At 70.6% G+C, this 47,497-nt stretch carries 31 protein-coding genes; 14 read left to right on the forward strand and 17 right to left on the reverse strand.

Annotation, left to right across the window (positions count from 1 at the left end; all coding sequences use genetic code 11):
* Positions 1-12: 12 nt before the first annotated feature.
* A complete protein-coding gene (locus HV824_RS16385; protein WP_176408973.1) occupies positions 13-492 on the forward strand; it encodes an NUDIX hydrolase in 480 nt (159 codons plus the stop codon).
* A gap of 15 nt (positions 493-507) precedes the next feature.
* Here HV824_RS16385 and rpoZ read toward each other — a convergent pair whose 3' ends face one another.
* From rpoZ to HV824_RS16430, 9 genes are all read right to left on the reverse strand, one after another.
* Entirely contained in the window at positions 508-744 is a 237-nt protein-coding gene (gene rpoZ / locus HV824_RS16390) for a DNA-directed RNA polymerase subunit omega (RefSeq protein ID WP_163780601.1), read from the reverse strand.
* A 116-nt stretch (positions 745-860) separates the two neighbouring features.
* The gene (locus tag HV824_RS16395; protein WP_368670871.1) at positions 861-1,211 is read right to left on the reverse strand and encodes a DoxX family protein; all 351 of its coding nucleotides are present in this window, start codon (positions 1,209-1,211) and stop codon (positions 861-863) included.
* 5 nt (positions 1,212-1,216) lie between these two features.
* Positions 1,217-2,854 carry a phosphoglucomutase (alpha-D-glucose-1,6-bisphosphate-dependent) gene (gene pgm, locus HV824_RS16400; RefSeq protein ID WP_176423695.1) on the reverse strand — a complete coding sequence of 546 codons (1,638 nt, stop codon included), beginning with the start codon at positions 2,852-2,854 and terminating at the stop codon, positions 1,217-1,219.
* Positions 2,855-2,959: 105 nt separating this feature from the next.
* Entirely contained in the window at positions 2,960-4,249 is a 1,290-nt protein-coding gene (locus HV824_RS16405) for an AmpG family muropeptide MFS transporter (RefSeq protein WP_176423696.1), read from the reverse strand.
* A 73-nt stretch (positions 4,250-4,322) separates the two neighbouring features.
* Positions 4,323-5,282, reverse strand: coding sequence for a hypothetical protein (locus HV824_RS16410; RefSeq protein WP_255208089.1), 960 nt, complete (start codon positions 5,280-5,282; stop codon positions 4,323-4,325).
* 11 nt (positions 5,283-5,293) lie between these two features.
* Entirely contained in the window at positions 5,294-6,889 is a 1,596-nt protein-coding gene (locus HV824_RS16415; RefSeq protein WP_176423697.1) for a caspase family protein, read from the reverse strand.
* Positions 6,886-7,665 carry a zf-HC2 domain-containing protein gene (locus HV824_RS16420; RefSeq protein ID WP_176423698.1) on the reverse strand — a complete coding sequence of 260 codons (780 nt, stop codon included), beginning with the start codon at positions 7,663-7,665 and terminating at the stop codon, positions 6,886-6,888. The genes HV824_RS16415 and HV824_RS16420 overlap by 4 nt, the downstream gene beginning before the upstream one ends.
* On the reverse strand, positions 7,662-8,204 hold the full coding sequence (locus HV824_RS16425) for a sigma-70 family RNA polymerase sigma factor (protein WP_176416485.1): 543 nt from the start codon (positions 8,202-8,204) through the stop codon (positions 7,662-7,664). The genes HV824_RS16420 and HV824_RS16425 overlap by 4 nt, the downstream gene beginning before the upstream one ends.
* A 22-nt stretch (positions 8,205-8,226) precedes the next feature.
* Positions 8,227-9,207 (reverse strand): hypothetical protein, encoded by a 981-nt coding sequence (locus HV824_RS16430; RefSeq protein ID WP_176423699.1) that lies wholly within the window; start codon positions 9,205-9,207, stop codon positions 8,227-8,229.
* A gap of 240 nt (positions 9,208-9,447) precedes the next feature.
* Between HV824_RS16430 and HV824_RS16435 the strand changes: the two genes are divergently transcribed.
* Together HV824_RS16435 and HV824_RS16440 are read left to right on the forward strand one after the other, a co-directional pair.
* Positions 9,448-10,272, forward strand: coding sequence for a nucleotidyltransferase (locus HV824_RS16435; RefSeq protein ID WP_176423707.1), 825 nt, complete (start codon positions 9,448-9,450; stop codon positions 10,270-10,272).
* A complete protein-coding gene (locus tag HV824_RS16440) occupies positions 10,256-10,960 on the forward strand; it encodes a metallophosphoesterase (protein ID WP_163780618.1) in 705 nt (234 codons plus the stop codon). The genes HV824_RS16435 and HV824_RS16440 overlap by 17 nt, the downstream gene beginning before the upstream one ends.
* 52 nt (positions 10,961-11,012) lie before the next feature.
* Here the strand turns inward: HV824_RS16440 and HV824_RS16445 are convergent, their stop codons facing one another.
* The 4 genes from HV824_RS16445 to HV824_RS16460 are packed head-to-tail and all read right to left on the reverse strand — an operon-like array spanning position 11,013 to position 15,677.
* On the reverse strand, positions 11,013-12,551 hold the full coding sequence (locus HV824_RS16445; RefSeq protein WP_176423700.1) for a DUF4340 domain-containing protein: 1,539 nt from the start codon (positions 12,549-12,551) through the stop codon (positions 11,013-11,015).
* A complete protein-coding gene (locus HV824_RS16450) occupies positions 12,548-14,119 on the reverse strand; it encodes a GldG family protein (protein ID WP_176423701.1) in 1,572 nt (523 codons plus the stop codon). The genes HV824_RS16445 and HV824_RS16450 overlap by 4 nt, the downstream gene beginning before the upstream one ends.
* A 1-nt stretch (position 14,120) precedes the next feature.
* Positions 14,121-14,924, reverse strand: coding sequence for an ABC transporter permease (locus HV824_RS16455; RefSeq protein ID WP_176416489.1), 804 nt, complete (start codon positions 14,922-14,924; stop codon positions 14,121-14,123).
* A 30-nt stretch (positions 14,925-14,954) separates the two neighbouring features.
* Positions 14,955-15,677, reverse strand: coding sequence for an ABC transporter ATP-binding protein (locus HV824_RS16460; RefSeq protein ID WP_176416567.1), 723 nt, complete (start codon positions 15,675-15,677; stop codon positions 14,955-14,957).
* A 150-nt stretch (positions 15,678-15,827) separates the two neighbouring features.
* Between HV824_RS16460 and HV824_RS16465 the strand changes: the two genes are divergently transcribed.
* Both HV824_RS16465 and HV824_RS16470 read left to right on the forward strand, forming a co-directional pair.
* Positions 15,828-17,021 (forward strand): aspartate kinase, encoded by a 1,194-nt coding sequence (locus HV824_RS16465; protein ID WP_176416490.1) that lies wholly within the window; start codon positions 15,828-15,830, stop codon positions 17,019-17,021.
* A gap of 129 nt (positions 17,022-17,150) precedes the next feature.
* Positions 17,151-19,718, forward strand: a complete 2,568-nt coding sequence (locus HV824_RS16470) for a N,N-dimethylformamidase beta subunit family domain-containing protein (RefSeq protein ID WP_176416491.1) — start codon at positions 17,151-17,153, stop codon at positions 19,716-19,718.
* Here the strand turns inward: HV824_RS16470 and HV824_RS16475 are convergent.
* The 4 genes from HV824_RS16475 to HV824_RS16490 form a co-directional block, all read right to left on the reverse strand.
* The gene (locus tag HV824_RS16475) at positions 19,708-21,015 is read right to left on the reverse strand and encodes a nitrous oxide reductase family maturation protein NosD (protein ID WP_306465605.1); all 1,308 of its coding nucleotides are present in this window, start codon (positions 21,013-21,015) and stop codon (positions 19,708-19,710) included. The genes HV824_RS16470 and HV824_RS16475 overlap by 11 nt on opposite strands.
* Positions 21,016-21,479: 464 nt before the next feature.
* A complete protein-coding gene (cutA, locus tag HV824_RS16480) occupies positions 21,480-21,806 on the reverse strand; it encodes a divalent-cation tolerance protein CutA (RefSeq protein WP_176423702.1) in 327 nt (108 codons plus the stop codon).
* A gap of 72 nt (positions 21,807-21,878) precedes the next feature.
* Positions 21,879-22,841: an ATP-binding protein gene (locus HV824_RS16485; RefSeq protein ID WP_176416494.1), complete on the reverse strand. Its 963-nt coding sequence runs from the start codon at positions 22,839-22,841 to the stop codon at positions 21,879-21,881.
* Between the two features lie 58 nt (positions 22,842-22,899).
* On the reverse strand, positions 22,900-23,559 hold the full coding sequence (locus HV824_RS16490) for a hypothetical protein (RefSeq protein WP_176408960.1): 660 nt from the start codon (positions 23,557-23,559) through the stop codon (positions 22,900-22,902).
* Between the two features lie 283 nt (positions 23,560-23,842).
* On the opposite strand from HV824_RS16490, the gene HV824_RS16495 reads away from it, so the two are divergent.
* From HV824_RS16495 to gltJ, 9 genes are all read left to right on the forward strand, one after another.
* Complete coding sequence (locus HV824_RS16495; protein WP_176423703.1) at positions 23,843-27,409, forward strand: tetratricopeptide repeat protein; 3,567 nt, start codon at positions 23,843-23,845, stop codon at positions 27,407-27,409.
* A complete protein-coding gene (gene gltE / locus HV824_RS16500) occupies positions 27,409-28,848 on the forward strand; it encodes an adventurous gliding motility TPR repeat lipoprotein GltE (protein ID WP_176423704.1) in 1,440 nt (479 codons plus the stop codon). Before HV824_RS16495 ends, gltE begins: the two co-directional genes overlap by 1 nt.
* A 127-nt stretch (positions 28,849-28,975) precedes the next feature.
* Positions 28,976-29,245 carry an adventurous gliding motility protein CglF gene (gene cglF / locus HV824_RS16505; protein ID WP_176416497.1) on the forward strand — a complete coding sequence of 90 codons (270 nt, stop codon included), beginning with the start codon at positions 28,976-28,978 and terminating at the stop codon, positions 29,243-29,245.
* Positions 29,246-29,321: 76 nt separating this feature from the next.
* Positions 29,322-31,244: an adventurous gliding motility protein GltG gene (gene gltG / locus HV824_RS16510; RefSeq protein ID WP_176416498.1), complete on the forward strand. Its 1,923-nt coding sequence runs from the start codon at positions 29,322-29,324 to the stop codon at positions 31,242-31,244.
* 106 nt (positions 31,245-31,350) lie between these two features.
* A complete protein-coding gene (gene cglE / locus HV824_RS16515; RefSeq protein ID WP_176416499.1) occupies positions 31,351-31,980 on the forward strand; it encodes an adventurous gliding motility protein CglE in 630 nt (209 codons plus the stop codon).
* A gap of 25 nt (positions 31,981-32,005) precedes the next feature.
* Positions 32,006-32,209, forward strand: coding sequence for a hypothetical protein (locus HV824_RS16520; RefSeq protein ID WP_176416500.1), 204 nt, complete (start codon positions 32,006-32,008; stop codon positions 32,207-32,209).
* Positions 32,176-33,861: a DEAD/DEAH box helicase gene (locus HV824_RS16525; RefSeq protein WP_176416501.1), complete on the forward strand. Its 1,686-nt coding sequence runs from the start codon at positions 32,176-32,178 to the stop codon at positions 33,859-33,861. The genes HV824_RS16520 and HV824_RS16525 overlap by 34 nt, the downstream gene beginning before the upstream one ends.
* 128 nt (positions 33,862-33,989) lie before the next feature.
* Positions 33,990-46,286 (forward strand): tetratricopeptide repeat protein, encoded by a 12,297-nt coding sequence (locus tag HV824_RS16530; protein WP_176423705.1) that lies wholly within the window; start codon positions 33,990-33,992, stop codon positions 46,284-46,286.
* Between the two features lie 121 nt (positions 46,287-46,407).
* Positions 46,408-47,497: adventurous gliding motility protein GltJ (gene gltJ, locus HV824_RS16535; protein WP_176423706.1), on the forward strand; the 1,090-nt coding region annotated here is incomplete at its 3' end.

Genomic DNA, 47,497 nt, shown 5'->3' on the forward strand with positions numbered 1-47,497 from the left:
GGGTGGGCGGGTATGCCACGCGAGGCGTCCGCAGGCGGTGTCGTCATCCGGGAGAGTGCCGGCCACTGGGAGGTGGCCGTCATCCGTCCCCATGGCCGCACCTTGTGGGCGCTCCCCAAAGGGCACGTGGACCCAGGTGAGTCGCCGGAGCAGACGGCGAGCCGCGAGGTGCGTGAGGAGACGGGGCTGTCCGTGTCGCTCATGGCCCCGCTGGGCGAGATTCGCTACGTGTACCAGTTCCGCGGACAGCGCATCTTCAAGCGCGTCCACTTCTTCCTGTTCCGCTATCAGGAGGGAGAGCTGGGGCCGCTGCCGGGGCCGCGCATCGAAGTGGACGAGGTGCGCTGGGTGCCGGTCGTTCAACTGGTGCCGCTGCTGGGCTACAAAGGAGAGAAGGCCGTTGCCTCGCGGGCGGTGCGCTGGTTGCGCTCCCAGGGCCTGCTCCCCGAAGCCCCCTCCCCGGCGAGCGTTGCCGGGAAGGAAGGGGGCTGAAGCGCACCGCGGGGACTACTTGGGCTCGTCGCCCTGGTACTTGCCGGACAGCGCCTCGCGCACGTCACGGTCGAACTTCACGCGGCCGGTGGCCACCTCGCGCAGGGACAGCACGGGGGGCTTGTTCTTGGACTGATCAAGGATGGGGCGGGCACCCGCCATCAGCTGCCGCGCGCGCTTGGCGCCGAGCAGCACCAGCGCGAACCGGTTGTCGACGAGGGGGAGGCAGTCTTCGACGGTAACGCGAGCCATGGAACGTCCTTCGGATTTCGGTGGGGCTACTGGAAGCCTCTGAACCTAAAGAGCACCCCCCGGCGAGTCAAGGAAGGACGCACCGGAGGGCGGCCGGGCGGACAGGCGCTTTCAGCTCAGGTGTACCACCAGGCCCAGAGGATGAGGACCGCCTGCAGGGGCAGCCGCAGCCAGAGCAGGGCCGGGGGGATTTTCCGGAACCGCTCCGGGTGCCGCACCATGTGGAGGTTGGCCGGGAAGACAACGATGAACAGGGCGATGAGGCCCCAGGCGGCCAGCCGGCTCGTCTGGGGGATGACCAGGCCCACGCCCAGCAGCACCTCCGCCACGCCGCTCCAGAACACCAGCGGCCCGTGAAACGGCAGGTACGGGGGCATGATGCGCTGGTACATGCGCGGGTTGCGGAAGTGGTTCAGCCCCGCGCCCACCATCAGCAGGGCGAGCACGTACTGAAGCACGAGCTTCACGCCGCTCAAGTGGACGCGAACGCCTCGCCGACGATGGCGCGCGCCTCTTGGAGGATGGCTTGGAGGTGGGCTTCGTCTCGGAAGCTCTCCGCGTAGATTTTGTAGACGTCCTCGGTGCCGGAGGGCCGCGCGGCGAACCAGCCGTTCTCCGCCACCACCTTGAGCCCGCCGATGTCCGCGTTGTTGCCGGGCGCGCGCGTGAGGCGCTGGAGGATGGGCTCACCGGCCAGCGTGGTGGCCTTCACCGCCTCCGGGGACAGCTTCTTCAGCGCGGCCTTCTGCGCGGCGGTGGCCGGCTGGTCGATGCGCGTGTAGTGCGGCGCGCCGAACTTCGCCGCCAGGGCCTGGTAGTGCTCGCCGGGGTCCTTCCCGGTGCGCGCGAGCAGTTCCACCGCCAGCAGGTCCAGGATGATGCCGTCCTTGTCCGTGGTCCACACCGTGCCGTCCTTGCGGAGGAAGGACGCGCCGGCGCTCTCCTCGCCGCCGAAGCCGAGCGAGCCGTCCAGCAGCCCGTCCACGAACCACTTGAAGCCCACCGGCACCTCGACGACGCGGCGGCCCAAATCCGTCGCCACGCGGTCGATGAGGCTGCTGCTCACCAGCGTCTTGCCCACCGCGGTGCCGGGCTTCCAGCCGGGCCGGTTGCGATAGAGGTAGTCGATGGCGACCGCCAGGTAGTGGTTCGGGTTCATCAGCCCCAGGCTGCGGGTGACGATGCCGTGCCGGTCCGAGTCCGCGTCGTTGCCAAACGCGATGTCATACGCGTCCTTGAGCCGCACCAGGTTCGCCATGGCATACGGGGACGAGCAGTCCATGCGAATCTTCCCGTCGTGGTCCAGCGGCATGAACCGGAACGTCGGGTCCACCGTGGGGTTCACCACGTGCAGGTTCAGCCCATAGCGCGCGGCGATGGGCTCCCAGTACGCGACGTTGGAGCCGCCGAGCGGGTCCGCGCCGATGCGCAGCTTCGCGCCGCGCAGGGCCTCCATGTCGATGACGCTGCCCAGGTCCTCCACGTACGGGGTGATGAAGTCATACGGCTTCACCGTGGGCGCGGTGCGCGCGCGCTCGAAAGGGATGCGCTGCACGCCCGCGTTGCCCGCGCCCAGCAGCGCGTTGGCGCGCTTCTCGATGACGGAGGTGACGTTCGTGTCCGCGGGGCCGCCGTTGGGCGGGTTGTACTTGATGCCACCGTCTTCCGGCGGGTTGTGGGACGGGGTGATGACGATGCCGTCCGCGAGCCCCGCGGTGCGGCCGCGGTTGTACGTGAGGATGGCGTGGGAGATGACGGGCGTGGGCGTGGCGCCGTCCGTGAAGCGCACCTGCACGCCGTTCGCCGCCAGCACCTCCAGCGCCGTCTGCTGCGCGGGGGTGGAGAGGGCATGGGTGTCCATGCCCAGGAAGAGCGGGCCGTTGATGCCCTGCTGCTGGCGGTACTCGCAGATGGCCTGCGTCACCGCGACGATGTGGCCTTCGTTGAAGCTGTTTCGCGCGGAGGAGCCACGGTGCCCGGAGGTGCCGAAGGCGACGCGCTGCTCCGCCACGCCCACGTCGGGCCGGCCGGAGAAGTACGCGGCGCGCAGCTTCTCGGGGTCGATGAGGAGGTCTTCCGGTGGGGGCTTGCCAGCGAGCGGGTGTGCCATGGCCGCGGAACATAGCCATGCCGCGCGGAGGAAGGCGCGACGATTCTGGCGAGCGTGCACCGCGTTACACCCGGGCCGTGCCGGCCCCGGGATTCCGGCGGTGATTCAGCGGGCCGCGGCCACCACGCTGGATGAGGACCCTCCCTGGGGCTCGGGCTCCGGGGCCTCGTCGGCCGGAGCGGCCGCGTCCTCCGGGAGGAACGCGAGCAGCACCAGCGCGGGCACGGCGAGCAGCACGGTGCCGGCGAAGAAGGTGGGCCAGCCGAGCCATTCGGCCAGGTAGCCGGAGGAGGCGGAGATGAGGCGGTTGGCCACCGTGCCCAGCGCGGACAGGAGCGCGTACTGCGTGGCGCTGAAGCTCTTGTGGCACAGCGACATCAGGTAGGCGGCGAAGGCCGTCACGGCCAGGCCGCCGCAGAGGTTGTCCACGGTGATGGTGGCCGCCAGCATCAGGTCGTTCTTCCCCACCAGCGCCAGCCCCATGAACATCAGGTTGGTGAGGGCCTGCGCCGCGCCGAAGATGAAGAGGCTGCGTCGCGTGCCCAGCTTCACCATCACCACGCCGGCCAGCAGTCCACCCGCGATGGTGGACACCATGCCCAGGCCCTTGCTGAGCGCGCCAATCTCCGTGTTGGAGAAGCCCAGCTCCTTGTAGAAGGGCGTCACCATGCCGGCGGCGATGGCGTCTCCCAGCTTGTAGAGCACCAGGAAGAGGATGACGGCGACGGCGCCCTTGCGCGTGAAGTACTCCACGAAGGGCTTCACCACCGCGTCCGTCAAGTTGCGCGGCGGCTTCGAGCCCTGGGGCTCCGGGGCCAGGAGCGTGGCCACCACGCCCACGGCCATCAGCAGGCCCATGATGAAGTACGTCTGGGACCAGCCGGTGAGGTCCGACAGCGTCAGGGCCAGGGCGCCCGCGGTGAGCATGCCCAGGCGGTAGCCGGTGATGTACGTGGAGTTGCCGAGCCCGCGCTCCTCCACGGGGAGGATGTCCGTGCGCCACGCGTCCGCGACGATGTCCTGGCTGGCGGAAAGGAACGTCACCAGCACCGCCAGGGCGGCCATGCTCACCGGCGCGTCCTTGGGATTCACCAGGCCCATGGCGGCAATGGCCCCCATGAGCAGCACCTGCGTCACCAGCATCCACCCGCGCCGCCGGCCCAGGAAGGGCAGGGTGTAGCGGTCCATCAACGGCGCCCAGAGCACCTTGAAGGTGTACGGCATGCTCACGAGGCTGAAGACGCCAATCGTCTTCAAGTTGACGCCTTCGTCCTTCATCCACGCCGACAGCGTGACGCCTGTCAGCCACAGGGGCAGGCCGGAGGCGAAACCAACGGCGACGAGCAGCCAGATGCGCCGGCTCTTGAGCACTTCGAGGATGGAGGGCTTGGACATGGAGGACTGCGGCCAGCATAGAGAATCCACCCCGCGCGTCACCATCCATGCGCGGGAATGTCCGCTCGGCTGCCTAGCCGTCCAGCGCGGAGAAGTCCGGGCAGGTGGCGCGCTCGCCCTCGGTGGGATTGAAGAAGTCCCAGCTGCGCGCCGTGAAGGTGACGCGGCCCTGGCCGTCCCAGCACTCGGTGTACTTCGCGCCCCGGATGTCGCCGCTCAGCACGTCCAGCACCGCCATGCCCCGGCCGTCCGGGGCCCAGCGCGTCGTCAGGCTCAGGTCCTCCAGCAGCCCGCCCGGCACCAGGTCCTGCCCGGGCATCAGGAACTGCATCTCCCCCAGGCTGTCCTGGGCCTCGCGGTACGTGTACCGCGCCACGGGGAAGGCGCCGTCCCTGGGCGTGAAGGCCAGCTCCACCCGGGTGGGCAGCGCCTTCGTCTGGTAGTGGATGTCCAGCCGCCGGAGCGCCGCCACGTCGTTGGTGGGCAGGCCCTCCTGCCGCGCCCGCTCCACGTCCAGGTGGAGGTTGCCCACGCCCTTGCGGATGCCGGCGTCCGCTTCGAAGGTGCCGCCCAGGAAGGCCCACCACCCGGCCTCGCCCGCGCCCGTCTTCCGGTACTCGAGCCGGTAGTCGAAGCTCAGCGCCGCGCGCGTCATCACGAAGCGGACGTCATGGCCCGCGTGGCGCGGGTCCCGGTAGGGCCCCCACACCCGACGGTCCGGCTCGCGCGTCGTCGGGGGCTGGCTCCGGATGTCCTCCAACAGGGAGAGGAGGGCGTCCACGCTCGCGTTGAAGGCGCGCCCTGTCTCCTCCGTGTCGCCCATCAGCTTGGAGGGCTCGCCCAGGCGCACCACCAGCGCGGAGGGCCGTGTCGCCAGCCCACCGCCCGAGCGCCCCGCGCTCTTCGCGGGCAGCTTCGCGGCCAGGTCCTCGCGCAGCGGCAGCGCGTTGAGGAACTCCAGGTCGTCGTTGGAGAAGTCGCCGCCGCACGCGGCCAGCGCCAGGCACAGACAGGCCACCATGACGTTTCGCATCGCGTGCTCCTTCATGGCTGGTACGTCACCAGCGCGCCCAGCTCCCAGAAACCCAATGAGCGTTGCGCATCGACGTTGTAGAGCAGGTAGTGGGTCCGGGCTCGCGCCGTGAGGTGCAGCCGGGACAGGGGACTCCAGCGGATGCCCGCCACCAGTCCGGGCGAGAACATGGCGAACTGCTGGTCTGGGAGGGCTTCGTCCTCGAAGTCGCGGCGCATGATGAGCCACGCCATCCGCGCGCCCAGGAAGGGCGCCACGCGGCCCATGGGCCACTCGGACGTCAGGGACGTGCCCACGCTCGTCATCGAGTAGCGGTACCCCGGGCCCGTCAGCGTCGGGAGCATCAGCACCGCCCGCCGGCTGCCCATGGCCACGTCCAACCCCCAGACCCAGTCTCGGCGGAAGTAGTCGTGGAGTTGGGCCTCCGCGCCCACCATCCCCACCGACAGGAACAGCGAGTCGCGCGTGGGCGCGTCGAAGTAGGACTGCACGCCGCCCGCCAGCCCCAGCGTCCACCACGCGCCATCCGCGCGCGGGCCGCCCTTCACCGGGTCGTCGGAGAAGGGCGCGTCCTGGAGCCGCGCCTCGTGCAGCACCGCCTGATGGCCCCTTCGCACCTCCACCTCGCCGATGCGCAGCCGGTCCGGGAGCCGGCGCTTCACGCGGTAGGTGCCCGGCGCCAGCGCCACGCGCCGCTCCACGTCCGCCGCCTTGTCCAGCTCCGCCACGACGAGGCCACCCGGGTCCACGAAGTAGTAGGTGCCCACCGGCGCCGCGCCCGGGACGATGAGCCCTCCGCCGCTGGCGCGCAGGTCCGTGAGGACCAGGTCTCCGTTGCCCGCCAGGTCGTAGCTGAACGTCGGATGCTGCGGCCCCGCGCTGCTGGCCGCCGTGTCCGCCACCGTGCGGGCATAGGCGTGGGAGTACGCCTCGAAGAGCGTCACCCGGCCGTCGCCGCTGCGGTCCGCGTCCCCCAGCAGCCCGCTGGCCAGGTGGTGTGAGAAGTAGCTGCCCGCCAGCGCGTCCGACTCCTGCGAGTCCTCGTCCGCCGCGCTGGACGTGAGGATGACCAGCCCGCGCGCGTCGCGGCTCGCCCCCGACTCGATGTCGAACGCCGGGGCCCGCCGCGCGCCCTTGGTGCGCGTCATCGCGCCGGAGCGGCATGAATCCAGGACGGCGATGCGGATGTCCGAGGAGGCCTCCGCGAGCCGGCGCTTGAGGTCGTCGAACCCCAGCCGCGTGTCCCCCAGCCGCAGCGCGCCGTCCTTGGCGTGGCCGGAGTAGTAGACGAACAGCGCGGTGCGCTCGCCTCTTGCCCGGGCCGCGCGGGCGCGCTGCTCCAGCTCCGCCAGGGCCGCCAGGAAGTCCCGCGCGTCTTCGTTCAGCAGCAGCTTCGCGTCCACGGGCGCCACGCCGCCCAGGCGGAGCAGGAGCGCGTGCATCTTCCGGGCGTCGTCCCGGGCGAAGCGAAGCGGACGCGTGTCGGCGCCGCCCTGGTCATTGCCGGCCACCAGCGCGAAGCGGCGCAGCGTGTCCGCGTCCGCGGCGGAGGCCGCCAGGGCGAGCACCAGCGCCAGGGCGCGCGTGAGGCAGGACGAGCGGCTCATGGCTTCTGCAGCACCCAGTGTGTCTGCGCTCCAGGGACTTCCAGCTCGGCCATCCGCCCGACGTCGCCATCCGCCTGGGCAAAGGCGCGCCGGGCGGCTTCCACCAGCGTCTCCTGGGGCAGGGGCTCGTCGCTGAGCACCACGATGACGCGCTCCGCTCCGGAGCCGGTGAACTCCCAACCTCCGGGCAGCCAGTGCAGCCGGCTGCCGGGGGCCACGGGCGCGCTGGCCCCGTCCTCCGGATGCAGCGGCGTCACCTCGCCAATGGCGTCCACCGACAGCGCGGCCACGTAGCGGTGCGCTCCCGCCTTGTAGCCCAGCATCACCCGCTCACCCGGGTCTATCGCTTCGGGCCTGCCCGGAATGGCCTCCCGCTGCGGGCCCAGCCCCCCGCCGATGCGCAGCTCCGCCGTCGCGCCGCCCTTGAGGCGGTTGAGCCCCACGGTGTTTCTGGACTCGGCGCTGGAGCCCAGGAGCGGGCGCACCAGCACCACGACCAGCAGGGACGCGGCAATGGCCACCGTCGTCGCCACCCAGCGGCGCGGCGGCGGCCGGGCGGCGTCCTGCCGCCGTCGCAGGGCCTGCTCCACGCCGGCCTCGAAGCGCTCGAAGGGGACGTCCGCCTCGAACCGCGCCTGGGCTTCGTGGATGCCGCGCAGGGCCTGGGCGCAGGCCTCGCACGAGGCCGCATGGGCCTGGACGCGGGCGGCCTCGGTGGCGGTCAGCTCTCCGGCGCTCAGCCGGCGCAGCGTCCATTCCGATTCGTGCGCGCTCATGGGACCTTCAGCTCCTCTCCGCCCAGCGCCGCGAAGTGCTCCAGCCGCTTGCGGATGGTGGGCACCGAGCGGCCCAGCAGCGTGGCCACTTCTTCCAGCGTCATTCCATCGACGTGGTAGTGGATGGCGGCCGCCTGCGTCTCCACGTCCACGCGCGCCAGCAGCCGGCGCACCAGGTCCCGCGTCTCCATGGCCTCCTGTCCGCCATGGCCTTCGGGACGGGCGGCGGCGTCCCGTTCGAACCACTGCCGCCAGCCGGCGCGCTCACCGCGGAGCTGGTTGAGGCAGTGGTGGGTGGCAATCTTCATCAGCCACGTCAGCGGCGAGGACTCCGCGCGGAAGTCCTCGCCGTGCGTGAGGGCGCGGGCGAACACGTCGTGCATCGCATCCTCCGCCTTCGCCGCGTCCTTCAACAGGTAGCGGCAGCGCCCCAGCACGCTGCCGCCATGTTTCATATACAACTCCCGCAGGAAGGCCCGCCGGTCCTGTTTCGGACCGCCTGGAATCACCTGGAGGAGTGGCCGGCTCGTTCCCGTCACACGGCGCAGACTACCGCGTGCGTCACAGCGTGGAGTAGACGGCGGCGCTGAAGTTTCCGCAGGCGCTCAGCTCGCCATAACCCAGGACCGGATTGACGCTGATGGCGAAGTAGGCGCTCAGGAAGTTGCTGTCCCAGCATTCACTCAGCGTGGCCTCACCGAACAGGTCCCCGCCTGACAGCTTGATGTCCGCGCGACCCGAGCCCGTCGCCTCCCAGCGGCTCTTGATGGCCAGGTTCTCCAGCGCCGCGCGGCGCGGGTCCGTGTCGATGTCCTTGCGGATGACGAAGTCCAGCTCGCCGCCCGCGCCGTCGCCCTGCTTGAAGCGGTAGACGGCGTCCACGCGGGTGTCCGGGCGCTCCTCGTCGCGAATCTGGTGGAGGTCCGCCGCCACGGAGGACTCCGCCGCTCCGGCGACGCGCGCGTAGCGAATCTCCGCGGTGCCCACGTCGTCGCCCGTGGCGCCGGGCAGCGTGCTCGCCCGGTCCCAGTCGATGAGGAACTCACCGGAGCCGTGGCCCGCGACGCGCTCACCGTCAGCGTTCACCGAGGCGGTGTGCGCGCCGGAGAGGAAGGCCACGAAGGCGCTGTCCGCCTCGTTCTTGTCCTGGCCCTCCAGGACCCAGGTGTAGCTGTGGTCGCCCGTGCGGGTGACGGTCAGCCGCCACGCCACCGCGTCGAGCGGGCCGGCATGGGGGCCCCACACGGCCACGTCTCCATTGATGGAGGTGGGGACGTGCTGGACGATGTCCTCGATGAGGTTGAGCACGCCCACCGTGCCGAGGTTGAAGGTGGCCGCCGCCGCCACCGTCGCCCGGTAGTACTCCGCCTGTTCGCCTTCACCGTAGAAGGCCGTCAGCCCCTGCCCGTTGTTCCGGGAGGGCGAGCGCATCTCCACCATCTCCTTGGAGGGCAGCCCGTCCCGGAAGGCGTCTTCGTCGCTCGTCGCGTTGTCACAACCCGTCATCAGCAGGGCGGCACACAGCAGGCTCTTGCGCAGCATGGTTCACGTTCCCTTCAAACGGCCCCCGGCGGGCCGTGCAGCAGCGTGTCTGCCTTCATGGACACAGCTCGGCCGGAAAACGGAAAAGGCGCCCGCTCGGTGCGCGAAACGTCCGGAATCACGATGTTTGTAGGTTGGCTGCCCGCTCCCCAGGCATCTATTCCGCGCCGGCGGACGTCCGAATTTCTCCGTCCCTACCTTTCGGCCATGGAAAAGAGACACCCCAACCATCCCGGCGAGATGGGTACGGACGCGCAGCTGGCCGAGCATGAGCGGGCCCCGGACGAAATCAACGCCCGGGCCCGGGCCGTCGGGCTGCTCAAAGACGCAGGGGTGCCCTTCGTCGTGGGGGGGGCCTACGCCTATGCGACGTACACCGGCATCTACCGCGACACGAAGGACTTGGACCTCTTCCCCCGGAAGGCGGACGCGCTCCGGGCGCTGCAGGTCCTGGAGAAGGACGGCTGGCGCACCGAGCGCGCGGACGAGGTCTGGCTCTACAAGGCCTTCAAGGGCGACTACTTCGTCGACTTCATCTTCTCCTCCGGCAACGGCGTGGCGGTGGTGGACGACGCGTGGTTCGAACACGCCCCGCGCGCCACCATCTTCGGGCACGAGTGTCTGGTGGCCCCCGCGGAGGAGATGATCTGGTCCAAGGCCTTCGTCAACGAGCGCGAGCGGTATGATGGCGCGGACGTGAACCACCTGCTGCTGAAGGCGGGCCGGAACATGGACTGGGAGCGGATGTTGCGCCGCTTCGACCGGTACTGGGAGGTCCTGCTCAGCCACCTCATGATGTTCCGCTTCGCCTATCCGTCCGAGCGGGACGCCATCCCCGAATGGGTGATGGCGGAGCTGATGAGTCGCACGCTGCACACCCTGCGCGAGGGGCGCTGGGAAGAGAAGCTGTGCCGCGGCAACCTGATTTCCCGCGTGAACTATCACGTGGACATCCACCACTGGGGCTTCGGTGACGGGAGGTCCTGGGACGAAATCGAACGACAGCGGGAGGACGAGAGTGGCGCGCGATCCGGGCTCGAAAATTCGGTTGGCGGCGGTCGGTGACCTGCACTGCCGGGAGGACCACCACGGCCGCTTCCGGCACCTGGTCAAGCAGGTGAACGCCACGGCGGACCTGCTCGTGTTGTGCGGCGACCTCACGGACCGCGGGATGATTGAAGAGGGCAAGGTGCTGGCGGAGGAGCTGTCCGCGCTCCGCGTCCCCTGCGCGGCGGTGCTGGGCAACCACGACTACGAGCACAACCAGGTGAAGGAGATCTGCGGCGAGCTGGCCAAGGTCGGCGTCCACATCTTGGATGGAGACCACTTCATCTTCGAGAAGGTGCTGGGCGTGGCGGGCGTGAAGGGGTTTGGCGGCGGCTTCGGCAACGCGACGCTCCAGGCCTTCGGCGAGGGCCAGACGAAGGGCTTCGTGCAGGAGGCCGTCACGGAGTCGCTCAAGCTGGAGGCCGCGCTGAGCCACCTCGACATGGAGAAGAAGGTGGTCATCATGCACTACGCCCCGGTGCCGGAGACCCTGGAGGGGGAGAACATCGAGATTCGCCCCTTCCTGGGCACCAGCCGCCTGTCCATGCCCATTGACCACTATGGCGCGGAGGCGGTGTTCCACGGCCACGCGCACCACGGCGCCCGCAGCGGGAAGACGAAGAGCGGCATCCCCGTCTACAACGTGGCCATGCCCCTGCTGGCGAAGCACACTCCGGACCAGCGGTATGTGTTGCTGGAGGTGTAGGCCCCCCGCGGCGCGGCGCGGGGGCGTCACTCAGTCTCTCAATGGAGGGCGCTCAGGGCGCCTGCTCCGTCTTCGCGGGCGGCTTCGGCGCGTCGGGGGCCGGCGCTGCTTCCAACAAGTCCTCGGGCCGGGTGGGCAACGTCAGGCGTGACTCGGGCACCTTGAGGACGTCGGGGCCAGCGCCGCGGGCGTAGAGCGTGCCGGGCTCGTCGGGCACTTCAGTGCCCAGCCAGAGCCGCGCCAGCTCACGTCCATCCGAGTCCAACAGCACGGCGCCGGGCGAGTCCGCCGTCACGCCATACCGAGCCCAATTCTTGGGGTTCGTCTCGCTAGAGCCCGTCGCCTTCAGCCCTTCCAGCGCGCGCAGCAGCGAGGCGAGCTTGAAGTGCTGTGCCTTGCCCCGCCGCGGGGACTCCATGTCCCAGTGTCCGGCGCCTTCGGTGGCTTCCGACGTGTTCACCACGGTGATGGCGGGCGCGCCACCGCCCGGGTGGAACACGATGCGGCGGACGTCCTGGCGCCGGAACTCCAGCACGCGCCGGTCCTTCAGCTCCCGGGCGCTCACGTCCAGCACGCCGAGGGCGTCCTCGGGCACCTCGCCCAGCACGGCTTGCGTCCCCTGTTCGCGCAACGCATAGGCGCGCGCGGCGCCGTCGTCCGTCACGCGGGACATCCGCACCCGCACCGGCTCGCCCGGGCCGCCGGTGAAGCGGGCGTCCACCACCGGCGTCTCCAGCCCCAACCGCTTCCGTGTCTCTGGTGTGTCTTCGGGGAAGGAGAGTGCCCGCTGCTCCACCAAGGCCTTCACCAGGTCCGCGACACGCGTCGCGTTCGCGTTGGCGGCCAGCGGGGAGACCAGCCGCCAGCCCGTGCCGTCCGCGTCCCGCGTCAGTTGATACGCACCCTGCGGCGCCTTCACGTCGATGCGCTTCAGCGCACGCGCGTCCAGGGGCGCCAGGAGGTCCTTGGCGCGCAGGGCGAAGGTGTCCCGGTCCAGGGCCCAGCGCACCGTGCCCGCGGCGGAGTGGACCGCCGGCTCCGCGTCACGGCGCACGTAGACGGAGCCGTCGTAGGTGTTCTCCTTGCCACCGTGCAGCGTCACCGTGCGCTGGCGGGCGGGGTCCTTCGCCCCTTGGCCCTGCGCGTCTGGCACATAGGCCCGGGCCGTGACGGTGAAGAGGGGCGGCTTCAGGCCATACGCGTCCAGGTCGGCGTCGGTGGGCGCCTCCTTCACGGTGGCGCTGAAGCTCGAAGACGCCAGCGTGCCGAGGATGGACTCCACCACGGCCGCCTCCGCGCGCGCGGCCACGGGCGCCGTCACCTTCCACGTGCCGTCCTGCTCGCGAACCAGCTCCGTGGTGGCGCCCCGAGCCCTCACCGTCAGGTGGGTGAAGACGGGCTTCGCGGGCGCTCCTTCGTCCTGACCGCGCGTCTCCTCCGTCCCCGTGACGAAGAGGCGCTGCTGGGCGTCGGCGCTCCGCCGGGCCTCGCTCGCGTCGGACGCCTTCTCCCCGGGACAGGCCGCGAGCCCCAGGCCCGCCGTGACGACGGTGAGGGTGCTCCACCGCCACCTTCCTCCACGCGGCGTCACTTGTTGCGCCTCGACAGCCAGATGGCCAGGCCCACGCCCAGCAGCGTCAATGGCATGAGGTCGGTGGCGAAGAAGCGGATGCGGCTGAGCGCCGCCGCGTCCAGCTCCAGCGTGGAGACCTCGCGGTCCGGCGGGCGGATGGTGACCTTCGTGAGCTGGTTGGACGCCCAGCCCAGCGCGTTCATCACCAGGTTGCGGTTGGGCTCATGGCCCCAATTCGGGTCCAGGAGCAGCTCCGAGTCCCCCATCACCACCAGGCGCGCTTCATCAAAGCGCTTGCCCGGCGAGGCCTGGGTATCACGCGTCACGGCGGCCACCAGCACCAACTGGCCCGTCTTCTCGCCATCCGAAGGCACCGCGTTCTCCTCCGGCGTGCTCTCCACCCAGCCATGCTGCGACGTGAGGACCACCGGCTGCACCTGGACGCCCGGCGCCATCCCCATGCGCAGCAGGCTCAGGCTGCGCGGGGTGGGGAACTCCACGTTGAGTCCCCGCTGGTGCAGCGGCTTGCCAATCTCGTGGTCGCTGTAGAAGAGCGACAGCACCACGAAGGGGTTGCCGCTGTTGTACTGCGCGTCCGCGACGATGCCCTCGTCCACCTGCACGCCGTGCTCGGCCAGCAGTCCGTCCAGGCCGTCACGCAGGCCGGCGTCAGCGAAGTAGAGCATGCGTCCACCAGAGGCGAGGTAGCGCTGGAGCACCTCCTTCTCCGGCGCGGTGTAGGGCGCCCGGGCCCCCGCGATGATGACCAGCGCGGCGTCCCGTGGCACGGCTTGGACACCCGCGAGGTTCAGCGGTTCCGCGGTGTAGCCCTCCTGGAGCAGCTGCCGCCGGAGCTCGGACAGGCTGGCGCCCGGGTCATTGGGCGGCGCCTGCTCCTTGTCCAGTGGCCACTCCCCGTGGCCGGTGACGAAATACACCTTTTGGGTGCCCACCGCGTTCAGCTTGAGGACCGCGTGCGTCAGCTCCTGCTCGGACACGGTGGCGAGCAGCGTGTGCGTGGCGTGCTCGCCCTCGCCGCGTACCAGCACCACCGCCGTCTGGCCCTCACGCACCTGGTACTTCGCGGCCAGGTCCGGGCCGCGGCGCGGGTCCTTGAAGGTGTACTCGAACTTCCCCGGCGCTTCGGCGTGGTAGAGCGCGAAGAGCGCTTCCAGCTGGGCGTACTGGGCATGTGCCGGGGTGATGAACGCGATGGCGCGCACCGGGTCCGAAATCGCGGCCAGCGTGGACACCGTCTGCGGCGCCAGCGTGTGGATGCGCGCCTGCGTCAAATCCCAGCGCCGGTTCTGCTTGAAGGCCAGGTAGTTCACCGCCACCAGCCCGGCGAACACGCCCAGCGTGGTGAGCACCGTGGTGGCGAAGAAGCTGCTGGCGCGGCGGGTGGCGAACTGGCCGAACTGCCGGTAGTTCGTCGCGCCGTAGATGCCCACCAGCACCAGGCCCGCGCCGGCCTTCACGGCGGCGGTGACGGCGCTGTCTGAGGTGACCAGCAGGGTGAACGGACTCGACAGGAGCAGCAGCAGTCCGAACGCGCCCAGGACCTTGCCGGCGTTGGCGGCCTTCATGTCAGGCCCACCGCTGCGCACCCACCGCGCGGTGGGTGAGGAAGAGCGAGAAGCCGATGACGGAGGCGAAGAACACCAGCGACTGTGCGTCCAGCACGCCCTTGAGCATCCCCTGCAACTGGAGGTCACAGGCGACGTAGGACAGCGCGGAGCGCAGCGGCTCCTCCGCGCGCCGGGCCACCTGGCCCAGCAGCATCCACGCCAGCAGGACACAGAAGGTGAGGAAGGCCGCCAGCATCTGGCTCTCCGTCAGCGCGGAGATGAACAGGCCCACGGCCATGCAGGTGGCGCCCCACAGCAGCAGCGCGCCGTAGCCCAGCAGGACGGTGGACCACTCCAGCGCCGGCCCGGACTCGCTGTGGCCCAGCGCGGACAGCAGCAGCGGGAAGACGAGCGTGAGCGCCAGCGTGGCCCAGATGACGCCCAGGCCGCCCAGGTACTTGCCCAGCACGATTTCAATGGGCCGCACCGGAGCCGTCATCAGCAGCTCGAAGGTGCGGTTGCGCTTCTCCTCCGCGAACAGCCGCATGGACAGGAACGGCGCGACGACCAGGGTGATGACCAGGACGCTGCCCCACAGCTCCACCACCACCCCGTCCGTGAGGTTGCGGTACATGTTGAAGTCCGGGGACATCTGCGCCCAGCCCACCCGGCGCGCCACGCCCTGGACGTCGTTGAACGCCTGCAGCAGGTCCGTGAAGTAGAAGGCCGTCAGCGCCGCCATCGCCGTGAAGACGGCGTAGGCCCACGGCGTGGTGAAGGAGATGGACAGTTCCTTGCGGGCAATCGCCAGGGCGGTGCGCATGGAGGCAGGGTCCTTGAAAGGGGGCCGCGCTCAGGCGGCGGTCAGCTTGATGAAGACTTCTTCCAGCGACGCGCTCTCCGCCTGCCCGTGGATGCGGGCCAGCTGGGAGATGTCGTCGTACGCGGCCATCTTTCCCTGGTGGATGATGAGCACCTTCTGGCACGTCATCGTGACCTCCGGGAGGATGTGCGTGGAGAGGATGACGGTGTGCTTGCCGGCCAGGCCCTTGATGAGGGCGCGAAGCTCGGCGCGCTGCGCGGGGTCCAGGCCCTCGGTGGGCTCGTCCAGGATGAGCACCGGCGGTGAGCCGAGCAGCGCCTGGGCGATTCCCACGCGCTGCTTGTAGCCCTTGGACAGGTTTTGGATGACGCGGTCCATGACGTGCGTCACCCCCATGAGGGTGGCCACCCGCTCCAGCTCGGCCTTGAGGGCGCTCCCCGACAGCCCCTTCAGCGAGGCCACGAAGCGCAGGTAGCCGCGCACCGTCATCTCCACGTAGAGCGGCGGCTGCTCCGGCAGGTAGCCGATGCGGCGCTTCACCTCCAGCGGCTGCGCTTCGACGTCATGGCCCCCGACGCGGACCACCCCCTCCGACGGCGGGAGGAAGCCGGTGAGGATTTTCATGGTGGTGGACTTGCCCGCCCCGTTGGGGCCGAGGAACCCGAGAATCTCACCCGCCTCGACCTGGAAGGTGAGGTCGTCCACGGCCACCCGCTCTCGGTATCGCTTGGTGAGGTGCTGGACCTCGATCATCGGCATGGGCGCGGTATTAAACCCGACATTGGCGTGTCAAGGCGACACCGACTGCGTGTGTGGGCGTCGTCCAGCGGCTGGCCGGACTTCTGCAGGAGGCCCACGCGTGTGGTTTTCCGGACACACCGAACAGGGGTAGTGAGTCGAATCATGCCAATCGTGGTCCAGAAGTACGGCGGCTCGTCGGTCGCCGGCGTGGAGAAGCTCCGCAAGGTCGCCCAGCGGGTGAAGGACAAGCGCGAGGCGGGCTATCAGGTGGTGGTGGTGGTGAGCGCCATGGGCGACACCACGGACGAGTTGCTGGCGCTGGCCAAGGGCGTCTCGGCGGACCCGCCGCGCCGCGAGCTGGACATGCTGCTCACCTGTGGCGAGCGCATCTCCATGGCGCTGCTCTCCATGGCGCTCCAGGAGCTGGACGTGCCGGCCATCAGCTTCACCGGCAGCCAGAGCGGCATCATCACCACGGACGCGCACGCGCAGGCCCGCATCGTGGAGGTGCGTCCGTACCGCATCCACGACGAACTGGCACGGGGCAAGGTCGTCATCGTCGCGGGCTACCAGGGCGTCTCCTTCAAGAAGGAAGTGACGACGCTGGGGCGCGGCGGCTCGGACACGACGGCGGTGGCGCTGGCGGCGGCGCTGGACGCGGAGGCGTGTGAAATCTACTCGGACGTGGACGGCGTGTTCAGCGCGGACCCCCGCGTGGTGCCGGACGCGCGCAAGCTGGAGTCGCTGAGCTACGACGAGATGCAGGAGCTGGCGAGCGCGGGCGCCAAGGTGCTCAACGCGCAGGCGGTGGAGTGGGCCAAGGCCCGGGGCATCACCATCCTCGCGCGCACCGCGCACGGCCAGGGAACGGGCACGGCGGTCCAGGAGCTGGCTGTCCCCACAGACAGCCGGCTCAAGGGCGTCACCGCCGACGCGGAGATGGCCGTGCTGTCCGCCGCGGAGCCCATCCGCCTGCCCGAGCTGCTGGAGTTCCTGGACGCGCGCGCCGTCCGCGGGCGGACGCTGGACTTCGAGGGCCCGGCGGGCGGGCCGCGCCGGACGGTCATCACCGTGCCCCTGGCGGACATCCATGGTTCGGATGCGCTGCGCCGGGAGCTGGCCACGCGCTTCGGTGACGGGGTGTCCTGGCGCGAGGACCTGGGCACCGTCACCTGCGTGGGCGTGGGGTTGAACGCGGACTGGGCGCCGCTGCGCCGCGCGCTGGCCGCCGCCGAGGAGCTGGGGGCGCACGTCCACGCGGCCCATACGTCGCCTTTGCAACTGACGCTGCTGGTGGACAAAGCCCACCTGAAGGCGCTCACGGCCCGGCTGCACCGGGAGCTCCTGGGAGGGTAGGCCGTTTCCCGCCCTGGGCTTTTGTCCGGGTGATCCATCCCAATTCATTGCTCCCAGGAGGGCACCCGCTTCCCTCCAGAGTGTTCGTGCCTACCCTCCGGTCCATTAGCCGTGGCGTGGAGGAACGGGATGGCTCAGGCAGGCCGTTGGGCGGGCTGGGTGTGCGGGCTTGCGCTCGTGTTCGGTGGCAGTGGCTGTGAGGAGGCGGCCGTGCGCCCGGTGATACCGGGTGACAAACACGACACGCCTCCGCTGAACGACGGCTATGACGGCGGCGACGGTGCGCCGCATCCGGGCCTCATCGACGCGGGGGGGCCGGACGCCGGCTCCGAAGAGCCCGAGCCTCCCGACGCGGGCCCGGTGCAGCCGCCGCCGCGAGACGCGGACGCCGTGCGCGAGGAGAACCGCCGCCCGGGGACCACGGCGTGGCGCATCACCCGCAACGCCCACAGCCGGGAAATCGAAGGCTACGCGCTGAAGGCCACGCTGACGCAGGGTGAGACGCTGCGCGTCGCGGTGTCGGTGTCCGAGGCCCGGAGCTTCCGCTGGTACGTGTACCGGATGGGGCACTACGGCGGTGCGGGCGCGCGCGAGCTGGCGCGCGGTGGCCCGGTGCCCGGCGTGCGCCAGGGCGACTGTCCCGCGGACCGCGCCACGGGCGTGGTCGCCTGTCGCTGGGCGCCCACGCTGGAGCTTCCCGTCGGTGAAGACTGGGTGCGCGGCGTGTACGTGGTGAAGCTGGTGCGCGAGGACAACCACCAGCGCTACGTGCCCTTCTTCGTGCGGGACGCGAACCCGCGCGCCGAGGTGGCCGTCCTCATCCCCACCGCCACCTGGGCCGCCTACAACACCTGGGGCGGCACCAGCCTCTATGACGACCGCGACCGGGTGATGCGCGAGCACGGCGTCAGCCGCGCCTTCCGGGTGTCCTATGACCGGCCCAACTACCGCGGCCATGGCAGCGGCCACCTGCTGACGGACGACCTGAGCCTGGTTCAGTGGTTGGAGTCGCAGGACCTGGACGTGGGCTACTTCACCGACGAGGACCTGGACGCCAGCTACGACTTCCTGGCCGGCGCCAAGGCCTTCTTCATGTCGGGCCACGACGAGTACTGGAGCCCGCGCATCCGCGCGCACGCGGACCGGGCGGTGGCGGAGGGCCGGTCGCTGCTCAACCTGGGCGCGAACAACGCGTACTGGCAGGTGCAGATGGAGCCGTCCCAGGACGGCCGGCCGCGGCGCATCATCGCCTGCTACAAGGGCCACGCGAACGACCCGTACACGGGCGCGCAGCGCACGGTGAAGTTCCGCGAGCGCGTCGTGGGCCGTCCGGAGAACGCGCTCCTGGGCGTGCAGTTCTCCGCCCGCTGGCACCAGTTCGGCTTCCCCGCCGTCATCACCCACCCGGGGCACTGGGCGCTGGCGGGCTCGGGGCTGAAGGCCGGTGACACGCTGTGGATGGCCAACGGCTACGAAGTGGACCAGCTGGTGGGCAACGGGAGCTCGCCGGAGGGCCTGGAGGTGCTGGCCGAGTCCCCGCTGTTGTCGCTCCAGGGCGCCTTCGGCTTCGGCCACATGGTGCTGCGCAAGCAGGGCGACGCCTACATCTTCTCCTCCGGAGGCATCGACTTCGTGCGCACGCTGGCCTCCGAGGACATGGCGGACCCGCGCGCGGCCCGCATCGTCGCGAACGTGCTCTACAAGGCGCTGGGCCGGCCGGTGCCCGACACACTGGTGCGCTTCGAGCGGCAGAACGTGTCGGGCCCCCAGGGGCCCTCCGCGGCCGAGGTCCGCACGGTGGCGGGCATTCCCGGGCAGCGTGTCCGCGCCGGTGTCCCCGTGGCGGGCAACTCGCTGGGGGCGCCCACCGCGGTGGCCCTGCTGCCGGATGGGAGCCTGGTGGTGGCGGACGGCCTGGGCAACGCGGTGAAGCGCGTGACGCCGGAGGGCGAGGTGAAGACGGTGGCCTCTGGCCTCAATGGACCCATGGGCATCGCCGCGGACGCCGCGGGCAACGTGTACGTGGCCGATACCGACCACTACGTCATCCGCCGCATCGACCCGGAAGGGACGGTGGAGGTGTTCGCGGGCGGGACGCCGGGGCTGATGGACGGCCCCGCGAAGCAGGCGGCCTTCAACCAGCCCACGGGCCTGGCGGTGACGCCGGATGGCACCGCGCTGCTGGTGGCGGACATGAACAACGGCGTGATTCGCCGCATCGACCTGGTGGAGGAGGGCCACCCGGTGACGACGCTGCAGGGTGACTGGCTCTACCGGCCCTCGGGCGTGGCGGTGAGCGCGGATGGGAGCACGCTGTTCGTCGTCGAGTCCGGCATGTCCCGCGTGGTGCGCATCCGCGACGGGCTCACGTCGGTGGTGGCGGGAACGACGCCGGGCTTCCGTGACGGCGCGCCGGAGTCGTCCCAGTTCCTGCCGTACCTGGGCATCGCGGTGCTGAAGGATGGCTCGCTCGCGGTGGCGGACCCGGGCAACTACCGCGTGCGCCGCGTCGTCCTGAACGCGGACGGCAGCGCGCGCAAGGTGACGACGCTTGCCGGCAGCGGGCGCTACGGCCACGCGGACGGGCCGGGGGACAAGGCGGAGCTCGTCCTCCCGGCCGGCCTGACGGTGGGGCCGGACGGCCGCCTCTACGTGGCGGACGCCGGCAATTCGCTGGTGCGCGCGATTACTCCATGAGCGCGGCGGTGGCGGCCTCGGGGCAGTCCGACTCCACCGCGCCGATGTCCGGCGCGGCGCCGCAGTAGGGCAGCCCCAGGTCCATGCCCCGGTCCACCGCGCGCTCGCCGGGCATCAGCAGGTCCAGGTCCACCAGCGGCTCGCCGCTCTCATCCGAGTCCAGCTCCACGCCGTTCGACAGCCAGTGGGCCAGCGTGCTGCCCTCCCAGTCGCTCTGCGGGGCGATGAAGATGCCCGTGTTGAACGCGGCGCCGGCCAGGTAGAGGTTGGACGTCATGCTGAGGCCGGGGGCGGACAGGCCCATGCTGACGGCGTTGCGCGTGGCGAACACGTTGTTGCGCACCGCGATGTTGGTGGACGGCCCCCCGGTGCCGTGGCCCACCACGAAGGCGAAGCCGTCCGTCCCCACCACCGTGTTGTGCAGCACGCGCACGTCGCTGCCGTTCTCGATGCGGATGCCGGAGCCCTCGGGCGCCTTCAAGTCGTGGATGCGGTTGCGGCGGATGGAGACGTTGGTGGGCGGCGCGCCCACGCGGTTGCCACCCACGGCGATGCCCAGCGACGCGTCCGAGATGTCGTTGTCCTCGATGACGACGTTGCGCGCGGAGTAGTGCACCACCACGGCCTCGCCACGGGACGAAGAGGACTTCTCGAAGCCGTACATGCGGTTGCCGCGCACGACGACGTCGTGGCACGTCTTGAGGTCCACCGCGTTCTCCCGGTTGTCGTACATGTCGTTGTCCTCGATGAGGACGCCGCGCGCCGGGGTGTTGTTGCTGAAGCCCTCGGGGCCCAGGCACTGCACCGAGTCACCCGAGTTGTCGTGGATGTCGTTGCCCCGCACGGTGATGTCCACCGACGTGGGCGCGATGACGACGCCGTGCGAGTCGTCGTCGCCCCGCGCGAAGTGGTGGATGTGGTTGTTCTCGATGGTGATGCCGTTGGCGCCCGCGTCGGTGCTGATACCGCTGCCGAACGCGCCGTGGTGCAGCTCGTTGTCCGCGAGCACGGTGCCGGTGGTGTTTCCGGAGAACGTCACGGCGACCTGGCGCTGACCTCGGACGTCGAACTCGAAGCCCTCGATGCGCCAGTGGGGCCGCTGTACGTGGGCCATGAACCAGCCGCTGCCGGTGGGAACGACCTTGGGCGAATCCTCGCCGCGCAGGGTGATGGGGGCCTCGGCGGTGCCGGCCTTGGCGCTGGCGTTGATGACGAGCTTCTCTTCGTAGGTGCCCTTCTGGACGCGGATGATTTCCCCCGGGCCCACCAGCGTCAGGGCCTTGGAGATGGTGCGCAGCGGCTCTTCACGCGAGCCCTTCGCCGAGTCATCCCCGGACGGGCTGACGTACCACTGCTTCGCGTAGGCGGGCGGCTCCGGGGCCTGCGGCCCGGGGCGGGAGGCGGCTGCTCCGCGACGGGCGGGTCGTCATCGTCATCGCCGTCGTGGCCGGAGGCGTCGTCGTTGTCGTTCTGCGGCGTGGGCGTCGGCAGGTTGGGGGCCGAGGGCTGCCGCGAGCCCGGATAGCTGGGCAGGCGGCTCGAATCGGACGCCGGAGCGGGCGCCTGCGCGCCGTTGGAGCAGGCGACGCCACCCACGGACACGAGTCCGAGGAGGCACAAGCTGCGCAGTCGGGACATGGGGGTCGGCTCCTGGGGGAAGAGGGCGAGCCCACAACGCTCCTTTCGCCGCGCCGTATTTCACTGCGCCAGCCGCAGGCGGGGCGCTGGCTGTGCCCGTCAGTAGAGCAGGGGAGCGGGAGCTCAGTCCGAGGCGCGGGTGCTACCCAGAATCCAGGACAGGTACGGCGCGTGCCCCTCCGCGATGTCCACGCGCAGCACCTCCGGGACGTCGTAGGGATGCAGCTCGACGATGCGCGCGCGCAGCGGCTCGAAGAGGGCCGCGCGCGTCTTGAGGATGAGCAGGACCTCGGGCTCGTCCTGGACCTTCCCCTCCCAACGGTAGATGGAGCGCAGGCCGGGGACGATGTTGCCGCACGCGGCGAGCTGCGCTTCCACCAGCGCGCGAGCCAGCTCGGCGGCCTTGTCCGAGGTGGGGGCGGTGACGAGGACGAGGATGGCGTCAGTCATGGACACAGGATGCGTGAAGCCTCCGCCGGTCGTCGAGCGGGACGGCGGAGGCGGACGCCCGGCGCGGCGTGACTACCGTCCTGGTGTGCGCCCGCCGCCCAGCGAATGGTGCATGGGCGCGTCCATCTCCTGCCGGGTGCGGCGCCGGTCCGGCGTGTCCTTCGGCAGCTCCACGAAGGTGCACAGCTCGCACAGCCGGCTGTAGATGCGCTCGCCCACGCGCTCGCGCAGCAGCTCCGCGTCGCGCGCCGCGCCGCGCGCGTCCTCTGTGGTGCGGTAGCCCGACGGCGCCGCGCTGCGCGTGGCGCGCTTCTCCGGCTCCAGGGAGTAGTTCGTCGCGAAGAGCGTGGTGCGGCCCGCGTTGTAGCGGCGGGCAATCAGCTCATCGAGCGTCTCCATCTCGAAGGGGCTTCCGCGGCCCTTTCCCAGCTCGTCGATGGCCAGCACCTCCACCTCCGACAGGGGCCCGATGATTTCTCCGCCGCTCTTTCCCTCCTGGAAGCCGCGCCGGATGGTGGCGTAGAGCAGGGAGATTTCGACGTAGCGCCCGCGCACGCCCAACTCCAGCACCAGGTGCGCCAGGGTGGCCGCCATCAGGTGCGTCTTCCCCGTGCCCACCGGCCCGCTGAGGATGAAGCCCTTGGACGGGCCGCCCTTCACGTACTGATGGGCGAAGTGCAGCGCCACGCCGCGGCCCCGGTCCTGCGCCTCGTTGAAGGCCCGGTAGTTGTCGAAGCTCGCGTGAGACACGACGGCGGGCAGGCCCACCTCGTTGAAGCGCGCCACCCGCTTCCGCCGCTGCGTGCATACGCACGTCTCCATCACCTCGTAGCGGCGGGGGCCCATCTTCTGGCTGAACTCACCCTCCCGCTCGACCAGCACGTGGCCGCGCCCGCCGCACACCGAGCAGTGCTCGGAGCACGCGCAGATGCGCGCGTGGGCCTGCTCCCCACGGCGCTCGATGACATAGGTCCGCCCGCCGCACACACCACACGCCTCGCCATTCGCCTTTGGAGCCATCTCACGCTCCGCCATACCAGAGCCTCCCCTCGGCCGTCAGTTCACTGAACGGGCGGACAGGCGTTTCGTCCGCCTACAGCTCCTTCACGCCCAGCCGCCGCCGCACCGTCGCCAGCACCCGGAAGCGCCGGGACACCTTGCGGGCGCGCGGGGACATCACCTGTTGCTCCGCGGACGCCGCCAGGGCCTCACGCCACAGGGCGCACCTGTCCAGGAAGGGCAGGGCGCGCAGCACCAGCAGGAACGCCAGCACTTCCTGGGCGTCCATGGCCGCCGGCTCTTCCGGGACATGCGCCAGGACGGTGATGCGCAGGTTTCGCACACGGTGCGACAGTGCTTCGTTCCGCCCCGCCAGGTCCTCGAGCGCCGCGCACAGCCGCGCGTGCCGCGTCTCCTCCCAGGAGCGGGCCCGCTTGCGCCTGGGGGCGGAGGAGGAGGGTTCCTCACCCGCGCCCGCCGCCAGCTCCCGGTACTTCTTGATCTCCGACTCCACCTGCCGCCGGCACGCGCGCAGCGAGCGCAGCACCGGCTCTCCGGGCCGCGCGTCCCAGAGGGCCTTCTCCGCCGAGCGGGAGATTCCGCGCGCCACCACCTCGAAGGGAACGCCTTCCCGGGCCCAGGTCGTCAAAAGCTCGGTGTCCAGGGCGGAGAGCATCAGCCCCGCGCCACGCACCGCGAGGAAGTAGTCCTGCACCAGCTCTTCGAAGCTGGCGCTTTCGGGGAGGAGACTCATGATCCGACGCGTACTCCAGTGCGGGGAGGCCGGGCAACCGACCGTCCGTTCCCCCATACCTGGCAGGTCCGACACGGCAACTCCAGGGCGCCGATTCTCACAGCGGATCTGGAAGATTTTGAACCGACGCTCCCCGAGGAAAGCAGGCGGCCAGTCAGTGTTGACCCGCCGCGCGGAAACCGCGCATAGTGAGGGTCCCCGAATGGAAATTCCCGAAGATTCCCGGACACTTGCCTACCAGGCAGGCAACCGGGGACGCCGGTGCCCCTCTCCTAGGAAGACCATGCGCCGTTCGCTTCTCGTCTGCCTCGTCCTCCTGGCCACGGCCTCCGCCGCCCAGGAGAAGAAAGCCCCGCGCGATGCCGATCTCGGCCGGAAGTCCGCCACCGCGGTGGACAAGTCCCTGGCTGGCGACATCACCCGTGAAAAGAAGAAGGAAGAGGTCGCTCCCGCGCTCCAGTACGACCAGTTCCGGCTGGGCGTCGAGTTGCAGGTGGCCTCCAAGCGGCGCGAGCAGATCCAGTCGCTGAAGAAGATCATCTCCCTGTCGCCGGATCCGAAGGAGGCCCCCAGCCTCCTGTTCCGCCTGGGCGAGTTCTACTGGGAGGAGTCCAAGTTCTTCTTCTTCGAGGCCAACCGGAAGGATGACGACCTCATCCAGGCCATGAACCGCAACGACGCCGCGGGCCAGAAGCGGGCCAAGGCGGAGAAGGCGGAGTTCATCGCGAAGCAGAAGGAGTACGGCAAGCTCGCGGTGGAGCAGTACACGAAGATCGTCCAGGAGTACCCGGCCTTCGAGCGCACCGACGAGGTGCTCTTCTTCCTGGGCCAGTACCTCATGGAGGACGGCCAGGATCGCAAGGCGCTGGTGGCCTTCAAGCGCCTGGTGGAGAAGCACCCGAAGTCCAAGTTCATCCCGGACGCCTACTTCGCCTTCGGCGAGTACTACTTCAACAACTCCAAGGGGAAGCGCCCGGAGCTGGAGAAGGCGCTGGCGGCGTACAAGAAGGCCTCCGAGTTCCCCGAGAACCAAGTGTACGCCTTCGCCCTCTACAAGCAGGGCTGGTGCCACTACAACATGGGCGACTTCGAGTCGGCCAAGGACAAGTTCAAGACGGTGGTGCTCTACGGCGAGCTGGCCGGGGCCAACGCCGTGGAGAAGGACGGCGGCAAGAGCGGCCGCGGCTCGCTGCTGCGCGAGGCGCGCACCGACTACGTGCGGGCGTTCGCGCACGAGGGGGACGTGGGGCAGGCCCGGGCGGAGTTCGGCAAGGTGGCCACCAACCCGGAAGACCGCTTCACGATGCTGAAGCAGCTGGCCAACCTGTACTACGGCGATGGCAAGGACCGCGAGGCGGCCATCACCTATAACGGCCTCATCAAGGAGAAGCCGCTGTCCCCCGAGGCGCCTGGCTTCCAGGGCCGCATCGTCGACTGCATCCTCCGCATGGGCAACAAGGAGCGCACCGTGGTCCAGGTGCGCCGGCTCGTGAAGATCATGAAGGAGGTCGAGGGCTCCGGCGTCATCAAGGAGGACAAGGACAAGAAGCTGCTGGCGGAGGCGAAGGAGCTGTCCGAGCGCACGCTGTCCAACCTCGCCGTCACCTGGCACAACGAGGGCAAGAAGACGCGCAACGAGGAGACGTTCCGCTACGCGGACGCGGTGTACAGCGACTACCTCACGCTCTTCCCGGAGAACCCCAAGGCGTATGACCTGCGCTTCTTCTGGGCCGAGCTGCTCAACGACAACCTGCAGAAGTTCGACAAGGCCGCCGCCAACTACACGCTCGTCGTGCTCCAGGACGCCAAGGTGCTGGAGGCCAAGGACGACAAGGGCAAGCCGAAGCCGGGCAAGCCGGGCAAGTGGCTGCAGAACGCCGCCTACAACGCGGTGCTGGCCTACGACGAGGTCGTCAAGGCGGGCGAGGCGCGGGGCGAGGGCAAGGGCGAGGCGGTGGGCTCGGACATCACCAAGAAGGCCGCCATCCCCACGCTGAAGAAGGCGCTGCTCGACGCGTGCGAGCGCTACCTCAAGTACGTGCCCAAGGGTGAGAAGCGGGTGGAGATCGCCTTCAAGGCGGCCAACATCTACTACCGCCACAACCACTTCGACGAGGCGGTGCTGCGCTTCAGCGAGATCGCGCTCGGCTACCCCGAGTACAAGTTCGAGAACGGCGAGCGCGCCGCGGAGATCTCCGCCAACCTCATCCTCGACTCGTACCACCTGCTCCAGGACTACGCGAAGGTGAACGAGTGGGCGCGGCGCTTCTACGCCAACGACAAGCTGGCGGTGGGCAAGTTCCGCGACGACCTGGCGAAGCTCATCGAGCAGTCGTCCTTCAAGCTCGTCAGCCAGTTGGAGGAGAAGAAGGAGTTCGAGAAGGCCGCCGAGGCGTACCTCGCCTTCGTGAAGGACTTCCCGCAGACGGAGATCGCCGACCTGGCGCTCTACAACGCGTCCGTCGACTACTACAAGGCGAAGCGCCTGGACAAGGCCATCGAGGTGCGCAAGCGCCTGTTCGCCGAGTACCCGCGCTCCAAGCACGTGCCGGACTCCATCTACGCGAACGCGGAGGCGCTGGAGGCCATTGGCGACTTCGAGGACGCGGCGACGACATACGAGGCCTACGTGCGCGGCTACGAGCGCAGCCTGGGGGAGAAGGGCAACGCCCGGGCGCGCCGCGGCAAGAAGCGCAGGGGCGCGGCGGACGACAAGCCCGCGGTGGTGCAGAAGTGGGACGAGTCCAAGGCGCAGGTGGCGCTCTTCAACGCCGCCACCTACCGCGAGGGCCTGGGCCAGATGAAGGCCGCGCTGCGCAACCGCGAGCACTACCTGACGCTGTGGCCGCGCGCCAAGGACGCGGACGAAATCCGCCTGTCCATCATCGACCTGACGGGCAAGAGCGGCGCGGCGTTCAAGGCCATCAAGATGCTGGAGCAGTACGAGCGCGACAACATGCGCTCCCCCAGCCGGTATCTGGCCGCCGAGGGCCGCATCGTCGCCCTGTACAAGAAGATGGGCAGGTCGCGGGACGTGTCCCGCATGTACAAGCGCATCTACGAGCACTTCGACCAGCTGCCCCGCCGCGTGCAGGGTTCGCTGGAGAAGCCGGCGCTCGCCACGGCCGCGCAGGCGCAGTTCCTGTCGGTGGACCTGGACTGGAACGAGTACCGGCGCCTGAAGCTGTACTGGGGCGTGCCGCCGTCACCGAACCGCTTCAAGGCGAGCATCCAGGACAAGAGCCGCGCGCTCCAGGTGGTGGAGAAGAAGTACGTGCAGACGGTGACGCTGGGCGCGCCCGAGCCCGCCATCTGCGCGCTGCACCGCATTGGCCTGGCGTATGACCACTTCGCCGACCGCCTCACCAACGCGCCCATGCCGCGCGGCCTGGACGAGGAGTCGGAGCAGGCGCTGCGCGACGAGTTCGCCAACCAGGCGCAGCCGCTCAAGGACAAGGCGACCGAGGCGTTCTCCGCCACGGTGGCCAAGAGCCGCGAGCTGGACGTCTACAACGACTGCGCCGCGGAGAGCCTGAAGCTGCTGCGCACCACGTACCAGCCGGACCGCTACCCCGACATGCCCGAGGAGAAGGTGGCGCTGAAGGGCCGCGTGCAGCTCATTGGCGGCGACCTGCTGGCCAACATCCAGGACGTGCCGCCGCCGGCGCCCAAGGCCGCGGACGCGCAGCAGGCCCGGGCGGAGACGCTGCAGGAGGACCTGACGGACCTCACCGCGCAGCTGCGCTCGCAGACAGAGACTCAGGTGGACGCCCGCCCGGCGGACACCACCAACGGCGCCAATCCCGCGAAGCAGGGCGGGAATGACGAGGAGCCGGAGGATTTCCTCTAATGAACCGGACGATCCGCACCATGCGCCTGTTCCCCTTGTTGGCGGCTGTCTCGCTGGCCGCCGCCGGTTGTACCTCCTCCAAGGCCACCGGCTCCGCCACGGCCAAGACGGGGGATCCGAACGCCGGCAAGTCCGACGCCCCGCCGCCCATCTCCAACACGGCCAAGGCCCGCTTCGAGGACGCGCTGAAGGCGTTCGACACGCAGAAGAAGGCCAACGCCATCGACTATCCGTCGCTGGAGCGGAAGTTCCAGTCCGCGCTGGAGGCGGACGGGAACCTCGCCGAGGCCGACTACAACCTGGGGGTGCTCGCCGAGCGTCAGGGCAAGCTCACCGAGGCGCGCAACCACTACAAGACGGCGCTCACGAAGAAGCCCTCGCTGCGGCAGGCGTCGGAGAACCTGGCCGTGATGGAGCAGAACGCGGGCAACGTCGCCGGCGCGGTGGCGCTGTACCAGGAGGTGCTCCAGCGCTACCCGGATGACGCGCAGTCCCGCGCGCGGCTGGCGGAGATCTACCGGCAGCAGGGGGACCACACCAAGGCCATGGACCTGACGCGCGCCGCGCTGATGCGCGACCCGCAGTCCACCACCGCGCTGAAGGTGATGATCCGCAGCTACCTGGACCGCAAGCAGCTCGCCATGGCGAAGCTGGTGGCCCTGCGCGGCGTGAAGCTGGACGCGGCGGATCCGGAGCTCCACCATTCGGTCGGCCTCATCCTCCTGCAGGAGGGAGATGTGGACGAGGCGCGCCTGTCCTTCAAGAAGGCTCTGGAGGTGCGCGAGGACTACGTGCCGGCGCACGTGGAGCTGGCGCAGCTGGCCCTGTCCGCGGAGAACTTCCCGGCGGCCGAGCAGCACCTGCGCCGCATCCTCCAGGCGGACGGGAAGAACGCCGCCGCGCACCTGGACCTGGGCGTCGCGTACAAGGGCATGGGCCAGTTCGACAAGGCCATGCAGGAGTACGACGAGGCGGAGAAGCTCGACCCCGAGCTGGCGGCGGTGAACCTCAACCGCGCCATCATCCTCCACAAGGTGAAGGACGCGCCCGAGCGCGCCTCGGAGCTGTACCGCAAGTACATCGCCATGGCTGGCGGCGAGGTGGCGCTGCCCGCCGAGGCCCCCGTGTTCGCCCTGCTGCGCGAGGTGGAGGTCATCGTCAACGCCAAGCGCGAGGCCCAGTTCGCCGAGGAGCAGGCGAAGCAGATGGAGGAGCTGCAGAAGCAGCAGCAGGCCCAGATGCAGGCCGCGGAGAAGGCGGCCGGGACGGCGAACCCGCCCGCCACCGCCGCGACGCCGGCCTCCGGCACGGGCGCCGAGCCCCAGGTCACCCCCGCCAGCGGCAGCACGCCGCCGGCGCCCGCCCCCACGAACGGGAACTCCGGCCAGAAGAATTCAGGCTCGGCGGAACCCGGGGAGCCGGAAGACGACCTGCTGTGAAAGTTGGGACGCCCCCGAGTGCCTTCGCTGTGGCGGGGGCGCGGGGGATGATGCGAACCTTGTGTTTCCCCCTCATCCGGGGATTCGGTGTGCGAAGGGGCCTTCGGGTCCCTTCCGGGAGGCAGTGATGCGGAAGGCGTTGATGCTGTGTGCGGTGCTCGCGGTGACGCCCGCCCTGGCTCAGGACGAGGGCTCCAACCCGGGTGGTCCAGGGGAGGGCAATGTGCGCTACTCCAAGACGACCAACATCGACTTCGAGGACGACACCATCGAAGGCGACCTCACGAAGCCGGATGGCGAGTACATCGAAGCGCGTGACCGGGTGCAGCACTCGAACCTCATCCGCATCCGCGAGGACTTCGAGGACAAGGTGATGCAGTCCGTGGGCGAGCTGTAGCCAGCGCCACACCGCGGCGGGAACCCACCGCCGCGCGCGTTGTCTGACGCCGTACCCACTTTACGTTGGAGCCCCCATGGCCGTTCCTCTGACACTCAAGGTCTTCAAGGGCGACTCGCTGGTCGCCTCCAAGGACTACGAGCGCGACATCATCAAGATTGGCCGTCTCTCCTCGGCGCACCTGTGCCTGGAGGACGAGAAGGTCAGCCGCATCCACTCCGTCATCGAGGTCGCCGGCGACGGCGCCATGTCCATCATCGACATGGGCAGCGTCGAGGGTACGTACGTCAACGGCAAGCGCGTCACCAAGGGGCTGCTGTCCTTCGGTGATGAAATCCGGGTGGGTGGCACCACCATCCGCCTGGAGAACCCGGCCGCGGTGGCCGCGGTGAACCTGGCGGCCGCGGCGGCCAGCACGGAGGTGGTGACGGAGAAGAACCCCGTCATCGCCGCGCCGGCGCCGGCCGAGGGCCTTGCTCAGGCCGCGGTGGCCGCTCCAGTCGCGGGTGCCATCGACCCGTCCTTCGCCGCCACCCAGCAGAACGCGGTGGCAGCCCCCGCCGAGCCCGCGCCGGCCCCAGTCGTGGCCGCGCCAGAGGACGCCGCGCCGCGCGTGCGGAAGGTGCGCCGCACGAAGTCCAGCGGTCCACTGGGCGTGAGCCTGCGCTTCGCCTGGGGTGACCAGCGCGTGGGCGAGTTCTTCATGGCCCCGGGCGTGAAGCGGGCCTTCGTCGTCGGCAGCGCCGCCGGCGTGAACTTCGTCATGGGCGACTCCCGCCTGGGCGGCCCGAAGTTCGAGGCGGTGCGCTCGGACGGCCAGTCCTTCACCGTGCGCTTCACCGCGAAGATGAAGGGTGAGCTCACCCGCAAGGGGGAGACGCTGGACCTGAAGGCGGTCATCGAGTCCGGCAAGGCCTCGCATGAGGGTGACGCGTACACGCTCACGCTGGACGCGGATGACTTCCTCTGGGTGGACCTGGGCGGCGTGACGCTCGAGGTGGCCTTCCAGGCCGTGCCCAAGCGCGTCGTGGTGCCGCTGGGCGAGTCCATGGACTACACCGCGCTCAACATCTTCCTGGTGCTGTTCTTCATCGCGACGGCGTTCGTCATCTCCGCGATGAACCGCACGGGCGAAGGGGACGAGTACGCGGACGAGCTGTCGGCCGACAACGCCCGCATCGCGAAGCTCATCATCAAGCCGCCGGAGACGCAGAAGAACAAGTTCCTCGAGCGCCTCAACCAGCAGAAGGAGAAGAAGAAGAGCGGGGAGATGGCGGCGAAGAACCGCGGCGACGAAGGCCAGATGGGCAAGAAGGACGCGCCCAAGACCAACAGCCGCACCGCCCCCAAGGGCGACCCGAGCAAGAAGGACGAGGCGCGCGCGCTGACCGCGAAAATCTTCGGCGGCGGCAAGGGCGGAATCTCCACGGTCTTCGGCAAGAGCGGCCTGGGGGGGGACTTGAAGAGCGCCATGGGCAACATGTTCGGCGCCAAGGCGGGCAACTCGGGCGGCTTCGGCGGTATGGGGCTGCGCGGCTCGGGCGGCGGCGGCGGCGGCACGGGTGACACCATCGGCATTGGCGGCATCGGCACCAAGGGCCGTGGCGGCGGCACCGGCACCTACGGCAGCGGCGTGGGCGTGCTGGGCGGCAAGCAGAGCGTTGACGTGGGCATCACCTCGTCCGACCCGGAGGTCATGGGCTCGCTGGACAAGGAGCTCATCCGCCAGGTCATCCACAGAAACCGCGGGCAGATCCGCTACTGCTTCGAAAGCCTCCTCAACCGCTTCCCGAAGCTGGGCGGCAAGGTGGCGGTGAAGTTCGTCATCGCGGGCAATGGCACGGTCGCCTCGTCGTCGGTGGCGCAGTCCACGGCGGGCAACGCGGCGCTGGAGACGTGCGTGGCCGGCCGCGTTCGCACCTGGAAGTTCCCCGAGCCGAAGGGCGGCGGCGTGGTGGTCGTCACGTATCCGTTCATCTTCAAGCAGTCCGGCGAATAGCGCCGGGTGGCCTTTCTCCGGGTGGGCAGGCCTGAAGAGGGGCTGCCCACCGCGCCTTTCCCCGGCTCCCTCTCCCCCGCGGGGGCCGGGCCAACGTCAGGACCGCATGAAAGCCCTCGCCTCACTTGCCCTGTGCGCCTCGTTCGTCCTCCCCACGTTCGCGAGCGCCCAGCAGCCCACCACTGCCCAGGGCGACCGCCCGGCTGTCACGTTCGATGAAATCGAGCGGGGCATCTACTTCGCGGTGCTCGGTGGGCCCCTGTTCATCACCAACCCGCCGGCGGCCGAAGGCACGCCGCGTCCGTTCTCCTCCGGGCCCATGGCGCAGGTGGAGGTGGGCGTGGACCTGGGCGAGCGCGTGTCCGTGGGCCTGTTCCTCATGGGCTCGAGCGTGCGCACGAGCGCCCAGTATGTGGGCAACTCCGGCGGCGCGGTGTCAGGTGACTTCTCCTCCCTGATCCCCGGCGCGGTGCTGCGAGCCCGCCTGGTGGGGTTCGCTGACAGTCAGGAAGTGAAGCGCACCTGGTTCTATGTCCGCGCGGGTGCTGGCTACGCGATGTTTTCGCCGGAGCGGCTTCTCCCCGATTCCGACATTCTTGTGTTTGCCGGGCCCGGAGTGGAGTACTACACACGGCTGCGCCACTTTTCCGTAGGGCTCGAGGTGACGGGGCAGTACCTCGTCTCCGGGGGCTCGTTCGGGTTCGCGGTGGCGCCGAACATTCGCTACGCGTTCTAGCGGGAGAAAGACGTGCCTCAGGAGAATGGAAGCGGTGGGCCGCGCCCGGGTGGGCGTGGTCGTGACGGGGGTGCACCGGGCCAGGGTCCTCGCCGTGACGGACCGGGTGGTGGTTTTGGCGGTCGTGGTGGCCCAGGACGTGGCGACGGCCGTGGGCGTGGAGACGGCCGTGGACGCGGGCGCGATGAGGGCCCCGTGGGCCCCGGTCAGCGCGTCATCTCCGAGCTGAGCATCCTGGAGAAGGCGCTCTCAAAGACGGATTTCGGTGCGGAGAAGGCGCCACTGCAGGCCATTGTCCGCTCGCTGCGGCCCATGCGGCTGAAGTCGCTGGATGACCTGGACCTGAACACGCGTGGCCGGCTCATCACCACGCTGCTGCGCGTGCAGCGCCAGCCGAAGCCGGCCGCCCCCGAGGCGCCCGCCGCCGCGGAGGCTGCTGCTCCCGCCGAGGCCCCGGCCCCGGTGGAGGCCGCCGTGCCCGCCGAGGGTGAGGCGCCCGCCGAGGCACCTGCCCCCGCCGAGGGTGAGGCCACGGAGGCGGCTGCTCCCGCGGAGGCTGGTGCTCCCGCGGAGGCGGCTGCTCCCGCCGTGGACCCGGCGCGCGAGAAGTTCGAGGCGTGGACGGAAGTCATCTTCCTGGTCGGTCAGGCCTGGCGTGCCGCGGGTGATGCCGAGCGCGCGGAGGCGGCCTTCGCGACCAGCGGCCGTCAGCCCGGCCCCGAGGTCGAGGAGCCCGTCGCGGCGCCTCGCTCCGAGGAGCGCCGTGAGCGTGGCGACCGTCCCGAGCGCCGTGAGCGTGGCGCTCGTCCCGAGCGCGGTGAGCGTGCTGCTTCGGGTGAGCGTCCGGAGCGCCGCGAGCGGCCCGCCCGGGGTGAGCGTCCGGAGCGCGGCGAGCGCCCGGAGCGTGGCGAGCGTCCGCTCCCGGAGCTGACGGGCACCTGGGACGAGCAGGCGAAGCAGCTGGAGACCATGGGCCGCACCCGCGACGCGGGCCGGTTGCATGAGCGCAACAACTCCTTCGCGGAGGCGGCTCGCCTCTTCGAGACGGGTGGCGACCTCAAGAGCGCCCTGCGCAACGCCCTGGCCGGGAGCGACAACGACACGGCCCGCCGTCTGGTGGGCACGCTGCCGCCGGATCAGCTCGCGCCCACGCTGGAGAAGGCCGGTGCCTACGAGCTCCTCATGGAGCACTTCGTCGGCAAGGGTGATTTCGAGAACGTGGCCCGCCTCTACGAGCGCGCCCGCCAGTTCGACCAGGCGGCGCTCGCCTACGAGCGCTCCGGGAAGCTCACCCTGGCGCGCAAGTCGTACGAGCGCGCGCGGGACGTCGCCAGCGCCAACCGCATCCGTGGGCTCGAGGTGAAGAGCCTGGTGGAGCGGGGTGATCGGCTGGGTGCCGCCACCCTGCTGGCGGCCGTGGGCCAGCGCCGCGAGGCGGTGGAGGTCCTCAACCCGCTGCCTCCGCCCAAGGCCTTCCACTTCATGCAGCGGCTGAAGCTGGACGACGAGGCGAAGGAGCTGGCGCAGAAGGAGCTGGCCCGGGCCGAGCAGGAGCAGAAGCCGGCCGGCCGCGCCCGGTGGCTGGAGCTGCTGGGTGACCTCGCCGCCGCCGCCGAGGCGTGGGAGGGCGCTGGCCGCAAGGACAAGGCGCTCCCGCTGCACGAGAAGCTTGGCAACCTGCCTCGCGCCGCTCAGCTCGCGGAGGAGCTGCAGCAGCGTGACAAGGCCGTAGCCCTCTACACCCAGCTCAACGACAGCGCGGGTGTGGAGCGCGCGAAGGCGCTCCCGGAGACGGCCGCACCTGCCGTGGCCCCCGCGGCGGATGCGGCGGACGAAAGCGAGGGTGGCGAGACGCCGCCGGACGCTCCCTCGGCCGGGTAGCGAGAAGGCCAATGATTCCCGCCGTTTGGCGGGTTTTACACGATTGCTCGGGGGCGCTGGCGACCGGTAGAGTTCCGGTCACTGGCGCCCTCGCTGCTTTTTCTTTCCATTCCAAGGCCCGCCCCTCCATGCAACAGCCCACGCCCTCGTCGCGTCCCACGCTGCGCGTGTCCGATGACCGCACCTTCGTCGAAACCGAAGCGGCCCTCGACAAGGCCGGCCGTGTCGAGGAGTTGATTCGCCTCTACGAGGGGCGCTCGCGCGATGTCGTCTCCGACGAAGCGGTGCGCCTGCTGTGCCGCGCCGCGGAGCTCGCGCATGATCGGCAGCGCAACACGCAGCGCGCGGAGGAGTTGCTCAAGCGCGCGTTGCTGGTGGCGAAGGATCCGCTCCCCGCGCTGCGAGGTCTCAAGCGACTGCACGAGTCGCGGCAGGACGGCGCCGCGCTGGCGGACGTCCTGGAGCGTCTGGGCGCCGCCACTCAGGGCGAGGAGTGCGCGGGCCACTATCTGAAGGCCGCGGACGTCTACGAGCAGAAGCTGTTCCGGCGCGACCGCGCGGTGCTGTGCCTGCAGCGTGCGGCGCGCGCGAAGCCGGACCGTGCCACCTTCCGGCGCGTGCGTCAGGTGCTGTTGTCGGAGGAGCGCTTCCAGCCGGCCTTCGAGGCCTTGGAGCGCGAGCGCGCGGCGCTGGGTGACGCGGGAATGGCGGAGGAGTACGCCGCGCTCGCCGAGCGGCTGGTGGACGACCCCACCGAGCATGAACTGGCGCAGCGGGTGGTGGACGTTGCCCGTGCGTTGGAGCCGCAGAACGCGCGGCTGGAGAAGACCGCGCGCTCGTTGCAGCGCTTCGAGCAGACGTGGCGTGACCGCGTGCGGATGCTGCGCAGCATGTCGCTGGAAGAGCGCGACCGGAAGAGCGCGGCGCGCCTGTCGCTGCTCGTGGCGAAGCTCTTCGCCTGGTACGACCCGGGCGCGGCGGCGAAGGTGAAGGAGGCGCTGGACCGCTGCTTCCTGCTGTGGCCGGGAATGCCCGAAGGCCTGTCGCTCATCGAGAAGCTGACGCTGCGCTCGGGCGGCGATTTCGCTCCGGCGATCGCGCAGATTGAAGCGATGGCGGGCGAGGTGAAGGACCGCAGCGCGCAGGTGGACCTGTGGCTGCGCGTGGGCACGCTGCGCCTCGGCCGGATGAACGACGCGGACGGCGCGCTGGCGGCCTTCGAGAAGGCCGTGGCGGCGGACGCGTCCCGCGCGGACGCGGCCAGCCTGACGGCCGAGCAGCTCCTGGAGAAGGGCCGGGCTCCGGAAGCCGTCGCGGTGCTGGAGCGCTACCTGGGCACGGTGAAGGACCGCTCCACCCAGGCGGGCATGCGGCTGCGGTTGGCGGACCTGTTCCTGACGCAGCTCAAGGACGCGGACGCCGCGCGCGAGCACCTGGAAGCGGCGCTGAAGCTGGACCCCACGCAGGCGTTGGCGGCGTTCCAGTTGGCGCGGCTGTTGGCCGAGGACGACGAGCTGGAAGCCGTGGTGCCGCTGCTGGACCTGGCGCTGCTGGCGCCGCGTCCGCGCCCGGAGCGGGTGGCCTTCTGCGAAGCGCTCGCGCTGATGTTCGAGGAGAAGGACGACGCGCGCGGGGCCTTCGAGGTGCTGTCGCGCGCCCTGGAGCTGGAGCCGGGCCGTCCGCTGCTGCTGGGCACGGTGGTGGAGCACGCGGAGAAGGCCCAGGCGCAGCCCGCGCTGGCGCTGGCGCTGCAACGCGCGGCGGAGGCGGCGCCGGTGGCGGAGGTCGCGGCGACCATCTGGCGGCAGCTGGCCCAGCTGCTCCAGGGCCCCCTGGCGGACCCGTCGCGCGCGGAGGCCGCCTGGCGAGAGGTGCTGTCGCGTATCCCGGGTGACGCGGCCGCGGCGGAGGCGGTGAAGTCGCTGCAGGCGGCCGCGGCGCGCGCGGACGACCCGAAGGCACGGCTGGAGGCGGACGTGGCCCGGCGCGAGGCGGCCGGCGCGGCGCCCGAGGAGCTGGAGCCGTTGGCTCGCCAGTGGGTGCAGCTCGCGCCGGAGGATGCGGCGGGCGTGCAGCGGCTGCAGGCGCTGTGCGTGGCCCTGTCGAAGTTCGACGAGGCGGCGGCGCTCGCGGGGCGGCTGGCGGGCCTGGCGGAGACGCAGCTGGAGCGCAACGAGTGGACGGCGCGTCAGGCGAAGCTGTACGCGGAGCGGTTGGGGCGTCAGGAGGATGCGACGGACCTGTTCCTCGGGCTGCTCGCCGAGAACGTCTCCACCGGCGTGGTGGTGGGGGGCCTGGAGCGGCTGGCGGCGGCGGGCGTCCGCACGGCGGAGGTGACGGAGGCGCTGGCGGCGCACTACGGCCGCAGCGGCGACCACCAGCGGCAGGTGGCGGCGCTCCAGCAGCAGCTGGAGGTGACGACGGAGCCCGTGGCCCGCAAGCGCCTCTTCTCGTTGCTGGCCAGCATTCATGAGAAGCAGCTCGCGGACAGCCGCGCGGCCTTCGACGTCCAGGTGCGCGCGCTGCGCGAGGACGCGAAGGACGAGGGGGCTCGCGCGGAGGCGCTGCGACTGGCCAGGGATTTGTCCGCGCACGCGGAGCTGGGGCGGGTGCTGCGCACGCAGGCCTCCGAGTCCGAGGACCCCTCGGTGGCAGTGCCGCTGCTGCTCGAGGCCGCGAGCCTGGCGGAAGAGGGCGCGCTCGCCGCGGAGGCCATCGCGGCGCTGGAAGCGGCGGTGGGCCGCGCGCCCGAGTCGAACGCGGTGCTGCAGCGGCTGGTTCGGCTGTACGGGCGCGCGGGCCGTTCCGCGGACGCGGAAGGACTGCTGCGCAAGCGCATCCAGGGCGCGCGTGGGCAGGAGCGGCTGGAGCTGCTGCTTCAGTTGGTGGATCTCAACACGGAGCTGGGCCGTGATGCCCAGGCGGCCGAGGCGCTGCAGTCCGCGCTCTCGCACGGCGCCGAGGAAGGCCGGCATCTGCCGCGCCTGGCGGAGTTGTACGAGAAGGCCGGCCGTACGCGCGAGCTGGGAGACACGCTGGCGCGGATGATTGCGCTGGCCGAGTCCGCGGGTGACGCGGACAAGGTGGCGCGGCTGAAGCTGCGTCGCGCGCATTTGCTGCAGGAGTCGCAGGACGGCAGCGCGGAGGCGGTGCAGAGCTACGCGGACATCCTGCTCCAGCGTCCCACGGACCCGGATGCGCTGGCGGCGCTGGAGGCCATGCTCGCCTCGGGCCCGTCGCGCGAGGCGGCGGCGCGTGTGCTGGTGCCCGCCTTCGAGCGCAGCAAGGAACACCGCAAGCTGGTGGCCACGCTGGACGTGTTGGCGGAAGTGGCGAAGGACGACACCGCGCGGGTGCAGTCGCTGCGGCAGGCGGCGCAGGTGCACCTGACGCATTTGCGACAGCCGGAGCTGGCCTTCGCGGCGCTGGCGCGCGCGTTGCGCCTGGCGCCCGGTGACGCGGGGCTGCGCTCATCGGCGCGGCAGGCGGCGGAGGACGCGGACTCGCTGGACAGCTACGCGGAGATCATCGCGGAGCTTGCGGAGGAGGGGAACGTCGGCTCCGCGCGGCTGGCGCTGCTGCGCGAGCTGGCCGAGGTGCAGGAGAAGAAGCTGGACGACAAGGCCGGCGCGGTGAAGGCGCTGCGCGACCTGCTGGCCATCGAGCCGGGCAGCCTGGACTGCCTGCGCGCCCTTCAGCGACTGCACCGGGCGGGAGAGGAGTGGGCGGCGCTCGCCGAGGTGCTGGAGAAGCTGGCCGCGGCATCGCCGGAGCCCGCCGAGCAGCTGGCCTTCCTGCGCGAGGCGGCGCTGCTGCACGAGACGAAGTTGATGGACAAGGAGAGCGCCGCGGACGCCTGGCGCGTCATCGCGGAGCGCGACCCGGCGAGCCGTGAAGCCGCGGCGACCCTGGACCGGCTCTACACCGAGAGTGGCCGTCACTCCGACCTGGCCTGGGCGCTGGCGCTGCGCCGCAACCAGGAAGGGCAGAGCCCGCAGGGGCGTGAAGTCTCCTTCCGGCTGGCGGAGCTCCAGCGCACGGTCCTGGACGACCCGAACGCGGCGCTGGGCCTCTATCGAAAGATACTCGCCGAAGACTCGGGACATCCCGGTGCGCGCGCGGCGCTCGAGGCCTGGGTGATGGCGGCGGTGCCCGCGAGCGGCGCGGCGCTGGAGGTGCTGGACCCGGTGCTGGTGCAGGTGGGCGACCACGCCCGCAGGGTGGCCCTGCGTGAAGCGCGGATGACTTCCGCGCTCACCGTGGAGAAGATTCTCCTCTCGGGAGAGATTCGCCGCATCTACGAGCGCGACATGCTCCAGCCCTCGTTGGCGTTCATGTCCGCGGTGAAGTCCTTCGCGCAGGGGCTGGACCGGGAAGGCGTGCAGCCGGACCTGGAGCGGCTGGCGCGCGAGACGGGCTCGCACGAGGTGCTGGCTGAAATCTACGAGACGGCGGCGACGGAGCTGAACGCGGGAGACCCCGCGGCGCTGGATTTGCTGCGGCGCTCGGCGGAGGTGCGCGAGTCGCTGGACCAGCCGGAAGAGGCCGCGCGGCTGTGGAAGAGCCTGCTGGCGGATGCGCCCCAGGACCGGCAGGCGCTGGAGGCCCTCTCGCGCCTGTACGAGAAGGGACAGAACGCCAAGAGCCTGTCCGAGGTCTACACGCGTCAGGCGCAGCTCGCCACCGACCCGGAAGAGCGCGTGGGGCTGCTCCTCAAGGCGGGCGAGGCTCACGCGAACGCGGGGGAAGACGCGAAGGGCATCGAGACGTATCGCTCCGCGCTGGCGCTCCGGAAGGTGCCAGAGGGATTGCTCGCGCTGGAGAAGCTCTACGCGAAGTCGCGGCGTTTCGTGGAGCAGGCGGATGTGCTGGACCAGCTTGCGGAGGGCTCCTCGGATGAAGGCGCACGGCGCAACTGGCTGCTGAAGCGCGCCCAGCTCCTGGAGAAGGAAGTGGGGCCGGTGGAGTCGCTGCCGGTGTACCGGCGCCTGCTGGAGCTGGCGCCCGGGGACGGCCAGGTGGTGGCGGGCCTGGAGCGGCTGATGGCGCACGATGCGCCTCGCGCCGAAGCGGCGCGCCTGCTGGAGCCCGTCTACCGTGGCGTCAACGACACCCGGAAGCTGGTGGACGTGCTCGAGGTGCTGCTGCCGGGCGTGGCGCCCGAGCGGCGGTTGGAGCACCTCCAGGAGATTGCCACCCTGCGCGAGGCGCTGGGGCAGACGTCGCTCGCCTTCGTCGCACGCCTGCGCGCCTTCAACGAGGCGCCGCGGGAAGCCTCGGTGCGCGATGAGCTGGAGCGGCTGGCCGCTGACTCCGGTGCCTTCGAGGAAGTGGCCGCGGCTTACGAGGACCAACTGGAGCGCGGCGCGCAGGAGCCCCTCGCGGGTGACTTGTGGCGGCGGCTGGCGGGCATCTACGACAACCGCCTCAAGCGCTATGACCTGGCCGTCCGTGCGATGGAGGAGCTGTCGCGCGGGGACCCGAAGAACAAGTCGGTGCTGGACGCCATCGCCCGGGTCCATCGCCGCACGGGCGCGCACCGCGAGCTGGCGCTCGTCATGCGCCGTCAGGTGGCGGCCGAGACGAACGCGTCCTCACAGGTGAACCTGCTCTTCGAGCTGGCGCACCTGGCCGAGGAGACGCTGGCGGACAAGTCGCTGGCGGCGCAGTCATACCGGGAAATCCTTGGCCTGCGGCCGGAGAACACCAACGCGCTGAAGCTGCTGGGGCGGGTGCTGGCGGAGATGGAGCGCTGGCCGGAGCTGGCGCAGCACATCGAGCGGGAGATCCAGCTCGCCGACGAGCGCGGCGCCCAGGAGGAGGCGTCTGACCTGCGCGTGCGCCTGGGCCGGCTCAAGGTGTCGCGCCTGGATGACCCGCGCGGCGCGCTGGAGCTGTACCAGTCGGTGCTGACGCGCCGGGCGGGCCACGCTGGAGCGGTCGGCGCGCTGGAGGAGATGGCGCGCTCGGAGAGCCCGCTGCGTGGCGCCGCGGCGAGCGCGCTGGAGCCCATCTTCGCCTCGGTGGGCAACCACCTGAAGCAGGTGGAGATGCTGGAGTCGCGCGCCTCGGCGGAGGCGGTGCCGCAGGAGCGCGCCGTGCTGCTGCGCCGCATCGCGGAAATCTACGCGGGCTCGCTGGAGAACGCGGAGATGGGCTTCCTGGCCGCCACGCGCGCGCTGCGCGAGCTGCCGGATGACCTGCGCTCGCTGGAGCTGTGCGTCGCGCTGGTGGACAAGGCGGAGGCGCCCGAGGAGCTGGCCGCCATCCTGTCGGAGGTCGTGGGCAAGGCGGGAGACACCGCCCGCGCCGAGCTGTACCGCGCGCTGGCCCGCATCCAGACGGACCTGGGCGAACCCGCGGAGGCGCTGGCGTCGTGGAAGCGCGTGCTGGAGCTGCGGCCCACGGACATCGAGGCGCTGGATGGCACGGTGCGGCTGGTGGCGTCGCAGGGCAAGCCCACGGAGCTGCTGGAGGTGCTGCGCCGGCAGCTCTCGGTGGCGGAGGACCCGGCGCGTCGTGCAACGGTGCTCTTCCAGATGGGCACGCTGCAGGAGGAGCAGCTCCAGGACGCGCTGGGCGCGCTGGCCACCTTCCGGCGCCTGCTGGAGCTCAAGCCGGACGACCTGCCCACGCTGGAGCGCATGGAGGCGCTCTGCCAGAAGCAGGAGCGTTGGCCGGAGCTGGCGGACGCGCTGGCTCGTCGCATCGCGCTGATTCCCGCGGAGGAGGGCCTGGAGCTGAAGTTCCGTCTGGCCACCGTGCATGAGTCGCGGCTGATGGACCGCACGGGCGCGCTGGCGCTGTACGGCGAGGTGCTGTCCGTGCAGGCCAACCATGCGGGCGCGGTGGGCCGCATGGAGGCGCTGGTGGCCCGCGAGCCGCAGAACCTGCTCGCGGTGGAGACGCTGCTGCGCGCCCTTCGCGCCAGCGGCGACATTGCGCGCCTGGCGCAGGTCATCGAGACGCGCGTGGGCGTGTCGGGCGACGCGTTCGAGCGCAAGGCGCTCCTGAACGAGCTGGCCACGCTGCGTGAGTCCCAGGAGGAGTCGGAGCTGGCCTTCCTGGCCCTCTTCCGCGCCTTCAAGGAAGACCCGAACGACGCCGCGATTCGTGCCCGCCTGGAGAACTCGGCGGAGGCGTCCGGTAGCTACGACGAGCTGCTGTCCGCGTACGAAGAAGCCCTGCCGCGCGTGGCCGAGGCCGCGGACGCGGCGCAGGTCTGCCTCCGGTTGGGGCAGATGTTGGAGACGAAGCTGCGCGACTCGGACCGCGCGGTCTCCTACTACGAGCGCGCGCGCACCCTGCACCCCACGGTGCAGGAGCCGTCGCTGGTGGCGTTGGACAGGCTGTACCTCCAGCTGGAGGCCTGGCCGGAGCTGGCGGGCATCCTGGAGGCCCTGGTCGCTGGCGTGACGGAGCCCGCGGACCGGGTGGGCTACCTGTTCCGCCTGGGCCAGCTCTACCAGGAGCGGCTGGACAGCCCGGACCGCGCGGCGGGCGCCTACGAAGGCATCCTGGCGTTGGACCCGGAGCACCTCGCGTCGGCGCGGCAGCTGGAGGGGCTCTACGAGTCGGCGGGCGCTTCGGAGAAGCTCTACGGCATCCTGAAGCTCCAGGCGGAGAAGGTGTCGGGCGCCGAGCGCGACCGCGTGCTGGCGAAGATGGCGCAGGTCTCCGCCGAAGGACTGTCGGACCTGGGCCGCTCCATTGACCTGTACCGCGAACTGCTGGCGAAGAACGCGCGCAACGAGCAGGCCTTCTCCGCGCTGGAGTCGCTCTACGAGCGCGCCGACCGGCCGCAGGACCTGCGTGAGCTGCTGGAGGGCCGGCTGGCGGTGACGCTGGACCCCCGCGAGGTCGTGCGCCTCAACGAGCGCCTGGGCCGCGTCGTGTACCGCCTGCTGAAGCAGCCGGACCAGGCGGTGCCGTTCTTCAAGGCCGCGCTGGACCGGGACGCGCGTCACCGGGGCGTGCTCGACACGCTGCGCGAGCTGTACGACGAGACGGGCCAGCGGGAAGAGCTGGTGGGCGTGCTGCGCCGGCTGATTCCGCTCCAGGAGAGCAGCGACGGCGTGAAGGCGCTGCGCCTGCGTCTGGCGGAAGTCCTGGCCGGCATGGGCCGCCGCGAGGAGTCCCTGGACGCGGCCCGCCGCGCGCTGGAGGTGGAGCCGCACCAGGTCCCCGAACTGGAGCGCGTGCACGAGCTCTTCGTCTCGCTCCGTGCATGGAACGACGCGGTGCGCGCGCTGGAGCTGAAGGTGCAGGTGCACCTGCTGACGGAGGAGCGTGAGCAGGCGGTCGCCGCGTACTTCGCGGTGGCGGACCTGTGGGTGGGGCAGGGCGGCAAGCCCGAGCTGTCCTCGGGCGCGCTGGAGAAGGTGCTCGAGCTGGACCCCGCCAACCGCACCGCCTACGAGCGCGCGTGCGACCTGTACCGGACGCACAACGACTGGCGTGCGTACGCCCAGGTGACGGACCGCTACATGCCCCACCTCGTCACGGACGAGGAGAAGCTGGCCGCGCTGCGCGAGCTGGCCCGGGTGCAGGAAGCGCGGCTGGGACAGAAGGACGTGGCCTTCCTGGCGCTGTGCCGCGCGCTCCAGTTGGACGCGTCGGACGACACGCTGCGCGAGGAAGTCGAGCGGCTGGCCGACGAGACGGGCAGCCACGAGGAGCTGGCCGCCGTCTACGAGGAGGTCGCTGACGACTTGCCGCGTGGCGCCCTGGCCGAGCGGCTCTACGCGACGCTGGCGCGCGTCCACGACACGCATCTGGACGACCCGCAGGCGGCGGAAGCGGCGTTCCGGAAGATTCTCGAGTTCGACCCGACCAACGCCACCGCGCTGGATGGGCTCGCCGCGGTGTTTCAGCGGCGCGGCCGGCAGCGTGAGTACGTGGTGGCGCTGGAGCAGAAGCTGGAGGCCGCTGGCTCCATCGAGCAGCGCAAGGGCATCCTCCGCGAGATTGCCCGCGTCTGGGACGAGCAGCTGGAGGACCCCGTCGAGTCGGCCAGCGCGCTGCTGCGTGCATTGGAGCTCGAGCCCGACGCGGAGACGCTCGGCGTGCTCACCGCGCTGTACCGCCGTCAGCGCTCATGGCCGGACGTGGCGTCCACGCTGCTCCGGGCGCGGGACCTGGCGGACAGCATCGAGGAGCGCGCGCGCATCCAGGTGGAGGTGGCGGGCGTCTACGAGCGTGACCTCGGCGACGACGAGTCGGCGGTGGCCGCGTACCGGCAGGCGCTGGAGCTGGACCCCGTCAACCGCGAGGCGCTGGAGTCGCTGGAGCGGCTCCACACGCGGTTGGACCACCCGGCGGACCTGCTCGCCATCTACGAGCGGATGCTGGAGCTGAGCGAGGACTGGCGCGAGAAGATTCGCGTCCTCTTCCGCAGCGCGACCATCTGGGAGGACAAGTACCAGAACCCGGCGAACGCGGACGTCTGCGTGGAGAGCGTGCTCGCCATCGACCCGCAGAACGTCCAGGCCATCAAGACGCTCATCCGGCTGCGCCGGGCGCAGGCGCGGTGGGAGGACCTCATCGCGGCGTACGAGCGGCAGCTCGCGCTGGCCGTCAGCCCGCAGGAGCAGGCCGAGCTCTACGTGGACATCGGCAACGTCCAGTACCAGCAGCTCAAGGCGCTGGACCGCGCGGTGAACAACTACCACGCGGCGCTCGCGGTGGACGCCGAGTGCCGTCCGGCGCTGCACGCGCTGGGCACGATGTACGAGCGCAGCGGCAACTGGCCCTTCGCGCTGGAGATGCTGTCGAAGGAGGCGGAGCTCGCCGGGCAGTCGAAGGACGCGGTGGAGCTGTACTACCGCCTGGGGAAGATCAACGAGGACATGTTGATGGACACGGGCAGCGCCCGGACCGCCTATCAGCAGGCCCTCGCGGTGGACCCCGGCCACCTGCTCAGCATCCGCGCCCTCAAGGGCATCCAGGAGCAGGAGAAGGACTGGAGCGGCTACGAGCAGACCCTGCGCCAGGAGGCGGAGCAGACCGAGGACCCGGCCGCCAAGGGCCGCGCGCTGCTGGACGTCGCGCGCTACCACGCGGAGACGCGCGAGGACCGCGACACCGCCACCGGCTACTGGCAGGAAGCGCTGAAGCACATCCCGGACAGCCTGGAGGCGGCGCGTCCGCTGTCGGATGTGTACATCGCGCACGAGGACTGGGCGTCCGGCGAGCGGATGCTGGACATCGTCACGCGGAAGATGGCGGAGATGGCGATGGCGGAGAAGGACTCCGTCTCCGCCGCGGACCTCTGCCGTCAGCTCTACCGCCTGGGCTACGTGGCGGAGAAGCTGAGCAAGCGCGACAAGGCGCTGAGCTGCTACGAGAAGGCCTACGAGCTGGACGCGACGTACCTGCCCGCGCTGGAGGGCTACGGCAACCTGCTGGTGCAGACGCGCCGCTACGAAGGCGCGCTCAAGGTCTTCCAGACCATCCTCATCCACCACCGCGAGGAGCTGACGGACCTGGAGGTGGTGGAGGTGTACTGGCAGCTCGGCGACATCCACGCCGCGCTGAGCCAGACGGACCGCGCGCAGAACCACTTCGAGAAGGCGCTGGCCATCGACCCGGGCCACGAGCCGACGCTGCGCGCGTTGGTGTCGCTCCTGGAGAAGCAGGGCCAGTACGAGAAGTCCGCGGAGCTGCGGCAGCAGCTGGTGGGCGTGCTGGAGGGCGAGGCCCGCGCGAAGGTGGGCCTGGAGCTGGGCCGCATCGCGCGTGACGAGCTGCACGACCCGTACATGGCCATTGACGCCTTCACCAACGCGCTCAAGTCCCAGCCGGACGCGCCGGAGGTGATGGACCAGCTCTACGTGCTGCTGCGTGAGACGCGGCAGGGTCAGAAGGCTGCGGACGTGCTGGCGCGCATGCTCGCGCTCCCCGCGCTGGGCCTGGAGCCGCACAAGGCCAAGCGCGTCTGGTTCGCGCTGGGCGAGCTGCGTCGCGATGACTTGAAGGACGTGGAGGGCGCCACCGAGGCATTCAACGCCGCCCTGGACCTGGACCCTCGCTTCGTGGAGGCCTTCAGCGCGCTGGAGGCGATGCTCGGCGCGGCGCGCCAGTGGAAGCAGTTGGAGGAGAACTACACGAAGATGCTGGGCCGGCTGCCCAAGACGCCGGAGACGCACGTTGCGCGCATGGCGCTGTGGCGCGCGCTCGGCGACCTGTACCTCCAGGTGCTCAAGCACCCGGAGGGCGCGGTGGCCGCCTACGGCGTGGCCGCCAAGGGCCTGCCCGACGACGCGGCGGTGCAGGAGGCCTTCGCGGACCTCGCTGGACAGATGCCGGGCCGGGAGGACGAAGCCATCGCCGCGCTGCGCCGCGCGCTGCCGAACACGGCGGACCCGCGCAAGGTGGTGGGCGCGCTGGTGCGGCTGTCCGCGCTGCGCAAGAACTACGACGGCGCCTGGCTCGCGGCGCAGGCGGTGTCCGGCCTGCTGGGCGAGGCTGGGGAGGATGAGCAGGAGATCCTCACCAAGCTGGGGCCCTACGCGAAGAACAAGGAGAAGGTGGAGCCGCGGCCGCTGAACGACCAGCTCTGGCACAACCACCTGTTCCACCCGAAGGCGCGCGGTCCGCTGGCGGAGCTGCTGGGCCTGCTCTTCACGAAGGTGGGGCACCTGTACGCGGTGCCGTCGCAGCAGTACCAACTGGTGCCCAAGCGCCACCGCATCGACGTGGCCAGCGCGCCCGAGTACCACGTCCACCACTACCGGTACGTGGCGCGCGTGTTGGGCATGGAGGCGGTGGAGCTGTACTCGCCCTTCCTCGTGGCCACGCGCGAGCGGATGGCGAAGCGCTCCAACGAGCCGGCGCCCGAGCCGCTCATCAACGTGGAGCTGCTCCAGACACACCCGGCCTCGCTGCGGGTGGGTGGGAAGTACTTCGCGGAGCAGGGCCAGAAGGAGGTCTATTACCGCCTGGGCCGCACCCTGGCGCTCGCGCGCTCCGAGCTGGCCTTCAGCCAGCGCGTGGCCCCCGAGCGGCTGGAGGCCATCCTCCAGGCGGCGCTGAGCCTCGTCGTGGGCAACGTGCGCATCGCGGAGGCGCAGCACCTGGTGGAGCCGGAGCGTCGGCTGCTGGAGCGGAGCCTCAACGAGCCGGACCGCGCGGCGCTGGCGAAGGCGGCGCGTGCCTGGCTGCCCACCGCGACGCCGCAGGCCGTGCGGCAGTACCTGGAGGGCGCGGAGCTCACCGCGGCGCGAGCGGGGCTGCTGGCGGCGGGTGAGATGGAGCCGGTGCGCCGCATGGTGCAGGGCGAGACGGGCTCCGCCTTCCGCGTCCCGGTGCGCACCAAGCTGCGGGAACTGTTGGTGTTCGCCACCTCCGAGGACCTGCACGAGCTGCGCGTCGCCGTGGGTACGCACGTGGAGGTGCAGGTGCGCAGGGAGGGACACAGACCCTGACGTGGGGTTCGTGCGTTACAAGGCAGGCGGGCGGACTTGGCTCCGAACCTTGACCCCTCCGGCTGCCACTTCTACGATTCAGGCGGGATTTCTCCCGTCATTTCCGAGGCTTACGGGAACGATGCGTTTCGTCTGCGACAGTTGCCGCGCGCAGTACATGATCAGCGACGACAAGATTGGCCCCAAGGGGGTCAAGGTTCGTTGCAAGAAGTGCGGCCACACCATCACCGTGCGTCCCGCTGGTGCGACGGCCGCGAAGGACTCCGCGCCTGAGTCCTCGACCTCCGAGGCCTCCGCCTCGACTGACGCGGGCAAGGGGAGTGACGCGCCCGCCGCCACGATGCCGGCGACGTTGGGCACGCCGCCCGAAGGCGGCCTCTTCACCGACGTGGAAGAGGACGAGATTGGCGCCGTCTTCGACCAGGTGCTGAGCTCTGGCACGCAGAAGATTCCCACCGACGCCGCGAACGAAGCCGCCGCGCGCGAAGCGTCCGCGGAGAACGTGCGCAAGCTGGCCGAAGCGGAGGCCGAGCCGGACACGGAAGAGGCCAAGGCCAACGCGGCGGCGCACGAGTGGTACGTGGCCATCGACGAGAAGCAGGTCGGCCCCTTCAACGTCGAGAAGGTCAAGGACCTGTGGGACCGCGGCGAGGTGGGGCCGGACAGCCTCTGCTGGCGCTCGGGCTTCAGTGATTGGATTCCGTTGTCGGAGACGGCGGAGCTGGCGTCGGTGCTGGCGCCGCGGCCCTCCAAGCCCGTCATCGTCGCGCCCGAGCCCGTGTCCGGCTCGACGCCCACGGTGTCCTCCGGCCCCGTGCAGTCCGCCTTCAGCGCGGGCAAGGGAGCGCGGGGGGATTCCGGACCTGCGAGCGCGTCCGAGGAAGCCGTGGGCTGGAAGCCGTCCGCGGCCAGCGTGCTGGCCTCGCTGGTGAAGGAAGAGAACGACGCGCTGTCGAAGCCGCCTCCGACGCCCGCGCCCGCGCTGGGCCGGGAGCCGGTGTCGCAGTCGCGACTGCTGGACGTGCCCATGCCGCCGCCGGAGCCGGTGTCCTCGCCGTCCCTGCGGGGCGTCGAAGCGCCGATGGCGCAGCCCATGGCCGCGCCCATGGCGTATGGGCAGCAGCCCGTGCAGCAGTATCAGCAGCCGGCGCCCATGGCGTATGGGCATCAGCCCGGGCCCCAGTACGCGCAGCCCATGCCCGCCCCGTACC

Source organism: Myxococcus sp. AM009, assembly GCF_013372605.1.
GTDB lineage: Bacteria > Myxococcota > Myxococcia > Myxococcales > Myxococcaceae > Myxococcus > Myxococcus vastator.

Bases quoted from the DNA above. Each gene is read 5' to 3' on its own strand.
- HV824_RS16430 (WP_176423699.1), bottom strand. From the start codon at position 9,207: ATGCTGCGCAAGAGCCTGCTGTGTGCCGCCCTGCTGATGACGGGTTGT.
- cglE (WP_176416499.1), top strand. From the start codon at position 31,351: ATGAAAGCCCTCGCCTCACTTGCCCTGTGCGCCTCGTTCGTCCTCCCC.
- HV824_RS16495 (WP_176423703.1), top strand. From the start codon at position 23,843: ATGCGCCGTTCGCTTCTCGTCTGCCTCGTCCTCCTGGCCACGGCCTCC.
- HV824_RS16435 (WP_176423707.1), top strand. From the start codon at position 9,448: ATGGGTACGGACGCGCAGCTGGCCGAGCATGAGCGGGCCCCGGACGAA.
- HV824_RS16465 (WP_176416490.1), top strand. From the start codon at position 15,828: ATGCCAATCGTGGTCCAGAAGTACGGCGGCTCGTCGGTCGCCGGCGTG.
- gltG (WP_176416498.1), top strand. From the start codon at position 29,322: ATGGCCGTTCCTCTGACACTCAAGGTCTTCAAGGGCGACTCGCTGGTC.
- HV824_RS16450 (WP_176423701.1), bottom strand. From the start codon at position 14,119: ATGAAGGCCGCCAACGCCGGCAAGGTCCTGGGCGCGTTCGGACTGCTG.
- HV824_RS16410 (WP_255208089.1), bottom strand. From the start codon at position 5,282: ATGCGAAACGTCATGGTGGCCTGTCTGTGCCTGGCGCTGGCCGCGTGC.
- HV824_RS16420 (WP_176423698.1), bottom strand. From the start codon at position 7,665: ATGAGCGCGCACGAATCGGAATGGACGCTGCGCCGGCTGAGCGCCGGA.
- cutA (WP_176423702.1), bottom strand. From the start codon at position 21,806: ATGACTGACGCCATCCTCGTCCTCGTCACCGCCCCCACCTCGGACAAG.
- HV824_RS16405 (WP_176423696.1), bottom strand. From the start codon at position 4,249: ATGTCCAAGCCCTCCATCCTCGAAGTGCTCAAGAGCCGGCGCATCTGG.
- gltE (WP_176423704.1), top strand. From the start codon at position 27,409: ATGAACCGGACGATCCGCACCATGCGCCTGTTCCCCTTGTTGGCGGCT.
- rpoZ (WP_163780601.1), bottom strand. From the start codon at position 744: ATGGCTCGCGTTACCGTCGAAGACTGCCTCCCCCTCGTCGACAACCGG.
- HV824_RS16470 (WP_176416491.1), top strand. From the start codon at position 17,151: ATGGCTCAGGCAGGCCGTTGGGCGGGCTGGGTGTGCGGGCTTGCGCTC.
- HV824_RS16490 (WP_176408960.1), bottom strand. From the start codon at position 23,559: ATGAGTCTCCTCCCCGAAAGCGCCAGCTTCGAAGAGCTGGTGCAGGAC.
- cglF (WP_176416497.1), top strand. From the start codon at position 28,976: ATGCGGAAGGCGTTGATGCTGTGTGCGGTGCTCGCGGTGACGCCCGCC.
- HV824_RS16485 (WP_176416494.1), bottom strand. From the start codon at position 22,841: ATGGCGGAGCGTGAGATGGCTCCAAAGGCGAATGGCGAGGCGTGTGGT.
- HV824_RS16385 (WP_176408973.1), top strand. From the start codon at position 13: ATGCCACGCGAGGCGTCCGCAGGCGGTGTCGTCATCCGGGAGAGTGCC.
- HV824_RS16455 (WP_176416489.1), bottom strand. From the start codon at position 14,924: ATGCGCACCGCCCTGGCGATTGCCCGCAAGGAACTGTCCATCTCCTTC.
- HV824_RS16530 (WP_176423705.1), top strand. From the start codon at position 33,990: ATGCAACAGCCCACGCCCTCGTCGCGTCCCACGCTGCGCGTGTCCGAT.
- pgm (WP_176423695.1), bottom strand. From the start codon at position 2,854: ATGGCACACCCGCTCGCTGGCAAGCCCCCACCGGAAGACCTCCTCATC.
- HV824_RS16415 (WP_176423697.1), bottom strand. From the start codon at position 6,889: ATGAGCCGCTCGTCCTGCCTCACGCGCGCCCTGGCGCTGGTGCTCGCC.
- HV824_RS16460 (WP_176416567.1), bottom strand. From the start codon at position 15,677: ATGATCGAGGTCCAGCACCTCACCAAGCGATACCGAGAGCGGGTGGCC.
- HV824_RS16520 (WP_176416500.1), top strand. From the start codon at position 32,006: ATGGAAGCGGTGGGCCGCGCCCGGGTGGGCGTGGTCGTGACGGGGGTG.